This is a genomic window from Paracoccus homiensis, from assembly GCF_900111675.1.
Classification (GTDB): domain Bacteria; phylum Pseudomonadota; class Alphaproteobacteria; order Rhodobacterales; family Rhodobacteraceae; genus Paracoccus; species Paracoccus homiensis.
The window spans coordinates 1-50,843 of sequence record NZ_FOHO01000020.1; the positions used below are offsets into that span (position 1 = coordinate 1).

Below are 50,843 nucleotides of genomic sequence, written 5' to 3' on the forward strand. Positions count from 1 at the left end.
GACAACGGCCCGGAATACGTCAGTGGCACCCTCATGGAATGGGCCGACAACCGGGGCATTGCCTTGGCATACATCCAGCCCGGAAAGCCTCAGCAGAACGCCTATGTCGAGCGCTACAACCGGACGGTCCGGCACGAATGGCTGGACTTATACATTTTCGAAAGCATCGAAGAGGTCCAGAAGATTGCCACCGAGTGGCTCTGGTCCTACAACCATGAACGCCCGAACATGGGCAACGGCGGGATGACACCTGCACAGAAACTGAAGATGGCCGCATAAATTTTACGACCAAGCCCCCGCAAAAACGGGGGGATTACCCCCCTTGTACTACAGGCTGGTGCCCCTCTTGAAGGTGCTTTTGATGCCCGTTCGCTGTGTCATGGCGTGGTGGTCCCGTTCGAGCAAACGACCCTGGAAAAGGGGCTTGGAGGCTCAAACGAACCCTTCTTGAACAAACCTGCCCGCTACACGCACCTAAACATGGATAACGCCGTTCGACGCGGGAAGGATCGGGAGACACTCGCAAGGCTGATTTCAGTCTTTGAGCAAGTGAACGACCTGGGCAACGGAGACCAAGCGTTGGTTGCAGTGCTCCACCACATTCTTCCGATGGAAAGCAGGGTCGTTACCTTCGATGCAGCACGTTTCGGTCAGTTTGTCAGCAAGTCTCGTCTTCTCAAACTGATCGAAATGCTTCTGGCTCAGTCCTGTGAAGGCGAAACCCTCGCGCTTAGCGTGGCGTTGCTCTTTGAACTGATGGCGAAAGGAACCGGGAACGGGCTTGTCATCTCTTCCCATCCGGCAAACCAGAGTGGAGCATCGTCCAAGGAGGTGGCCGACATCGATGTGTTCGAAGCGGACGGGAAGACGCCTCGCCACTGTGCGGAAGCAAAAGACAAACCCTTCACCCGTGCCGATGTGGACCACGCTGCGGGCAAGGTAGCCGAGGCAGGGCACACAAGCCTGATTTTCATCTATGGCCCGAATGCAAAGACAGGCGAAAATCTGGCTGCGTTGGTTCAAGAGTATGAGGGCAAAGGCTTTGATCTGACGTTTGTTCCTGCGAGGGCGTTTGCCGAGGGCAACGTGTCGCTTGCCCCGAGTGTCACACCGGTCGAAGTCGTGGACCTGCTCAATAAACACCTAGCTCTCATGCGGGCAAAGGAAGTGACCATTCAGCACTGCAAGGAAGTGATTGAAAGGATGTGATTTCCTTGGGCACAGTGCCCAAATTCAATCCGGGCAGTGTTTTCTGTACTTATTCTGTGCTCAGAAAGAAAAAGGACTTAGCGGATGAACGCTAAGTCCTTGAAATCTTTGGCTCCGGCGGTAGGGATCGAACCTACGACCAATTGATTAACAGTCAACTGCTCTACCGCTGAGCTACGCCGGAACACGAGGCGGGGTATAGCTATAGTGGCGGGGGCTGTCCAGAGGGGTTGCGACAGTTTTTTCACAGTTTTTTACGGCAGATGGAAGCGCGCGGTTTCGGCCAGTTCGGGCTGGGCTTTGACAGCACCGAGACTGGTCAGTGCGACCAGATGAGCCAGGACATTTCTGCGGGCTGCGGGCCGAAGATGCGGTGGAACGTCGTAGATTCGGGCCGCAAGCTCGGCGGCGGTTGCGGGTCCGCTGCGCAGGGTGGACAGGATCTGTGCTGTGCGGTCTCGGCGATGTCGGGCAAGCTCATCCAGCCGCGTGGCGGGATCCTCGATCGGATCGCCATGGGCCGGCAGCAGACGCGCGGGTGACAGACCAAGAATCAGATCAAGTGAGCGAAAGTAATCGGCTAGATCTCCGTCAGGGGGCGAGATCAGCGTACTGGACCAGCCCATGACGATATCGCCGCAGAACAAAGTGTCATTCCACAGAAACGACAGGTGGTTGCCGCAATGGCCGGGCGTGTGGATCGCACGAAGGCACCATTCGTCTGTCTGGACGATGCTGTCATGGGCAAGTCGGACATCGGGTGCGAAGGACATGTCCATGCCTTCGCCGCCGCCGATCAGCCCCGAGGCGGCCAATTGCTGCATCACCGGTGATCGGCCCGACAGCGCCGGCCCGAAGGCATGGACGGGCGCGCCGGTTTCGCGGGCCAGCCGGGCGGTGCCCGCGCTGTGGTCCAGATGCGAATGGGTCACGAAGATATGGCTGATCCGCCCTTGCCCTGCGCGGATGATCGCGGCGATATGGTCGGGATCGTCGGGGCCGGGGTCGATGACCGCTATCTGCTGGTCCCCGATCAGGAATGTATTGGTTCCCGGCCCGGTCAGGGGCGAGGGATTGGCGGCCAGGATGCGTCGCGGCTGGGTCACGGTCGTGGTCATCCGGCAAGCCTAGGACGGGACAGGCGGGTTGACCATGGCGAATACGACCGAGATGGGCTGGCTGAAGCGATTGTTTCCGCGCGGGCTTTACGGCCGGGCCGCGCTGATCATGATCCTGCCGATCGTGGTGGTGACCGTGGTCGTCACGGTCGTCTTCCTTCAGCGCCATTTCGAGGGCGTGACGCGGCAGATGACCGGCAGCATGGCGCGCGAGTTGAGCTTCGTGATCAACCGCATGGACCGCACCGAAAATTCGGCCCGCGCGTTGCTGGCGGGCAAGACCATCGCGCAGCCGCTGGATCTGGATCTGCAGATGCCGGCGCCGGTGCATCATGGCGACACTCGGCTGTTCTATGATTTTTCGGGGCGCGTCGTGATCGAGGAGCTGCGCGAACGGATGCCCAATATCCGCGCCATCGACCTTGCCACCGACGACAAGCGGGTCGTCGTGACCATGGAGGGCCCGTTCGAGCCCTATTCCCTGTCTTTCGACCGGCGGCGGGTCAGTGCCTCGAACCCGCATCAATTGCTGGTGCTGATGGTGGTCACCTCGCTGCTGATGGGGGCGATTGCGGTGATCTTTCTGCGCAATCAGCTGCGTCCGATCCGTCGGCTGGCGCGCGCGGCCGAGGAATATGGCAAGGGCCGAATCGTGCCCTATCGCATCGGCGGCGCGGTCGAGGTGCGCAGCGCGGGCGCGGCCTTTCTGGACATGCGCAACCGGCTGGAACGTCAGAACGAACAGCGCAAGGTGATGATGTCGGGCATCAGCCACGATCTGCGCACGCCGTTGACGCGGCTGCGGCTGGGCATGTCGATGATCGGTCCCGACATGCCCCCCGACGCCGAGGATATCGCCGCGATGGAGGCTGATATCGCCGAGATGAACCGCATGGTGGACGGCTTTCTTGACTACGCGCGCGAGGATGCGCAGGAAAGCGCGGCGCAATCGGTTTTCGTGGCCGAGTTTCTTGAAGGCATCGTTGCCGACGCACAGCGCGCGGGCCAGCAGGTGTCGCTGTTGCAGGTCAGTGGCGATGCGCAGGGGCAGGCCATGTTCCGGCCCGAAATGCTGCGCCGTGCGGTCGACAATCTGCTGGGCAATGCCGTGCGCTACGGTTCGCGCGCGGAGATCGACGCGACCATCGGCCCGCGCAGTCTGCGGATCGGGATCGAGGATGACGGGCCGGGCATCCCCGAAGAAAGCCTGGATGCGGCGATGCGGCCCTTTACCCGGCTGGATGCGGCCCGGAACCGCAACAGTGGACAGGGCGCCGGGCTGGGCCTGGCGATCGCTGCGGATGTCGCACGGGGACATGGCGGGCAATTGCGGCTGGGGCGCGGATCGCGTCTGGGCGGGCTGCGGGCCGAAATCGTGATTCCGCGCTGATCGCGCAGATCCGGTGGCCCGCCGCGCGGGGCGGCAAAATATGTGGTATTGTCGGGGTCATATTGAACGCGGTTGCGCGGCCCCCTAGATTGATCCGACGCAGGGATCACGAGTTGCCGTCTTTGGGGGCCGTGATCTCGGGCAGGAAAGGAACGCAAGTATGAACGATTTCGCTTCTCAGACCTATCCGGTGTTGCCGCTGCGGGACATCGTGGTCTTTCCGCACATGATCGTGCCTCTGTTCGTGGGCCGCGAGAAATCGGTTCGCGCGCTGGAGGCGGTGATGGAATCGGACCGCCCGATTCTGCTGGCCGCGCAGAAGGACGCCTCGATCGACGAACCCGACGAGGATGGGATCTACCGCGCCGGTGTGCTGGCCAATGTGCTGCAACTGCTGAAGCTGCCCGACGGCACCGTGAAGGTTCTGGTCGAAGGCCAGGAACGCGTCGAGATCACCGAATTCGTCCCCAACGAAGACCATTTCGAGGCCGGCGCCGTCGTGCTGGATGAGGTCGATGGCGACGAGGCCACGGTGACCGCGCTGGTCCGCACGGTTGCCGAGGAATTCGAACGCTATGTGAAGGTTCGCAAGAACATTCCCGAAGAGGTCGTGACCGCCGTCGCCGATGCCAAAGAGCCCGGCAAGCTGGCAGATCTGGTCGCAGGCCATATGGGGATCGAGCTGGACAAGAAGCAGGACCTTCTTGGCACGCTCGACATCTCGGTCCGGCTGGAAAAGATCTATGGCCTGATGCAGGGCGAAATGTCGGTTCTGCAGGTCGAAAAGAAGATCAAGTCGCGCGTCAAGACCCAGATGGAGAAGACGCAGCGCGAGTATTACCTGAATGAGCAGATGAAGGCCATTCAGAAGGAACTGGGCGATGGCGAGGACGGTCAGAACGAGATCGCCGAACTGGAAGAAAAGATCGCCGAAACGAAATTCAGCAAGGAGGCCCGCGAAAAGGCCGATGCCGAGCTGAAAAAGCTGAAATCCATGTCCCCGATGTCGGCCGAGGCCACGGTCAGCCGGAACTATCTTGACTGGCTGCTGTCGCTGCCCTGGGGCGTGAAATCGCGCACCAAGAAGGATCTCGGCAAGGCCGAACAGGTTCTGGATGCCGATCACTATGGCCTTGAAAAGGTCAAGGAACGCATCGTCGAATACCTGGCCGTGCAGTCGCGCAGTCAAAAGCTGAAAGGCCCGATCCTGTCGCTGGTCGGCCCTCCGGGCGTGGGCAAGACCTCGTTGGGACGGTCGATCGCCAAGGCGACGGGGCGTGAATTCATCCGCATCAGCCTGGGCGGCGTGCGCGACGAATCGGAAATCCGCGGCCACCGCCGCACCTATATCGGCTCGATGCCGGGCAAGATCATCCAGGCCCTGAAGAAGGCCAAGACGACGAACCCGCTGATCCTGCTGGATGAAATCGACAAGATGGGCCAGGATTTCCGCGGCGACCCTGCCAGCGCGATGCTGGAGGTGCTGGATCCCGAACAGAACTCGACCTTCGTGGACCACTATCTTGAAGTGGAATACGATCTGTCGAACGTCATGTTCGTGACCACGGCCAACAGCTATAACATGCCCGGCCCGCTGCTGGACCGGATGGAGATCATCCCGCTGTCGGGCTATACCGAGGATGAAAAGCGCGAGATCGCCAAGGGTCACCTGCTGGATAAACAGATCAAGGCCAACGGCCTGCGCAAGGGCGAATTCAGCGTGACCGACGAGGCGCTTACCCATGTGATCCGCTATTACACCCGCGAAGCCGGGGTGCGGTCGCTGGAACGCGAAATCGCCAAGCTGGCCCGCAAGGCCGTGACCGAGATCCTGAAGGGCAAGGTCAAATCGGTCGAGGTGACGCCCGAAAAGGCCGAGGAATATCTGGGTGTGCGCCGCCACCGCTATGGCCTGGCCGAGAAAGAGGATCAGGTCGGTGTCGTGACGGGCCTGGCCTGGACCTCGGTCGGGGGCGATCTTCTGCAGATCGAGGCGCTGAAACTGCCGGGCAAGGGCCGGATGAAGACCACCGGCAAGCTGGGCGATGTGATGAAGGAATCCATCGACGCGGCGTCCAGCTTTGTCCGTTCGATCTCGCCCGAGATCGGAGTCAAGCCGCCGGAATTCGACAAGCGGGACATCCACGTCCACGTTCCGGAAGGTGCCACGCCCAAGGATGGGCCCTCGGCTGGGATCGGCATGGTCACGTCGGTCGTTTCGGTGATGACCGGCATTCCGGTTCGCAAGGATGTCGCCATGACTGGCGAGGTGACGTTGCGCGGCAATGTTCTGGCCATCGGTGGGTTGAAGGAAAAGCTGCTGGCGGCCTTGCGCGGCGGGATCAAGACCGTTCTGATCCCGGCTGATAACGAAAAGGATCTGGCCGACATCCCCGAGAATGTGAAACAGGGGCTGCAGATCATTCCCGTCAGCAATGTCCGCGAAGTGCTGAAACATGCGCTGATCCGGATGCCCGAAGCCGTCGAATGGGACGAAGAGGCCGAAGAGGCCGCCGAGGCGGCCCGTGTCGCCGCCCGTCGCGACGGGGCCTCGGGCGGCGGTGCAGTTGCACACTAAGCTGCAGATTATGCAGTAAATTTTGGGCCAAGCCGAAAAAACTCGGCTTGGCCCGTTTGATTTTGGCGACTTGCGCGATTCATCGTTGACGCAGCGTCAATACCGCATCAACCTTAATACTGAACAAAGTTGTTTTGTGGAGGTGTGATATGGTTAGCAAGTCCGGCAGAAGGTCACCTTCGGAACAGGCTGCGGTCGTCCATGCCAACCCGCAGCCGGCGCAGGTGGTTCAGAAAAAGGATTTCGTCGATCGCGTCGTCGCCGCGACGGGCGCGAAAAGGGCCGAGGCCCGCCCGATCATCGATGCGACGCTGGAACAGCTGGGCGAGGCGCTGGCCGCGGGATGCACGCTGGCGGTGCCGCCACTTGGGCGTGCCCGCGTCAATCTGGAAAAGGATCAGCGCGGCGGTGACGTGATCACACTGCGCCTGCGCCGTCGCCCGACGGGTGGCCGGTCCGCGGATGAATGAGGCGCGGAAAATCCGTCGCGACCGTGCTGTTATTGGGGCTTGCGAGCCCTTTGCTATGCTGCTAAACGCTCCTCCCACGGGTGATTAGCTCAGCGGTAGAGCGCTTCGTTCACATCGAAGATGTCAGCGGTTCAAATCCGTTATCACCCACCATTTTTCCTTGCTTCCGCACCCAGATGCCGCCAAATGGCCGCCTTTATTGGCGACTTTGGCCGGGGCGGTATGGCATATCCCGATCTGTATCTGATGCGTCACGGCGAAACCGAATGGAATGTCGCCGGGCGGCTGCAAGGACGGCTGGATTCGCCGCTGACACCGCGCGGGATTCGGCAGGCACAGCGTCAGCACGACCTGATCGGAAATCTGCATCTGGATCGCTATAGCAGTCCGCAGCCCCGGGCGGTGCTGACGGCGCAAACGGTCTTCGGCACCACCGATTTCGCACAGGATGACCGTCTGGCCGAAATCGACGTCGGCGATTTCACCGGCCTAAGCCTGCCGGAACTGCAATCCAGTCACCCGCAGGTTTTCAAGAATACCGGCATCTTCTGGTATGATCGCACCCCCAATGGCGAGCGTTTCGCGCAGTTGCAGCACCGCGTGACGGCCTTTCTGCGCGATCTGTCCGGGCCCGCCATGGTCGTGACCCACGGCGTGACGCTGCGCATGCTGCGCCTTGTCGCGATGGCTTGGCCAATGGATCGGCTGGCCGAACTGACGGTCGAGCAAGGCGCCGTTCATATCGTTCGAAATTGCCGACATGAGGTCTGGCGTTAGGCAGAACTTCCGGCTAAAAGCGCCGCTATCGGGCGGTTAGCTCAGCTGGTAGAGCGCTTCGTTTACACCGAAGATGTCGGGGGTTCGAATCCCTCACCGCCCACCATTTAACTACAGCCAGCATAGCGATTTTATTTCTGCGTGTCATCAAAATAAGAAGTGCGCTGTGGTCAATCGTCGCTATTTCACGACCCTGAGATGTCCAATTTCCAGCGCCTCAGCGGCGGCTGACATGTGGTCTGGCGCGAATCGAGCGTAGACGCGTTCGGTGATCGACGTATTCGAGTGCCCCAGGTATTGGCTGATCATGTGCATCGGCACGCCCCGCGCAGCCATGCGGACAGCGGCGGTGTGGCGCAGCGTGTGCGGCGTAACGTCCTTCAAGCCAGCGTTGGCTACAGTTGACGCAAAGCCTTTCCTTATCGACTTCACCGGCCCGCCTGCCCATTCCACAACATAGTCCGTCAAGGCGGCGTCGGCGGCGACAGACAGGCTTGCCCGCAAGGTGCTGTTCATCGGAACGACTGCCCTGCCTTTGCGCGGCCCGCTGGCGTCAACTCGCAGGTTGATCTGGTTTCTGTCGAAGTCAACGCGATCCCATGTCAGTTCCAGGATTGCCCCGACCCTGCCTGCCGTCGTCAGCATGAGCAGAATGGCGACCCGAATGTGAGGTTCCGCGTCCGCCGCGATCAGCTTGGCAATCTCTGCGTCTGTCAGGTAGCGGTCTTTCGGCGCGGGCTTCTGCGGCAATTCGATATTCGGCGACCGATCAATCAGGCTGGACTTTTCAGCCCACCGGCAGACAAGGCGCAGGTGGCCTAACTCGGTCCAGACGGTTCCGACTGATCGCCCCGCCGCGATGCGGTCGCGTGAGTATTTACGGCAGTCATTAACCGTCACTTGGTCCGGGCGCATTTCACCGAAGAACGGCAGCAGCGCCTTGCCTGTGTGGCCTAGCGTTTCTGCGATGGGCCTGCCGTCCTTTTCCTCGCGATACATGCCCCAAAGATCCGCGATCAGATGACCGGATGGGCGGGCGGTTTCCCGTCGAAAAACGTCTCGGCCTTCCGCCTCTGCGCTCTGCTGGGTTTTTGCTTTGAGCCTGTATCTGCGGCGCTTGCCGTCATCTTCCGTCCATGTGACGACATACTTTCCATTGAGTTTGCCGATCCGCATTCGTAATCCTCCACGGTCTGCTGAGTGACGCGCATCATGCGCCCGACGCGAAAGGCGGGCAACTCGCCGTTTCGGATCATTGCCCGGACAGTTTCCGCGCTGCACCCCCAGCGATCCGCAAGCATATCGGGTGTGTAGGGCCGTCCCATGCTATTCCCCCTTCTGTGCGAGGGCGTCACCCTCCACATGCTTCTGCGCCTCGGCGTCCAGCGGCGATTGCGTCAGGATCGCCAACAGCGTGCGGCGTTGATATTCAGCCCGAGCGCGGGCCAAGTCTGCGATGATCTGGTTACGCATTGGGGTATTCTTTCGCTTTGGCCGCGCAGGCGATGATTGCACCCGCCAGCTCTGCGGCCTGCATCGGCGTTAGCGCGATGGTCACGGCTTCCTCGGCCTGCATGTCGATAGCGCGGACCAGCACGCGGCCTTCGACGCTAGTCACGCGGGCACGGTCGCCGCTGATGCCGGGATAGGTCGGGGTTCCGTCGAAGATCGTGGTCATGCGTTCTCTCCTGCATATTTGGGCCACACCGCAGCGAATGCGGCGTCAAGGATGGCGTCGAGTTGGGCGGGGGTCATCATCACACCCCCAGCGCTTCGCGATACATCTGCTCAATGGCCTCTGCCTCGGCCAGTTCGTCGCGGTCGCGTTTCCGCAGCGCCACGATCCGGCGCATTGCTTTGGTGTCGTATCCGCGTGCCTTGGCTTCGGCGTAATGTTCCTTGATCACCTCAGCGATATCCGCCTTCTCGGCCTCGGCGGCTTCGATCTGTTCGATGAATTGCCGCAGTTCGTCTTGTGCGATGGTCATTGGTTGCTCCTATTATCGCAGCAGGTGCGCAAGTTGATCCTGCGTCCCGGCAATGAAGTCTGTGTCGGGGCCAAACTCAGACACCCACCATTTCGGCGAAGTGTGGATGCCCATTGCCCCTTGGTGATGCCCGTAGCAAAGCGGGATAGCCTGCGTGTCTGGCGTCCTTCGCTGGCTGTAACGACCGCAGATCGTGTGATGCGCGTAGCTGGGGCCTATCTGCGGAAAGCCGAAGTGGTAGCAGATGCAGCATGGCAGTTCGCGAACGGCGGCAAGGTAGTCAGGGCGAGGCTTTGACTTCTGTTGCTTCTGCCCGAGCGGGGGCAATCCGGCCAGGTTGCTCATTTCTCGCTCCATCTGACGCCATGACGGTCGCCATATTCCTGAATGAACGTAATCAGATCGCCCATCTGCGCCTTGCTCAGCCGCGACGAGCGGAACCCAGCGGGGAACGGCGGGCCGCTGTCGATTCCGGGTTGCCACAGGATTTCGTGGCCCAATGCGCTCATGAACGCCGCTTTCCAATTCTCCGCCGTCATGACGCGGCCCTCGGGCTTGTGGCGGGCAATGTCGGACAGCATGGCCCAAAACTTGGAATTCTGGTCCAGCGTGCGCGTGCCTTCCTTGATCGTGACAACCGCGTCCTGCGGGGCAATGCGGATCAGGTTGGCGGCAATCGCCCGCTGTTCCAGCCCGCGCAGGATGATCGTCTGGCTCATTCCTCGATCACCTCGCGAACGTGGACAATCGGCCTTGCCTTTTGAAACAACGAGCTATATTTCGCAGCTTCTGCGCGGCTGCCATAAGCGCAATCGCCCACAACCCAGAACTCACGCGGCTCTCGGTGTTCCTTCACGACGCGGAAGGCGACGATGGGGTTAGCTTCGTGGGGCTGCGACCAATCCCAGCACGAAGGATTAAACCAGCCAGCTTTCTGCTCGTTTTCACACCGCCAGGTATTGTATGCGCTGCTGTGATGGCTTTCGTGTGTGTGAAGGTGCCGAGTCTGCACAGTGGATTTATCATGCACGGGGCATTCGCCGCCATTCCATCCGTGCCATTTACCGTCGTTGTAATCGCTCATTTCATTTCCCTCTCGATCTGCGCCTTGGCGTCATCAAGCATCGCGTCGGATGCCTGAGCGCCTGCCAGGATGATTGCTGCGGTATCCACGACCAGCGCGTAGTCATGCCAGCCGGTCTGTGCCCGCGCGTTGTTGATCGCGTCGGCTATCTGGCGCGGGGTGTAGGTCATTGGCGACTGACCTGTATAAGATCAACAGGCCCGCCCGCTGTCGCGTCACTGAATACGCCAATGCACAAACGCCCGGTCCAGACAGCGCCGCAATCCAGGTTGGTCCGCATCGTGTAAAGTTCTGGGCCGTGTGATTTCGGGGTGTGACCATGAACGACATGCTTACCGCGATAACCAACATCCGCCCGGTTAGGGTATCGCGTCCAAAGCAAGGTATGTTCCGGCGCTTCCTCTAGTGAATAATGCTCAGGAGCAAAGGCATGGACGTATACTCGGTGCGCATCCTGATGAAATGCAGGCAGCCGTTTCATCCATGCCGCATCGGAATCCATGCATTCTTTTTCGTCGTAGCTCTGAATCGTATCGCCGCCACCGTTCATTAACCAACTGCCCTCCATCATCTGATCTTGGTCGATGATGGCCGATGCCATGAAATCTTCGTGGTTGCCTTTCAGTGCGATCCACGGAAGCCCATTCTCAATGCCGTTGCGAATACGTTTTACGCATTGCGCCGACTGCGGCCCCCGGTCGATGTAGTCCCCGAGGAATATCACCTTGTCGGCCTTCCCACGGATAGCGGACAGGGCATCTTGCAACAGATCGAAGCGACCATGCAGATCCGGAATGACACAGGTAAGCATCACAGCCTCCACTCAGGGCTGAACGGGATCTCATCATCATAGTCCGACCGCCCCGGCGCACCGCCAGCTTGCGCACCGCCCTGCTGGCCGGATGCCTGACCGCCGCCCAGCAGCGTCACCTGATCCGCGCGAACCGTCAGATATGTGCGCCCTTCGTGTTCCCGCGTGGACAGGTCGCCACACACGGCAACGCGGGTGCCTTTTGTCAGGTATTGCGCCAGCGCAGATCCGCGCTTGCCCCAGATCGACACGTCGAACCAGATCGTGCGCTTTTCCTGCCCTTGGCGTTCCTCGACGGCGACCGAGAACCCGGCCACGGCATCGCCGTTCTGCGTGTTGCGAAGAACGCAGTCCTTGCCGATGTTGCCTGCGATGCTGATGGACTTCATAGCTTGTTCTCCTTCAATGTGCTGAGAAGCGGTCGCCTTCATCCGGTCCAGCCGGAGGTGGCGCGAGTTGCGTTTTCATTTTGTCTTTGGCGTCTTCGATGGCCTTGTAGGCGGCCGGATAGGCGGCTTTAACAGCGGCAATAGTGGCGCTTTCGGACTTCCAAAGAGCGCCCAGTTCAGCGACGGTTCCAGCCTGTTCCAGACGGTCGATGATCCTGGCGGCTTCTGCGGCGTGATCCATCGGCGGCAGGTCAACCCCCACGTTTTCGCGGGACTTGTCATACAGGGCCAAGCCGAACGGATTGCCGAACCCGCGCAGGCCGCGCTTGAGCGCGTCAGTGACGGCCTCCTTGACCGCGCTTTCATGGGCAAGGCCAAGGTCGGCATCATAGCCGTGCCCCGCGCCTACATCCTCGCGGATCACGCCATCGACAGTCACGCGCACGGTGGCGACGTAGGTCACGCCCCAGCCGTCCTTCTGGGCTTTACCGATCTTGCGCTCTTGTTGCATGACCGCATCGCACTTGATGACGGTGTAGGACCATGCGCCATGCCCGAAGATCCGGTTGGCCTCGGCCATCGCGTGCCAGCCTTCGATATAGTCGCCTTTCGGACCGAATTGCTTGGCTGGCTTGATGTGCTTCGGGTCAAGCTTTCGGGCCAGTTCTTCGGTCGCCTTTTCCCAATCGATCATTGCCATTTCCTCGCGGCGCGGATTTCGAGATATGCACGCAGCATCCTGCGGCGGTGATAGTCGGTCATCTTCGGCAGGCGCTTGGCTTTGCATTCGGCGTAGTGGCGGCGCTCGCGGGCCAGATCGTCGGTCGCTTCCAGCACGCCCAATTCGCGGGCGGTAATCTCGCCGTTCAGCCAGGCTTGCGCGTTGGCGCTGATGGCGTCGGTGAATGACGTGTGATGCATCATGCGACCCTCATGGTGATGCCGTCCTCGCCCCGCGTCAGGATGCAGCCGGGGATTTCCTCGCCTTCTTTCAGTCGCGCCTTGATGGCGTTCTTGTCGGGGCTGGTGACGGTCTTGGTCGTGCAAAGCTGCGATGGAACGGACGCCTCGTCGGTGATTTCCACGCGCTCTGACCCGGCCCGCTGGCTGATTGTCGCGCGGGGGCGTTCCAGCTTCTTGATTCCGGCGGCACGCAGCAGGTCGAGCATGGCTTTGCGCTTCTGCGCGGCCCGCCACTCGATACGTTCGCGGCGGTCCTTCATGGCCTTCTCTTGCGCTTTGAGTGCGTCAGCCAGCGCGTCGTCGGAAAGGGCCTGGTCGATAAGGTAATCCGCGACTTCCATTGCGTCGGTTTCGCCTTCCAGCGTGTCCAGAAAGCCCGGTTCCGCATCTCGGTCGTCAGTGTCTGCGATCATGTCGGCAATCGCGCGGATGGTGGGCAGGTCGATGCGTTTCATGTCAAAACATCCTGTCGATGATTTCCGTGTTACAAACCGGGGCAGGCTTCATGCTTCCGACGGCGGGCCGCTACATGGACGGCCTTTGCCTGCCCCGGCATTCCGCCACAGCGGCGGAAACGGGTGATAAAGAAGGCAGCCGAGCCAGGGAGGAGGAAGCCCGGCTGCCAGTAACCGCGCGGGGAGGACAATCGCGCGGTATCCGTGTTATTCAGCGGCGATGGCTGGCCGGTCCCAGAACCGATCCAGAACCAGCTGCTCCTGACGGCAAATCTCGTCCTCGCCCATCAGAAGCGCAGCGGTGCGGCGGTCTTGCTTGCGCCCGTGAAAATCCCATTCGGTCAATTCGGCGCGGTGAACTTCATCGATGCGGCCCGACCGCAGATTGCGCGTGATGCACAGCGTCCATTCGGCGGGATACGGTTCGCCCATCAGATCCATCGCCTCTTCGTGCGGTATCCACTGCGTCATGTAGGGCGTCATAGCGGACCCATCCCGCCGATGATCGACTCCGCCAGGATGACGACAGCGACACCAGCAAGCGAGAGGATTACAGCAGCGAAGGCGATGACGTCGATCAGCTTGCGCATCACTCGCCCTCCGGGTCCGGGGGAATAGGCATCCACATATCGGGAGCCAACATGTGATACACTTCGTAAGCGTTCCAGCCACAGCCACTGGCCTCTGCCTTCTCGAAGGTCCACCACATAACCACGAACTGCTCCGTAAGGTCGCAGCCGCGTGAATATGTTAGGATTGGAGTCCCATCCTTCGGCGCAGTCTCAATCGGTTGCCATTCCATCACTCACCCTCCACGTCAGGCAGATCACGCACACCAGCGATGTGAGCATCACCAGCGCGATCACGGCGCTTCATCTGCGCGATTGCATTGCGGGCGGCTTCCAGTTCGTCCGCAGCGCGGTGCAGTGCGATGGAAGCACCACGGTCGGTTGTCTTGTCCGCGGCCAGACGCGCTTGGCGCACGGGGTCCTGGATCCCGGCGATGATGCGGCTTTCGATGTGCTGGGCGTCCATGCGGTCAGCGAACGGATCGCTGGCGTTAGCAAGCCAGTCGCCCATGCGTTGCAGGATGCGGGCGATCATCGCGCGGCCTCCCATTCAGCGAAGGCGGCTCGAGCGGCTTTTCCTTCATCCGCTTCGATCGCTGAAATGATGTTCAGCGCGGCGAGTTCGTCGTCAGTTGCCGTGTCTGAAATCGCTTCAGCCATTTCCCAATCGCCATCTTCGCAAGTCCAGTTTTCGGCGTCGGCATAGAAACGAAGCGCCTCGACAAGCTTCCGAGCGGCGATCACCTGACACGCGAGGGCTTTGGCAAGCCCAAGCAGTCGAACGTCCGCCAAGTCGCTTTCACTGTCGCAGTCAAGAAGATCGAACTGCTTGTGTGCATCACCGGGCCTTGTCCCGCCCATGCAGATGTATGCAGATTGATCCTTGCGAAACTTGACCACCCACGGCCCAGGCGTTGCTGCGTCCAGCAGCTTTTGCAGATCGTCCATCACTGCACCTCCATCGCCGCGACGGCTTCGCTGCCGTACTGTGCGGTGATCGCGTCAGCTTGCGCGTTGACGCTGTTCCATGCCCACATGCCGACGACGGTCCAGAAGCCCGCGACCCAGACGACGCAAAGGGCGAATGCGATGCGGGCCATCACCGTGCCTCCATTGCTTGCGCCGCGATGAACGCTGGCGGAAGTTCGGCCCATTCATTGCGCGGCAGGTCGATGTAGATCTCGCGCATCGGGGGCATGGGGTCGGCCAGCGACACGACGTTGCGGCGCAATTCGTCTTGCCGGTTGTCCATGCGGGGGAATTGCAGAGGGGTGGTCATCATGCGCCCCCACAGCTTGAGAGGCGTGCCTCAAGGGCGATGACGCGGCCCTTGGATGCAGCGATATGGCCCGACACGTCACCACCGGTCAGCGACGACATGGGCACGCCGATAAGTAGCACGCCAATGGCATCCCCTGCGACTGCGCCTTTCTGCTTGCCTTCAAGCGCGGCCAGGGTCTGCCGTTCTGCGATCAGATCGGCGCGGGCCTGCTGGCACGACACGTTGGCGTATGCGTTACCCATGCTCACAGGAGCGATGCTGCTGGGCGATTGAGCGCAAGCTGCGATGAAGGGCAGTGCGGCAATGGCGGTAATGGTCTTGATGTTCATGGTTGTCTCTCCCGTTGTGCAGCGATTGGCGGGTGCCTCTTCGGCTGCTGATGGGATCAACGTATATCCTCAATAGAGGACACGCAAGAGAAAATATCCCCTATAGAGGACAAAATTTGCGTGCAAGCACACACCCGAAGCATGGCAGCGGGGCTAACCTGTCGAAAAGTACAACTCGCGTAACGGTTATATGAACGCGTTAATGGCTGCGCAGCGTGCAGATAGGGTCATCTGCCGCTTAGAGGTGGAATACCAGTATGAATGTTGGGGAATTCATGTCGCGGCTTGCCGCGATGACGTCACAGGAAAAGGCCGATCTCTTATCCGAGATCAGCTATCTTCGCGATGATGAAGAAGTGCCAGGACCGCGCTGCGGGTTGCAGGGCTTTGACGCATCGCAGAAATTATCTCTGCATCCTCCGGGCGCACATCAACGCCATAGAGGATAAACGTCGGACTGGCCCCGATCACATCGCAGACCGCCATAAGCTTTTCGACGGTCGGATCTTTGCCTTCTGAGAGAATAGAGTGCACGTATCCCTGTCCCGCTTTGGCGGCGAGGGATATCTGGCGCTTGCTCATTCCGCTTTCTGCGACGGCGGCTGCAAGCCTATTTCTCCAAGCTTTGTCAGGCATCCGAGGAGTATCCGCTATCGCGGAAAAAAACGCACGTCCTCTATAAACGATGCTTGCGGTGTCCTCTAAAGAGGATATACTGTGCATCATGGCAAAGACACCCCCCTCATTATTGAGCGATATCGAGGTGTTCCTCTCGGACACCCAGATGAGCGCCAGCTATTTCGGCAAAAAATCTGCCGGTAACTCTGAACTCGTTCCGCGCCTTCGTGGCGGGGGCCGGGTATGGCCTGAAACTGAAACAAAGATCCGGTCCTTCATGCTGTCCCATCGCGGAAGTATCCGCAAAGGAGGACATGGTAACGCAAACGCGACCCGTCAAGATTCCGGCAAGGTTACGCTCCGTAAGCGTGGGGCATCGGCATGAGAACTGCGCTTTACCGTCACTTCGATGCTGATGGGCAATTGCTCTATGTCGGCATCACCAAGTGCCCTGACAGTCGCGATGCTATGCACCGTTCGCAGTCCCCGTGGTTTTCGGACTCCGTTGAGCGACGCGTGGAGTGGTTCGATAGCCGTTCCGAAGCCATGCTGGCAGAGGGCAAGGCTATCGCCCATGAAGCCCCCGCGTTCAACAAGACGTGGATCGGCAAAACGCGCGGCGCGGCCATCTTTATCGACGCCGTGGGCAAAGACCGCCTCGCCGAGAAGCTGGGCGTTACTCACGGGGCAGTAAGGCAGGCTCACTGGCGGGACGAAATCCCGGCGTCGTGGGGACTGGTCGTCGCGCTTCTGTGCCGCGACACCGAATTCAGTTGCCCTATGTCTGCGTTCAACTGGGCGAAGCCAGGCTGCACGGACAGCCGGTGCATTTCCGAAGTCATGTTTGATCGCGCGACTGCAGCAATGTCGGAGGCATCGGTATGAGCGCCCCCGCCAGCTACATCGCCACAGAGCGCGGCTTGCGTGAGGGGCTGGGCGTCGAGGATATCGCCTATCGCTCGGGGCATCCGGTCGAGTTGATCCGCAGGCACGTCACCGCCATGCGCCGCAACGGCGTTCTGGCCCGCATGTTCGGAGCATCGGAATGATGTGCCCGACCGAGGCCCGCCGTTCTCGCGAGATGTGGTGCGCCGCCGTCATGACGGTCTTTCATGACTCATGGCGTCAGCTTGGCCGCAAGAACGCCAACCCCGCCGATATCCGCCGTCACGCGCTGCTCTATTTCAGTAGCAAGGACGGCATCGAGGTCGTTTCGTTGACGGGCATAGACGCCACGCCGGAACAGCTTGCCGACGTGTGCATCGACCCGACCGCCCGCGACCGCATCAAGCGATTGGAGGATCTATGACATGTCACGCGCACATCACTGCGGGCGTTGCGGATCGCTCGCAATACGAGGCTTTGGCCCGCCACATGGACGCAGCGGCCCGCGCATCTGGGCCTGTCGGGATCACATCGCAGACGCCGAACGATGGTGGCAAGGGCAGTATCATCGAACGCCGCTTTCACAAGCTGTATCCGCACAACGTCCTGCGCCGGAAGCGGTCGATAGCCCTGCACACGGCGCTGAGCAGGGGAGCCTGATATGATCCTGCCGACCGTCATAATCGACTGGCCCGCACAGCCCGCATGGCCGAACCGCCAGAAGCACTGGCGACCGACTGCCAACGCACGGGATCTGCAAAAGAACGCCGCGTTCTATCTGGCGAAGGAAGCCCGCTGGATCGCGCCCGCCGTCGTGCATCGCGTCCACCTGACGCTGACGTTCTGCGTCACCGACTGCGCGGCGGTTCGATCTGGATAACGCGCTAGCCGCCTGCAAGGGCGCAATCGACGGACTGTCCGCCTGTCTGGGCGTGGATGACAGCCTGTTCAGCTACACGCTGCAACGCGGGGATAAGACGCCTGGCGGTGCCGTGATGATCGACGCGGAGGTGAAGTAAATGACTGATTCCGCTTGCGAAACACCAGCAAATGCTGGTATAAATGAGCAGCGGGCCGGGTGCTTCCAACACTCCGACCCGCCTAACCATAGCCCGAACAATGGAGGTTCAGGGATGGCTGATTACAGCCCATATAATAACCGCGATGGCGGTTGCAATCCAGAACATTCGTCTAACTGGCGTTCGATTGGCGAACTGGCTGCGGGATGGGTCCGCAAGGCTGGTGCCAAATGAGCGAGATCCAGTTTGGATATAGCCACGCGGATTACTTCGGCCTACTAGCTGACGTATTCGCCGCTGGCAATCAAGCCGTGGTCGACTTCCAGGCGGGGAACGTCTTGGACAGCGGCACGAGCGGTTGCGCCTATCTGGTCATCACCGATGAACGCGCGGCCTATCACCTGAACGAAACGGCAGGCTTCAAACGCTACGACTTCGGCGTCGGAATGCGCGTGTCCTGCGGCGGCTGGCAGTCCTTGCATGGGGCTGAATACGTCGCTGAGGCGATGGCCGAGGCCGCCCGGTTCAACGGCGTAGACGCAGCCGTAGTCGGAAAGGTGGACTGACATGAACGGCCTTCCCTATTACAAAGCATATCCCCGCGACTTCATCGAAGGCACCATCGGGTTGGACTTCGAGACGAAGGCCGCTTATCGCCTCGTGATCGACCTGATCTACATGCAGGGCGGGGCGCTTCCTGACGACGCCCGCTACATTTCCGGCCTTCTGGGGTGCAGCGTAAAGAAGTGGAATGTCCTTCGTGATCGCCTGATTTCCGCAGGCAAAGTCGAAGTTAGAGGCGACTATCTCGGAAATCTTCGGGCCGATAAAGAGCTCGAAACTCTCGGGAAATTTCAGGATAAACAGCGCGAAAACCGGGCCAGACCGAATAAAAACAAGGGCTTGGAATCACCATCGTCCGACCATACAGAACCAGATACAGATACAGTTAAAAAAGAAGAAGCTAAAGCTTCTTCCAAAAAACGCGGATCTCGCCTGTCGGCGGAATGGCGGTTGCCTAGGCCGTGGGGCGAATGGGCGGTTGCCGAAGGGCTTTCCGAACAGGCGGTCAGGATCGAGGCGGATAAGTTCCGCGATTACTGGATCAGCGCATCTGGGTCCAACGCAGTCAAGCTGGACTGGCAGGCGACGTGGCGCAATTGGGTGCGCAAGGCGGTTACAGACCGTCAGAAACCTGCATTTCGTTCGATCAGCGGCGGGAAAGACTGGCGGGTAGGTGATCTTCGCGCCCTATCCCCGACCCGCGTTCAGGAATTCTGGCCGGACGGAAAGTGGGACGACCGCAGCGATCTGACTGAGGCGGACGTTGCCAATCATCCGCGCTTCATCGGGAGGGCACCCGCCTATGCCGGTTGATCTGGACCAGTGGGAAGAACGCGCGGCCATCCTGGAATTCAGCGCAGGTATGAGCCGGTTTGAGGCAGAGACGGCAGCGGCACGGATGCAAGGCTGCGAACGCTGGGAAGTCGCCCAGCAGGTGAAGGAAAGCGGATATGCGAACGGAAGCGGACTTGTTGGCGCAAGCTGGCATCACGTCGAAGCGTTGGCAGGGAAACGAGATGCGGACGACCTGCCCGGAATGCAGCGCCAGCCGAAAGAAGAAAACCGATCCGTGTCTGAGCGTGTCGCGCAAGTCGGATGGGCTTGTGTGGTTCTGCTGGCACTGTGGGCACAAGGGGGGGCTGTCGTATGACGATCGATCCGATCCGCTACCTCGTGCAGGAACGCAAACTAGACGAAGCCTTGCTGGCGCACATGGGCGTCAAGCCGGTGCATCACGATCAGATCGGCAACGCGGTTGTCTTTCCGTATCGCCGGGACGGCAAGCCCTATGCCGGGAAGTTCCGCGCCGTTGAAAAGAAAGACTGGCGGTCATCGCATGGCGTGACGCGCGGCCTGTTCAACGAAGATTGCCTGCGTGATGGTGACGGCCCTGTGGTCATCACCGAGGGCGAGATTGACGCGCTGTCCGTCATGCAGGCCGGATACACCCGCGCCGTCAGCCTGCCGGACGGCTGGACCGCAGATGGCGGCAAGCGGCAAGTCCTGATCGACGTAGAGGCGCAACTACGCGCCGCGCCCTATGTCATCGTCGCTGGCGATAACGACGAAGCCGGGGCCAGCCTGCCGCGCACCGTGGCGAACATCATCCCCGGCCATGACGTGCGGTATGTGCGCTGGCCGGAAGGCTGCAAGGACGCGAACGACGTTCTGGTGCTGCTGGGTGAAGGCGATCTGTCTAAGTGCCTGACCGAGGCAAAGCGAATGGACCCGCCGGGCGGTTTCATCACGGGCATTTCGGATCTTCCGCCGATGCCGACCCGCCGCGTCCTGCGGATGGGAATGGAGCCGTTCAATCACAAGATGGCGTTCGAGGTCGGCACCATGTCTGTTGGCACCGGCACCCCAGGCGCGGGTAAATCGACCTTCACGACTTTTGCGGCCTATCACGTCGCAAAGCACGAAGATATCCGCGTAGGTATGCTGGGGTTTGAAACGCACCCCTACCGGACGCGAGACCAGCTTGCCCGCCTGCATTGCCAAAGCCCGTGGGACGATCTGCACGGCGAACAGATGGGGCGGTTCCTGGACTTCGCGGATCGTCATTTCCGTATCGTCCACCGGACATTCGAGGAAGGCGACACGCACCACCTCGCATGGCTGCGCGACACCATCCACACGCTGGCGGTCAGGGATAACTGCAAGCTGATCATCGTGGACCCGTGGAACGAGTTGGAACACCTGCCCGAACCCGGCGAGAGCATGACCAGCTACATCAACTTCGCCCTGCAACAGATCCGGCAATGGGCGCAGCAGTATGACACGCACATCTGCGTCATCGCGCACCCGCGCAAGATGCCGACCGACCAGCCGCGCAGCCCGACCGGTTACGACATTGCCGATAGCGCCGCGTTCTTCAACAAGCCCGCCCTTGGGTTCAGCGTCCACAAAGAGCGTGACGAAGATCAGGGCATCGAGTGGGTGATGCTGACCACATGGAAGGTCCGCGAAACCCAGCTTTACGGATTCAATCCGGGCCGAACCAAGCTGCAATTCCACGACTACGGCATGACCTACAGCCGCTTCGAGGATGACAGCGCATTCACCCGCAAGGAGGCACACGCATGACTCTGACAGCACCGAAACACCTACGCGGACGCATGAACCGCTGGACTCCGCAAGCCCTGCGCGACGAACGGCGGGAATGGGCACTGGCACGCGGCAAGGAAGGCCATACGGTCCCGGCAATTGCCGAGGCGCTGGGGATTGCCCGCCAGAACGCCCGCACGATGCTGACCGAGGCGGGCTATAGCTGGCACGCTCAGCCCCGCATGATCCGCCACCCGAAATGGGGGAACGCATGACACCTGCTCCTGTTTTCAAAGACGTTGGGCAGATCCAGCCCGCCTACAGCGACACATTCTGCGAATGGCTGCGGTCGCACATGATCCGCAACACCAGCATGTCGGCGCGACGTTCAGACCTGCGCGTCAAATATGAGCGGGTCAAGCGTGAAGCCCCGAAGAAGGCCGATCCGATTGAATGGAACGGCAAGCTTTACCGGACGAAAGACGAAGTGGCCAAGGCCGCACGTGTATCGGTCAGCACGATCAACCGCCGCCTCAAGAGCGACGGCCACCTGAAAAATCTGCCGGTTGGCGGAACGCCCATCGTCAAGGCGAAGCCCGTCGAAGTTCTGGGCCGGAAATTCCCGTCAATCTCGAAGTTCGCTTGCCATGTGAAGCGCAACCGCAGGGTCGTGGAACTTTGGTTCGAGAACGGCGAACAGCAAAAGATCGAGGATGCTTTGCGAGGGGCGATGAAATGAGCAGCATGAAGATCACCCGCGAATATCTCAACGCCATGTCGCGCACGAACCGCGTGAGCCTGCCGGATATCGGCATCGACCTGGACACGGACCACGCCGACACTGCGCCCAGCTTCCCGACGATCCGCCGCGAGGTCCGGTCCCCACGCATCAGCGTTGACGTGGCATACGCCGCATTCGTGGACGCGTGGAAGGAGGCGACGGCATGACCGCTGAAACCGCATCGACCCTTGCGGCACTGACGCCCGCAGCAATCGCAATCGCCGCTGTCATCGCGGCTGGACTGACAGGAGGCACGGCATGTCACTGGTGAGAAGGGCCGCGCACGCGGTCATCGTTATGGTTTTGGCGTGGTTTACCTATCATGCTGTCGCGCTGGCCTTTGGCGTCACGTCGTCTGTCCCGGCAATCGTGGAGTTTATTCTGATTGCGTTGTTGATGTCCATAATTGATAGGGACCGCTGATATGTCACTAGACGCACTGATCGAGGCTGTGGAAGCGGGGACGCTGACTGGCGAGGACGAATACTTCTACCCGACCGGAATTGCTGAGATGATCGAAGGGGCGCTTGGCATCGGCGGCATCTGGGATACCGTTTGCCTCGCTCACGACGGATCCCTGAATGATGCAAGGGAAGTCCATGAGGCGCTGTTACCGGGGTGGCGTTGGGGTCGATTGGCGTCCCATGACGTCATGATAGTCAGCCGAGAGAACGGGCAGTATTTAGCATTTTCGTCCGAAGGCCCATGCCCCGCCCGCGCATGGCTTCTCTCTATCCTTCGAGCATATAAGCAGGTGCAAGCATGATCCGCGCATTGGCATTTATCGTCGTAGCTGTTGGTATCTTGCCGATGGCGTATCTGATGGTTTCGCCGCAAGTGTGGCAAGCCTTGCGGGTGTTTGGCTGGGATATCGCTCTTAGCGCATTCGTCGCGGTTTTCACCATCTGTGCGGGCATCATTTCATTGCCGAAAGGGAGGCGCTGACATGATCGGCGGCATTGATTGGGTCCGTGCAATCAAGCACGCGGAAATCGTCGCGGTCGAAAACATCCGATCCGACGTGCAGCCAAAGCCGGAACACGCCATGTGGGAACTCATGAAGGAGGCGGTGCAGGTATCCAGCATCGCCTACAGCGCCCCGCCGCGTGTCGGCTATCCGTCCAAGTCTAGCCTGCCGGATACCGTTGACGACGTGTCCGACTGGCAGCGCATGGCGGCATACCTGCGCGGGGAGTTGTCCGAGATGCCCACGGGCCACGCACGCCCGCCGCAGCCGTCCGCAGAGCAGATCACCCGTGCCGAGGCAGTGCTTGCCATCTGGCACAAGCACGCGCTGTCACGGAAGGGCGCAAAGAGCCGGATCAAGAAGGCGGTTTACATGAAGGCGTCCGGCGTTCCTGATCGCAAGGTGCGGGCCGTCACGGGCATGACCAAGCAGGCGATCCATAGCGCCAAGGACGAGGCGATGCGCGATATGCTGTGTGCGGTGCGGAGGTTCTGCTGAAAAGTGATGTCGGGGTGATTATTTTACGCTAAGCGCTATTTTTCCTCTTGCATGTCGGTTACGCCTTGCGTATATATAAGACATGGAAACGGGCAGAGGCCCAAACGCAGGAGATACCGAAATGACCCGCTGGACCGAAGAAAACACCGAAGGCTTCAACGCTGCTGAACTGGCTGAGATGAACAAAGCCCAAGAGATGCTGGAAGCCGATGGTTTCGCAGACGCCGATAACCTCGCGGACATGCTCAACAACGCTTGGAACCCCGAAATGACCGCCGCCGACCTTTACACCGCTGTTCGCGATGCCGCTGGCGCCAACTGATGACCCCCGCAGAAATATCCGAAGCCCGCCGCACGCTGTCCCTCACGCAGGGGCAGCTTGCAGCCGTTATGGGGTTGCGTGGCCCGGCTGCTATCAGCGAGTGGGAATCAGGCAAGCGTTCGCCCGATGGTCGCAGCGTCCGGCTTATCGAGGCATATCTAGCGGGCTACAGGCCGGGCGACTGGCCGATTTAGTGACGGTGCGCAAATACTGTTGACTATGCGACTAGACTTGACATATAAGGGAGTATAATCGCAAGAAGTGCGCGCGCGGCGGCAGGTCGAAATCCTTGCACGGTCCGGTTATCCGGTTGCGTCTGCCGCAGATTGTGACGTTAGCCGCCCTCTCTAGATTGCTTTCGACGGCTTGGTTCTAGGGAGGGCGGATAAAAGAACGGTGCGCTTTTAAGGTTTGTGGCCTTTGGTGGGTTACGGTTAGATTCCGTTATCCGGGAGACCGGAGACAGCAGCGGCGGACTGGGGTTCGAATCCCCGCCACACACCTTATGAGCGCGGTGATGCCATAGGTCGGTATCCATTATGGCTGGTGTAAGGCTCAAGTCCGAGAAGTGCGGTGGAAACACCCTTGGACCGACTGCGCGCTCAACTTGTCACCGGCTCTGCGCGGATTGATCACCGCAAGCATCCGGGTTGCCCGTCAGCTTCGGTTGGCGGGCTTTCTCATATCCCCATCACCCTCAGGCGCAGTCACACACAGACAGCAGCAGCTAAACCCACGGGCTGCGCCTCAGCGTGAAGGGTCGCAAGGCGATCACGAACATTGACCAGCCCCAGCGGGGCAAAGCCATCTGGCCGAGCCGGAAGGACATGACATGCCACGGAAACCAAAGACCATCAACGATGAGCAGCGGGCGCAGGTAGAGGCGCTTGCAGCCTATCTGACGCAGGATCAGATTGCCGATTACCTTGGCATGTCGCGACCGACGTTCGCGGCACTGATGGAACGCGACGAAGACGTAGCTTTGCGCTATAAAAAGGGCAAGGCGCAGGCCATCGCTGATGTGGCGACTGGTCTACTGATGCAGGCCCGCGAAGGCAACGTCGGTGCGGCTGCGTTCTACCTCAAGACCCAGGCAGGGTGGCGAGAAAAGCAAGAGGTCAAGATCGAGAGCGATCAGCCGTTCGGGCAGTTCGTTCTGGTCGAGGCGAGCGGCGATGAAGACAGCGCGGTTTCCGTTAACTAGACCGCAGATCCAGTTCCTTAAATGCGATGCCCAATACCCGGCATTCGTCGGGGGATACGGGTCGGGCAAATCGGCGGCAATGGTCGTGTCGGCTGTGTCGGATGCAGCACAAAGCGCTTCGGCGTTGGTCGGCGTGTATGAACCGACATTCGACCTGCTGAACACAATCGCAATGCCGCGCATCTCGGCCATGCTCATGCTGATGGGCATACCGCACAAGCTGAATAAGGTCGAAAAGGCGATCTACACCAACTACCCGCGATTCGGTGACTTCCTGTTTCGCAGCATGGAAAACCCCGACACGCTGGTCGGCTTCGAAACCTTCGGGGCGCACGCGGACGAGTTGGACACGCTCAAACCGGAAAAGGCCGAACGGGTCTGGCAGCAGATTATCGCACGGAACAGGCAAACGGCGGTTGCGGGCGCGAAGAACCGGGCCAGGTGCTACACGACCCCGGAAGGCTTTCGCTTCGTTCATCAGCGGTGGGTGGTGGAGCGTGACGAGCGTTACGCAATCATCAAGGCCCCGACATACAGCAACCCATACCTGCCGGAGGATTACGTTCCTAACCTTCGGGCGACCTATCCAGAGCAACTAATCGCGGCCTATATCGAAGGCGAGTTTGTCAACCTCAAGTCGGGCACGGTCTACAACGCGTATAACAGGCAGGCCAATAGCAGCCGCGAGGAAATCCGACCCGGTGAGCCGCTATTCATCGGGCAGGACTTCAACGTCGCGGACATGTCGTCGTCAATCGCGGTGAAGCGGCCAAGCGGGCTGCACATCGTCGCGCAGTTGGTCGGCGTCTATGACACCCCGGCGCTGATCGAGACGCTGCAAGACAAGTATGCGGGGCACAAGATCACGATCTACCCCGATGCTACGGGCGGATCGCGCAAGACGGTGAACGCCAGCACGTCGGACCTGTCGATGCTGCGCCGCGCGGGGTTTCGCGTGGTGGCCGATGCCAGCAACCCGGCGGTTCGTGACCGGATCGTCAGCGTCAACAGCGCGTTTCAGCACGGCAAGCTGTGGGTGAATGAGCAAGCCGCGCCGGAAGTCGCTCGATGCCTGGAACAGCAGGCTTACGGAAAGAACGGAGAGCCTGACAAGGAAGGCGGCTTCGATCACCTCAATGACGCAACCGGCTACATGGTCGTCAAGGAAATGCCCGTGCGCAAGCCAGTCAGCAGGGCCAAGATTATAGGTCTGTGATGGCAGTTGATACACCGAGCGAATACTACGCCGAGAACCGGAACCGCTGGCGTAAGTGCCGCGATTTTGTCGAGGGTTCGGACCGGGTCAAGGACGGCGGCGAACTGTATGTGCCGCGCCCGTCCGGGCTGAACGACAAAGAGTTTCGCGACTACATCCAGCGCGGGGCGTTTTTCAACGCATCGCAGCGCACGGTTGACAGCCTCGTGGGCCTCGTCATGGCGAAGCCGCCCGTTGTGGAAATGGGTGCAGGTCTGGCCGCGCTGGCCGACTACATCGACGGGGCAGGCAGCACGGCGGAGGATTTCGCCCGTGACGCTGTGTTTGACGTGCTGGTGACTGGCGGCGGCTGCGCAGTCGTGGATCGCCCGGAGACGCCACGGGGCGTCACCACACGGCGGCAAGAGCAGGAAATGGGCCTGCGCCCCTATGCAAGCTGGTACCCGGTCGAGAACGTGCTGGAATGGCGCTACGGCCAGATCAACGGCAAGCGCGAACTGGTCTGGCTGAAACTGTCAGAGACGTGGGAAGAAACCGTTGACGAATGGACGGTGAAGGCCCGCCCGCAGGTGCGCGTGTTCGACATGGTGGAAGGTGCGGCGCGGTGCCGTGTATTCCGGCAACAGGCAGACGGATGGGCCGTCTATAGCGAGACGTTCCTGCGCCGCTCGAATGGCACGCCGTTCCCGTATGTCCCGGCTGTGATGTTCGGGCCGGTCAAGAACGAGCCGGAGAAATCGCCGATCCTGGACCTGATCGAGGTCAACCGGTCGCACTGGCAGAACAGCGTGGATCTGGAACACGGGCTGCACTTCACGGGCCTGCCCACGGCCTATGTGTCGGGGCACGCGTTCGGTGACGACGAGGTCGTGAAGCTGGGCAGCAAGACGCTGTTCGCGTTCGATGAAGTTGGCGCAAAGCTGGAATTCGCATCCTTCGGCAGCGAGGGGTTGGCGGGTCTGGAAAAGGCGCTGGATCGTAAAGAGCAGCAGATGGCCGCGCTGGGTGCTCGTATGCTGATGCCAGAGGGGTCGCAGGCGGAAAGCGGCGAGGCGCTGGCTATCCGTCGCGGTGGCGAGAACAGCGCATTGGGTAAGCTGGCCGACAGCGTGTCGCGCTGCATGGAACTGACGCTTGAAACGATGGGCGAGTGGGAAGGCATCAGCGATAGCGTGTCGTTCCGGCTGAACACGGATTACCTGCCGACTGCAATGACCGCGCAGGAATTGACGGCGGCGATTGCGGCTGTTGATCGTGGTTACATGTCGCAGCAGGAGTTCTTTGAACTACTCAAGGCAGGCGGTCAGGTCCGCGACGATAAGACCTACGAGGAACACGCCGAAGAGGTGGCGGGGTTTGCTGACAGGCCCATAGATGGAGATGGCGATGAAGGCTGATAAGTTCGAAGTGACTGTTGACTTCGAGGACGAGATCAAGCTGTTCCAGCGCATGGACGATGTTCTCGCCTCTATTGAGCAGCGTCTTGATCGAATTCAGGGCATGGAGCATGGCGGCATCAAGATTTTCATCGCAGGCTCACTTGCAAATGTGGAGATCAGCCCCTCCGGGAATGTGAATGGCGACCAATCCGAATGAAGCGATCTATGACGCGGAAACCCGTCACGCGATCTACCTAGACCGGTACGGTGGCGGTGTTGCCCGTCGCATGGTCAAGCTGCTGCTATCAGCCGAAAAGGACATAATCGGCAAGCTGCGGGATCTGCCCGACGGCCCGACAAAGACCCAGCAGGCCGAACTGCTCAAGACGGTGCGGGCGCGGATCAGCGATCTGGTCACGGATTTCCGCGATCAGATGACCGACGAACTGCTGGAGCTGGCCGACTACGAGGCCGAATTCACGGATGACATGTTCGCCGGAGCTTATGCTGATCTGGACGCCACGTTTCAGACGGTCCCGCTGGCAAATGTCCGTGCTGCGGCCATGTCGAAGCCGTTTCAGGGCATCCACCTACGTTGGGCCAAGCCTGCGGACCATGCAAGCGAACTGATCAAGCGCAATTTCAAGGCTGCGCAGGGCGAGATTGAGCGCGGGTTCATCGAGGGCGAGAGCATCCCGACGATTACGGCCCGCATTCGCCCGCTGATCGAGGTGAAGGCAGCGCGGGATGTTGAGACGATCAGCATCACGGCGGTAAAGCATATCAGCGCTGCGGCGCGTCAGGAGTGGCACAAGCAAAACCCCGGCGTGATCGACACGGAGCGATGGAACGCGGTCCTGGACGGGCGCACAAGTGATATCTGCCGATCCAGAGACGGCAAGACATACGAGGTCGGCCAAGGCCCCCAGCCGCCAGCACACCCGCGCTGCCGGTCGAACCGGGTCAGCATCGACCCCGATTATCCGCCGCCACGCAAGCGGACCTATGACCAATGGCTACGCGATCAATCGGAGGAAGTGCAGGACGACATTCTGGGCAAGGCGAAGGCCGATCTGTTCCGGGATGGGCTGACGCTGGATCGCTTCTTTGACGAAAGGCGCGGCAGGGAATACACTGTCGCTGAACTTCGGGCGATGGATAAGCGGCGCTGAAAGTCATCAACGGCGATAACGACCGTTCACACTGGCGGTTTCAGGAAGGCGGCGAGATATGGCGCTGCCCGATCTGCCATGCCGAGGGTACGGAACAGACAGCCGTTGTCGAGATTTACCCGTTCGTGGAACTGCGGAAGGGTAAGATGCGCAAGCCAGCCAAGGTGCTGTGCTGTGCGGCCTGCTACCTTCGGGGCGGCAGGATAACCGAGGTCTAAGCCTCATATCACTACCACCATGCAAGCCGTGCTGACCGGGTGTCACACGGCCTTTTCGCTGTGCGAAGGGCAAAACCATGACCGAAGAAGAAATGCAGGCGCAGATCGACAAGCTGACCAAGGCTCAAGAGGCAATGGCGGCGAAGAATGACGAACTGCTGAGCGAAGTGAAGGCCGAGCGTGCCAAGCGCCGTGAAGCCGAAGCCGCAGCAGAACAGGCCGCGCGGGACGCCGAGGAAAAGGCGACCGAGGCGGCGGAAAAGGCGGGCGATGTGGAGACACTGCGCAAGCAGTTGGAGGCCAAGCACGCCAAGGATATCGAGAAGCTGACCCGCGAACGCGACGACGCTGCGGGCCAACTCAACAAGCTGGTGATCGACGGCGGGATCGACAGCGCCCTTGACGCTGCGGGAATGGCCCCGGCGTTCAAGAAGATGCTGCGTCTGTCTTTCGCAGCGGATCACCAGATCGAGATCAAGGACGGTCAGGCATTCGTCGGCGGCGATGCACTGGCCGAAGTTGTGAAGAAGTGGACCGAGAGTGATGAAATCTCGGGCCTCAAGGCTGCTGGTCAAGCAAACGGCAGCGGCGCTCCCGGCGGGGGCAAACAGATCAGCAAGTCGCTGTCTGACATGGGTGATGCAGAGCGCCTCGCCCTTGCCCGTGAGGGGAAACTAAAGGCCGCACAAGGCCAATAACCATCAGCATAGGGGGCTACCATGCCTTACACGACCCTTGGCGATATCTTCGCCACCGACCGAGAAGCCGCTTACGAGGTCATCCAGTCCTACATGGACACCGACCCCGTAACCACCACGCCGTTCTTCGAGAGCGGCCTTGTCGTCAGCAACCCGATCATCTCGGAAATCGCTGCATCCAACACCGGCATTGTCGAACTGCCCTTCTGGCAGAAGATCGATTCGTCGGTCGAGCCGAACTACAGCAACGACGTTTACGAAGACGTTGCCGTTCCGCGCAAGATCGGCACCGGCTCGATGAAGGCCCGCAACGGCTATCTGAACGAAGGTTTCGGCTCGATGGACTTCGTGACCGACCTGACCGGCAAAGATCCTCTGGCCCGCATCGCTTCGCGCCTGGACAACTTCTGGCGTGAGCAGGCAGAGCGCCGCATCGTGGCATCGCTGCGCGGCGTGCTGAATGACGCCATTGCCGAGGGAACCGGCATGGTGAAACAGGCCACCGCAGGCGAAGGCATTTCGCTCGACGGCCTGATCGACGCCCAGATGACGATGGGTGACGCATTCGGCAGCATCGGCGGCTACGTCATGAACTCGGCTGCGTTCGCAACGCTGGTCAAGGAAGACGTTGCCACCGTCGCCCGCAACCGCGAAACCAACGTTATGGAGCGCACCGTCAACGGGATGCCCGTGATCGTGAACGACGCTGCGATGACCCTGAACGGCAAGCCCGTCGTGGCCCTGATCGGCCCCGGCGCGTTCGCCTATGGCATGGCGATGCCCCGCACCCCGCTGGAATACGAGCGCGAGGCGGCACGCGGCAACGGTGGCGGTTCGGAAACCCTGTGGACCCGCCGCAACATGATCGTGCATCCGCTGGGGTTCAACTTCACCAGCACGTCGATCACCGGCAACGGCACCGAGACCACCCCGCGTTCCGCTGGCTGGACCGACCTTGCCAACGCGGCGAACTGGGAACTGGTCGCCGACCGCAAGCAGGTTCCCATCGCGTTCCTGACCGTCGCCGCAGCGTAACGGGCGGGGCTTCGGCCCCGTTCACCACCGATAGGAGGCCAGCATGGCGAACCATTCCCCGAACGAAGACAACTATGTCAGCAAGAAAAGCTGGGACGAGGCAATGAGCGGCGATGCTGCCAAAGCCGCCGACACCAGCAAGGACGCTGCAAAACGCGCGTCGGACAAGGGCGCTGCTGCAAAGAACGGCGGCGGCGACAAGTAATCAGGCGGGGCGGCTCCGGTCGCCCCTGCTACCCGTATTCCCTCACATTTGGCGGTGACAGATGGCTGACGTTGTGAAGTTCTATCCCAAGGATGCGGCCACTGATCCCGACAACGTGCTGGAACAGGCAATCGGCGGGTTCAGCGAAGTTCTGATCATCGGGTGGGACAAGGACGGCAATCTGGATGCACGCGCAACTCTTGGCCTCAAGGATGGCGGAGACGTGCTGTGGCTGATGGAGGCGTTCAAGCACAACCTGATGACGGGCGCATACACCGGCGAACCGGAGAAATAATCAATGCCCCTGATCGTCGGAAACCTGCTGACTGACCCGGCAGCAAATTCATTCATCAGCCTTGCCGATGCGGACGCCTATCTGGGCGCGGAAGCAAATGCGCCTTGGTCGGCTGCTGCACCGCAAGCAAAAGAAGCCGCGCTGATCAATGCATCCCGCTGGCTGTCCGCAAGCCTCGTCTGGTGCGATACGGCGCTGTCTGATGCCGATCTAGCCCGCGTCGGGCATGTGTCCGCCCGCCTTGCCGTTGAGGCGCTCACGGTCGATCTGTGGGCCTCTGAGGCGGTGAAAGACGCGAAGCGATACAAGGCCGGATCGGTAGAAGTCGAATACCAGGACACCAGCCGTCGCGGCGGCGCTGCCGGGGGCAAGCGGTTCCCGTGGATGTTCCCGATGCTGCGCGGCCTGCTGTGCGGGACGGGCGTGCAGCGTGACGTGGTGCGGCGATGAGCGTGCTTGACGATATCCGCGCCGCGATTGGCGATGCGTTCGGTGACACGGCGCTGTTTTTCAGCGAGGCCACACTGACGCGCGTTGTCGGCGGTGGCGGCTGGACGGACGATAGCGCCGCGCCGGATGAATACCCGTGCAAGGCGATGGTGGATACCTACAGCGATCACCTGCGGGCTGTGGCCGATATCCCCGGCACAGATGTGAAGCTGATGATCGTCGGCACTTCGATCAGCGTTGACCCGCTCAAGGGCGACACTGTGACGGTCGGCGGGAAAAGCTACGCGATCAACCGCGTCGAGACTGACCCCGCGCGGGCGATGTGGACCTGTCAGGCAAGCCCGGTCGATGGCTAGGATTGTCGGCGGGCAGAGGATGGCCCGACACCTGCGCGAAGGGGCCAAGGGGAAGGACCTGACCAACGTGCTGCTGAAAGCCGCTGATCGCGTCAGGACGGATTACATCGACCGCGTGAACGAGGGCGGCGGGCCGGGTAAGGCGCACGTTCCATCGCTGCCCGGTCAAGCGCCGAACACGGATACCGGGCGTCTGGTCGGATCTGCCGGGTCGCAGGTGCGCAAGAAGAACAGCGCCGAGACGTTCGTGGAAGCCGAGTATGCCGTATGGCTGGAATTCGGCACCGACAAGATGGCACCGCGACCCGCTCTGGGACCGGCATTCGATGACATGTTGCCCCATATCCGCGAGAACATCAGGAAGGCGATCAAGGGATAGGCTTCGACAGGTATTCGTTGAATGCGATCTGTGAGGTTTTCATGCCCTTTCGCTGCACAAGCGTCATGGCGCGATCACAGCCTTCCTTGCGGGCTAAGTACTTGGCGGTGTCATAAGCCAGATTGGCAGAGGACAAGGTGCGGTCGCGCAATTTGCCGCGCTTGCCGAAAAGGTAGTCGAAGAATCCGGGCTTTGCCCATTTGGCGTAGTTTGCTGACATGCGCTCAAGCGAGGCTGTCTTGTCATCGCCGCCGCAGGCTTCGGAGTATCCGGCAGCCTCGGCGTAATCGGTAATCACGAAGCTTGCCAACATCACCACGTCGCCGCGTTCAACGGCTGACTGGCGCATGGCTTTCAAGTCGTCGGAGAAGTCGCCCAGGGCAGGGCTGGCGAGAGCCGCGAAGGCGACGGCAAGTAGTTTCATATCAACACCATGTCTGTTCATGCAGGCAATATAGACGCAGGCGCGGGGTTCATAAATGGCTGATCAGGCGCTGCAACTCATGCAATCGGTGCAGGCCGCGCTGGAAGCCGGAATGTCGCTGACGTGGCGGGCAACGCGGCTTGAGACGCCGACATATCCGGTGGGATACCTGAACATCACCAGCAGCACGCCGATCCGCGGGCATGGCTATTATGCCGAGCGTCATCGGGGCGTTGTATCCGTCTGGACAAAGGCCACGAAGGAAACCGCAGCCAGCCCTGTGCAGGCATTCACGCTCGCCAAGCAGGCGCAGCAGATCCTTTCCGCAGCCGTCTTGTCCACGGATGACCTGACCGTGCTGCAATTCTCTTGCGAGGACTTCACGTCGCAAAACCCGGACGGCCTGACATGGGGCCGGTCGTTCATCTTCCAATCAGTGACACAGGAGGCCCCAAATGGCTGATCCCAATTTCTCGAATAGCGTTACCTACATTGAGGTGATGGTGGAAACCGCGCCCGATGCCGACACCTACAGCAAGCCGTGCGGCATGAATGGCCGGACCTTCACCCGCAGCAACGCATCCTTTGAAACCGAATTCGCGTCCTGCACTGTCGGCCAAGCTGGCAACCGCGTCCGCGCCGAGGGTATTGACGACTGGACGATTTCGGGTTCCGGCGTGATGACTTCCGATGCCTTCGATATCTTCGACAACTGGAAATCGGGCGTTGCAGCCAACCGTGGCCCGCGCAAGGTCATCGTGATTGCCTATACCGGCGACAGCAACAGCCTTGTGACGCACCGCCACTACATCATGACGGGCCTGCTGACCAGCCTGAGTATGCCGCAGGGCGCGAACAACGAACTGGTCACGACCGATATCGAGATCCAGGCCGCAAACGGCACGGTCGAGATGATCGACGGCGCATTCACCGGGACCGTCGTGTAATGACGGCACGGCCCGTGATCCGCATGGATATCGGGGAAGGCCGTGAGCGACGCCTTTTCCTCGGCGTCGATGAATTGCGGCAGATCAAGAAGGAAACAGGACGGGGGTTCTTCGCCCTGTTTTCCCAATTCCACCTGAACGCAGAGCCGGACGAGGTGCAGGCCGTTATTCGGCTGGCCTTGATCGGGGGCGGCATGTCGCCTTCCGAGGCCGAGGATATCGCGACCTACTACGCGACCCCGCCCCGCCCGATGCGCAAGGCTTACGAGGCCGCGCACAAGGTGCTTAGCGCGATCTGGAACGGCATTGACCCGCAGGACGGCGCGAAGGACGGGGAACGGGTTTCAGACGACCAGATGGATCGCCTGATCGACCGCATTCTGGGCAGCGCACTGAAAAACGGCGCGTCGATTGATACGCGGAACCTGTCGATTGCCGATCTGCTGTCGCTCGTTCGCGCTGCGAATGACGACCCAGACGACAAGCCAGCCGCCCCGGTTGATCTGTTTATGAAGCTGCACGGCAGCAAGTGAGGCCCTGAATGGCTGTTATTGACCGCCTGAGCGTCTATTATGACGTTGTTGATGATCAGGCACAGGCAGCATTCAAGCGGCTTGAGCGCAACAGCGAGGCGGCGAACCGTGCGATGCTGCGCGGCGCGGGGCAGGTTGATCGAGCGTATCGTACACTTGGAACTGGCGGGGGCATCCAGAACGTCGCATATCAGGTTGGCGACTTTGCCACGCAGGTTGGTGCTGGAACGTCAGCATCTGTCGCACTGGGTCAACAGTTGCCGCAGCTTCTCGGCGGATTCGGTGCGCTTGGCGCTGTCATGGGCGCAGTTGTGGCAATCGGCGTTCCCTTGGCCGCTGCGTTCATCGGCGCAGGTGAAGGCGCAGGCACGCTGAAAGAACGCATGGACGCGCTGAACGGCGCGATCCGCGATTACGAAGAAGCCATCGAAAACGCCAACCTCACAACATCGGAATTGGTGGCGAAGTATGGCGCGGCAACGGGCGCAGCGCGTGAGTTTCTGGCGGCGCTCGTCGAGATTTCGCAGGTAGAGTCCTTCCAGTCTCTTGATGCACAGATGGCATCGCTGGCAACGCGCTTCGGTGATCTGGCGTCTGTCTCTGCTGATGCCATTCGCGGATTGCAGGGTCCAGCGGCATACGCCGATCAGATCGACGCATTCAATGACCTGAAAAATGGCCTGGGCCTGTCCACCAATCAGGCAATCGCGCTGCGCGAGGCAATCGTGGCGGTTGGAGAGGCAGACGGGCCTGCCCAACAGGCGGAAGCCGCGCGGCAGTTGCAGGATGAGATGATCGCGGTTCTGGGTCCGGTCGAGAGCATGACCGAGGCGCAACGGGCGTTCTACAAGGAATTGGTGATATCCGGCGATAAAGCTGCACAGCTTGTCGGTGACGTGGGTGACGTTGCCGATGCGGCGCTTGAGGCGGCAATTCAGGCGGGCAACTTCCGCGATGCCATTGCGCAGATTGATTTCAGCAACCCGCTAAACGCAGCCGAGGATCTGAGCGCGGTCATGGGCGGTCTGGTAGGTCAGGCGAAAAGCCTTGTCGCATACCTTGGCGCGGCGGCACAGGCGGCAAACCAGAAGATCCAGAACGCAGTTGCGCGGGGGAATAGCCTTGACCCCTTGGGCGCGTTCAATTCGACTGGCGGATCGACCGGGGCTTTCGGTGATAGCGTCCAGATCGGCGCGGGTGGGTTGATCCGCACACCTGTCATCCCTGAGATTACCGAAACTTCCGGCGGTTCTAGCCGTCGCCGTTCCGGCGGGCGCAAGTCAAGCGGCGGATCGGGCGGGTCTGGCCGTCAGGAAACGCCGTTCTTCGGTGATATCGAACGCGATCTGGTCAATCTGGAACGTCAGATTGAACTGGTCGGCAAATCGTCGGAAGAAGTCGCCACGCTCAAGGCCCGCTGGGAATTGCTGGACGAGGCGAAGAAGCGCGGGCTGAATGTCGATGACGAACTGAACGGGAAGATCGACGCTCAAGCGCAGAAATTCGGCCAGCTAACCGCCGAGCTGGAACGCGCCGAGATTGCACAGGAGCAATTCGAGGCCGCAGTTGACGGCATCGCGGACGCCATGGCAGGGGCGCTTGTGGCTGGGGAAAGCTTGCGCGAGGGCCTAGCACAAGTTTTCCGGCAGATCGCCAGCGATATCCTGTCCAGCGGCATCCGTCAGGCCCTGGCATCCAGTTTCGCGCCCACTGGTGGCGGCGGGGGCGGCTTCGGCAACATTATCGGCAGCCTGTTCGGCGGGTTCCGCGCAAACGGCGGGCCTGTGGATGCGGGCAAGGCTTATGTCGTCGGTGAGCGCGGGCCGGAGATCGTCGTGCCGGGCCGCAACAGCACGGTCATTCCGAACCACGCAATCAGCGGCGGCGGCGGATCGCAGAACGTGAACGTCACAGTGTCCGTCGATGAGAACGGCAACCTGCAAGCCTTCGTGGACAAGCGGGCCGGACAGGCAGCGCAGCGTGGAATTTCGACCTACGACAAAGCCATGCCCGCCCGCGTTCAGCAGATCAACAACAAGCCGTGGAGGCGCTAAGTGGCCCTGTCATTCCCCTACGCGCTGGACTTCCTCGCCAACTGCCTGATCGGGCCGGAAGTGGCTCTGAAATTGAGCCGCAACGACGAGGCATCCGGCAGCGGTGACGGGCGCGTCTGGTCGGTTGAGCTGGCCCGCCCACTGTGGACTGCGACATATTCGCTCGATGCCAAGGACGGGGCGCACGCGCGGGAGATCAACGCGAAGATCAACGCGCTTGACGGATCGAGCAAAACCTTCCTCTGGGCTGACCCGTGGTATTCCGGTCCCGCCGTTTCTGCGCCCAACTATTCGGGCGTGACCGTGGCCAGCATTTCCGCGAACCGGGGCGCGTTGGCGTTCAGCGGCTTGCATGAGGACTTCGCGTTTACGGCGGGCGATTACATCAGCATCGCCTACGGCGGCGGCAAGCAGTACCTCGGCCAGTTGGCAGAGGGCGGCGACAGCGGGCAGTTGGAGATCCGCCCCTACCTGCCGATGGGCATTTCGGTAGGCGCTTCGGTGCAGATCGCCAAGCCCCGCATGAAAGCAATCATTCCCCCCAATGGCTGGACGCCGTTTTCATCGACCAGATACGGCTGGGGCCAGGGGGCATCTATCACGGTGCTGCAAAAGCCATGAGACTGCTTGACGCTGATTTCGCAGATTCCCTTGCCGCAGCGCGTGACGGCGGGATTGCCCCGGTCTATTTCCTGCACGTCGTCGGTAGGAACCGCGACACGGGCGCAGCAGCCCCGCTTGGCGTGTGGTCGGGCGACGAGGATATCACGATCAACGTGCAGACCCCGGAAGGCGGGCTGACCAGCCGGACCTATTTCGGCGGCTGCAATCTGGCGATGGACGGCCTGCCGTATGTGGCCGACCTGACCGACGAGTCCGTCACGCTGAGCATGTCGCAGATCGCCGACCCGGTGCAGCAGATGATCCGGGGCTATGACGCGCGGCTGGCCTATGCCGAGATCCATGCGACGACATGGGACGGCGGCAGGTTCAGCAGCACGCCTTCGCTGGAATGGATCGGGATTGTGGATGACGCGATGATCGACACGCCGTCCGTGGGTGGCGATGGGTCAGTCTCGCTGACCATTCGGTCGGAGATCATGACGCAACTGACGCAGATCAACCCGGCGAAGTCGTCGCACCAGCATCAGAAGCGCCGGAACGCCGTAGACAAGTTCAGCGAATACAGCGGGATCGTGAAGGACTGGAACCCGGATTGGTACAAAGAATGAAGCGACTGGATAACTGGCGGTCGCGCCTGTCCGCAGAACTGGATCGGCAGCGGCTGACCCCGTTCGAGTGGGGCGGGCATGATTGCGCCCTTGGCTTCGCTGGTGGCATCGTGGAGGCGCTGACGGGCGAGGACATGGCAGCGCCCTATCGCGGCACCTATCGCAGCCTGCGCAGCGCCAAGGCGGTCCTGCGCGATGCTGGCGCGGCGGATCTGGGCGACTTCGTTGCAACCCTGCTGCCTGAGATTGACCCGGCGCAGGCACGCATCGGGGATCTGGGAATCATCGAGACACCTGACGCCTTCGGGCAGGGGCTTTGCATGGTCGATGCAAGCACCCTTCTGGTGCTGACGAACAACGGCCACGGGCACAAACCCCGTTCGGCCATGATCCGGGCGTTTCGCGTCGGGGAGTAAGCCTTGCTGAAATTGTTGATCTTCGCTGCGGCGTTCGCGCTGGCGGCTGATGCTGCACATGCTGCGCCTGCCGTCGCTGCGGTTGCTTCGTTCCTGACGCCTGTTCTGGGCGCGACCATTGCGGGCTTTGTGGCGAACCTTGTGGTCGGCACGGGCCTGTCGATCCTGAGCGCGGCGCTTGCGCCGAAGCCTGACCGTCCGAAGGTCGAGGCGGAAGTTTCGCTGAAATCCGGCGATGACCTGCCGCTGTCCTTCTGCGTGGGAAGATATGCCACGGGCGGGCAGCGTAAATACGTCAAGTCGTGGGGCAAAAACACGCGGTTCATCACGCAGGTGATCGAGTATTCCAGCTTGCCGCAAGGGCTGGACGGCATGTGGGTCAACGACGAGGCTGCCGATTTCGTCACGGGCCGTCGCGGGACGGTTGCGCCGCTGAACCCGTTCGGCGTCAAGGATATCGTTGAGCATGACGCCAGCAGCATCCCTGCGGGCTATATCGATATCGGCACGCCGCTGAACAACTACCGAGACGATGCCGACACCACAGATCCGCGCATCTGGGTGAAGATCTACAACGGCACGCAGACAAGCGCCGACCCGCTGCTGGTCGAGATTGGCGACGGCGACCCGGATTATCCGTGGGGGGCGGATCACATCGGCACGGGCAAAAGCTATGTCGTCATCACGGTTCAGTATGACAGCGACACGCTGACCAGCTACCCGAATTTCGCGTTCGAGCCGCGCCCCCTGCCGCTTTATGATATCCGCAAGGACAGCACCAACGGCGGCAGCGGTGCCCATCGGTGGAACGACCCCAACACTTGGCAGCCGACCGAGAACCCGGCAGTCATCGCCTATAACATCATTCGCGGCATCTATTACGGCAATGAATGGGTGTTCGGCGGCAAGAACATTTCGGCATGGCGTCTGCCGTCTGCCGAGTGGATCGCAGCTGCAAACGAGTGCGACGACACCGTGAACCTGAACGGCGGCGGGACCGAACCTCGTTACCGCGTCGGCATGGAAGTGCGCTGCGACATGCTGCCGCTTGATGTTCTGGACGAGATCCGGCGCGGGGCGAACATGCGCTTTGCCGAGGTCGGCGGGCGGATCAAGCCTGTCGTCGGCCTGCCCGCAGGCGTGGCGTTGTCGATCACCGATGATGATGTAATCGTCACGGAAGGTCAGTCGTTCCAGCCGTTCTATCCGGTTGCCGAGACGTTCAACGCGATCAGCGCGAACGATCCGGCGCCCGCCGAGAAATGGGCGACCAAGGACGCTCCGCAATACATCGACGCGGAAGCGACTGCCGATGATGGGGGCCGGTATCTGCCCGCTTCGATCAGCTACGCAGCTGTGCCCTATTGGCGTCAGGTCCAGCGCCTGAACCGTGCGCAGATGCGGGACTATCGCCGGATGCGTCGGCACCAGTTCTATCTGCCGCCCGAGGCCTATGGGCTAGAGCCTGGCGTTGACGTGATCGCATGGTCGAGCACGCGCAACGGCTACGAGAACAAGAAATTCCTGGTCGAGAGCGTGGCGAAAACCCCCGGCATGAACATGCTGGTGACGCTGCGCGAGGTGAACCCGGCGGACTATGACTGGTCGTCGTCGTTTGAATCCAGCGTGACCATCACCGTCCCGAAGAACGTCCTGCCCCCCGCGCAGGATATCGACGGCTTCACGGCGATCCCGGTCATCATCGAGGATGAAGCGAATTACAGCCGCCGCGCCGCTATCCGTGTATCCTGCGACGGCGACGAAGCCGGCGTCACGAATATCCAGATCCAAGCCCGCGTGGTCGGCAAGGATATCACCATCGACGTGCCGCGCAATTATTCACCACCATATCGGTGGCATTTGCAGAACGTCCTGCCCGACACGGCTTATCAGGTCCGCGCCCGTCTGATCTCCGGCATCCTGCCCAAGTCGCTGTGGTCGGCATGGCTGGACGTGACCACCTTCGACGTCAAGTTTAGCTGGGACGATTTCGAGAACGGCCTCCGCGAAGATATCGAGGATGCGATGGCTGACGCCGCGCAGGCCCGTCAGGATCTGATCGCGGTCGATGCGAAGGCGCAGGCGGTCCGTGATGACCACGATGCGCTTGTGTCGGGCTTTGTCGGGTCACTGATGGATCTGGACGCTGCCGATCAGGGCATTCAGCAGCGCATGGACCTGCTGGAACTGTCGGTGAGTAATACCAGCTACATCCGCACGACGGACGGCGATAGCGGCATCGGGCAATGGGCTGGCATGACGGGCGCGACCGCCCCGGCAACGTCTGCATCGGTTCCGCCCGGCCAGACCGGGACCAGCATCCAGATTGCCGCACCGGGCGCGTATGAACCGCCATATTACAGCGGGGCCAGCATCAACGGGACCGTGTTCCGGTTGCGCGGCTGGATCAGCGTTGACGCGGGCGAGACGGCGCGGGTCGCGGTGATCGGATCGACGCAGGGCAATGGCCCCGGCGGGCAAACCGTTCTGGCGCAGTCTGACCCGATCACAGGCGGATGGCAGCAGGTCGATCTGCAATTCACGGTCGGCGTTGATACGGACGAATGGGCACCGGCTGTCCTGCTGACTGGCGGCACGGCCCGTTTCTGGCGCGTGCGGCTTGAGGATTACTCGGCTGCGGCAAGTCTGGAAGCCAGCATCGCGGCCAATGCGCAGGCCATCGTTGACGAGGAAAGCGCCCGTGTGGCGGCGATCAATACGCTGGCGGCATCGTCGGCGGCGGCTGATGCGACCCTGACCACGGGCATCACCGATATCAAAGGGCTTAAGGTCAACAACCTGTCGGGCACCGCGCTTGGCACGCTGCTGACGCAGTTGAACGTAAACGCAGGCGGGACTAGCGCCACGATCACCAGCCAAGGAAGCGCGATTGCCGATCTGGAAGGAAACGCCAGCGCGGGCTACCTGATCAAGGCGCAGGCGGGGGGATCGGTGTCTCTGCTGGACCTGATCGCGGCTGATGGATCGGCGGGGTCCGTTTCCGTTGCCAAGATTGACGCAGATGAAATCCTTCTGAGCGGCACGGTCGGCGCTGATAAGCTGGTCATCTATGACCCCGACAACCTTGTGCCTGACAACCAATTCCAGAGCGAGGAAGCTTGGGGCCTGCCGTTTGGTCCTTACCTACGCGCCAACTCTGGCCCCAGCCTCAACAGCATCGGGTCCATCTTTTACGACCACAGCAAGGCAACCGGATCTGGCTGGCAAGGCTGGGTCACTTCGCGCCGCTTCTCAACAGAAGGGAATACGGAATACCACGTTGAGTTTCGTGTCGTTACAGGCAGCGCGAACTGCAATTTCTGGTATCGCTTTGTTTTCATCGACGAGAACGGCGACCGCATAACGACAACCCCGATTCATGCAGCCGCCATTATCACCGGCAACAAGAAGTTTACGACGGTTATTACGACGCCCAGCAACTGCCAAATGGGGCAGGTAGAGCTAAACATCGACAGGGACGCATCTACCGGAAACGCGAGGTTTGGCGATAGCGTGGTCCGCGCCAAGCGTGAAGGGTCCGTTCTGATAACGCCGGGAGGGATAACTGCGCCGCTGATTACCGCTGAGACGATGAGGGCGCTTAACGGCCAATTCGTCACTCTAGATTCTGCGAATATCAGCGTGGGCAACGGTGAAATCGTCACGGCCCATATCAAGAACCTTGCCGTGGATAGGCTGAAACTTGCGGACGGGGCCGTCACGACAGAGGAATACTCTTATTCCTCAGGGGGCATCCGGGTTGCCCACGGCACCAATTGGGAAACGATCCAGACGCTGAGTTACACACCGGGAAGGACCGGGCCGCAGAGCATAGAGGTGGATCTTGATTGGGATGATGGCGGCGACTTCGATCTGTCGATTTACCGAGTTCAAAGCGGCGTTTGGACTGAAATTTATTTCCGCGCAATCCCCGGTCCAAAGCTCATCATCATCAACCCCGGCCTTGTGATCGACAAGGCGAACATCACCGGTGCGGTGACATATCACCTTCGGGCGCGGACCTATAACCAGGATCGCGTTTTCCGGCGCAGATTTATGAGGGTTCTGAATGCCCACAAATAACCCGACAAAATATGCGGTTGTCGATGCAAACGGCGTGGTCCGTCGTATCGGGCAATGCGACCCTGCTGCCTTGGGTGCGCAGGCCGCACCGGGGGAATTCCTGGTGCTGGAACCGGGGCAGATATCCGACGACACCCATTATTGGAGCGGCACGGAATTTGTGGATTATCCCCCGCGCCCCGGTGAATGGGCGGTATGGGACGGAAGCCAGTGGGTCGATCCGCGCACGCAGGCCGATCTGGATGCTGAACTTGCGTCTGCGAAAGCCGCAGCCATCGCCAAGATCACCCGAATGAGGGGGCAGGCACGGCTGGCCTACATCACCGACCTGCCGGGTCAGGACATGCTGTACACGGCGAAATACGAGGAAGCCGGGGTCTATCTGACGGACCCGTCACCGGACCCTGCGGAATACCCGCTGATCATGTCGGAGGTCGGCGTGACGGCCACGACCGCCGAGGAGGTCGCGCAGGTGTTTCTGAACTTGAATGCTCTGTGGCGTCAGGCCGCTGGTGCCATTGATGCAGCGTGCTTTGGTGCCGAGGCGGTTGTTCACGCTGCGACGACCCCGACCGAGATTGACGCCGCCCTGATCGCCTTGGCGGCGCAACTAGCCCCCTAACCACACCCCAAATTCACCCGACCCCCGCCAGCGGGGCTTTTTCGCATGGAGAACCCTATGCCCATTTCGCAAACCACCATCACGGGGTCGGTGAAAACCCCCGGCAACCTTGATGCGGCCATCACCGGCATCACATTTACGCTGACCAAATCGGACTACGAGGCCGGTGAGATCATCGCCAAAAACACCGTCAATGGTGCGGTCATCGAGGCCGACGGGGATTTCAGCGTCACGCTGTGGCCGAACGACAAGGGCATGAACGGCGACAGCAAATACAAGATGAAGTTCACCTTTGGCGATGGGTCAACGGTCGATCTAGCGGAAATCTACGTCAAGCACAGCGACACCCCGAAAACCATTGAGGACGTGGCGCTCGAAACCAAGCTGGCAGGTGCGCTGAAAGGCTACACCGCCGTCGTGCTGACGCAGGCCGAATATGACGCGCTGGCGACCAAATCCCCGACGACGGCCTACATCTTGAAAGGGGTGTAAGATGAGGGAATACTTCAAAGCCAACGTCGTCGCGGTCTACATCACCGACGCGAACGGCATCCCTACTGCCTGCGACGTTGTGAATGATCTAGGCGTGTCCCTGCTGACCGGGCAGGCCGTCGAAGCCCCGCAGGTGATCGGCACCATCGCGGATCGCGTCTACACGCAGGGCGCTGCGGCTGTGACCATCGACCTGACGACCAAGTTCAGCGGCGGCATGTCGTATGATATCACGCCGAAGCCCACGGGCATCAGCATCAGCGGCGCGACGGTCACGATCAACCCCACGGCGACGATGGCACAGACCACGCTGACGGCCAGCGCGACCAACGCGGGCGGCACGGCGACTGTGACGTTCGACCTTACCGTGAACGCGGTTGCGCCGACGCTGACGGCCCCGCTGTCGGACGTGTCGCTGACGGTTGGCGATCCGAATGCGGTTATCGACCTGACCGCGCATTTCGCTAACGCAGCGACGTATCAGCTTGCCCCGACGGGGCAGGGCGTCAGCATCAGCGGCACGAACATGACCGTGAGCGGGGCAGCAGAACGGACTGGAACTTACACCGTGACGGCCCGCAACAGCACCGGCCAGGAAGTCGCAGACACGTTCGACGTGACCGTTGCAGCCGCGCAAGTCGCCCCCACGCTGTCCGGCGGTTCGCTGACCTTCGTTGACGGCGATCTGATCCTGACCCCGCCGACGGCATCCGGCAACCCCGCGCCAACCGTGACGCTGACCAGCCTGACGCGCGGCGGCAGCGACGTGACGGGCGAACTGACGGCGAACACCATCGAGGGCGCAGCGGCGGGCAATTACGAAGCCGTCTGGACCGCATCGAACGGCGTGAACCCGGACGCGACTGCCACCTTCACGCTGACGGTCGGCACCGCCCCGGCGATCACGCAGCAGCCCAGCATCACGGCTGACGGGTCCGACGCGGGCGCTATCGTTACGCTGGACGTTGGTGCGGCCACGGGTGATCCCGAGCCGTCCTATGATGTGGCGTGGTATATCGATGCCGTTCTGCAAGGCGACACGGGCCTGACGTTCGACACCACGGGCCGACCGGGCGATATCTCGGCGCAGGTGACGTGGGACAACGCTGTCGGCAGCGCGGTCGGCACGTCCAACACCATCACCATCGCCGCTGTTGCCAACCGCGCACCCGTTGCGCCGACCGTCGGTGCGCAGTCGCTGATCGTGGGAGAGGCGTATAACCTGAATGCCGCCTTCACCGATCCCGATGGCGACAACTTGACCTATACCTTCGTCGGCACGCTGCCGCAGGGCGTCACCCGCACGGGCGCTGTGTTCAGCGGCACCCCGACAACTGCGGAAAGCGTGAGCGGAACCCTGACGGCGGATGACGGCGAACTGACGGCGGATCTGGTCATCAACTGGACGGTCACGGCGGACGCGGGAACGGAACTGGAATATGATCCTGACGCGACCGTGGTTATCAATAGCGACGACGGGACGGAAACGAACTTCACCGTCACCGATCCGGCTGAATACGCTGGCACCTACACCGTGACCAATGCCGATTTCGCGACGGGCCCGGTCAATGTCGTCGCGCCTGTCGTTTCGGGGAACCCACTTTCCGGCGAGACGCTGACCGTCGATCTGGAAGGGCTGTGGGTCTATGACGCCAACGCCACGCCGATCAATGTTGTCGGCCAGTGGCATCGCGACGGCGCGCCGATCAACGGGGCAACGGGTCTGACCTACACGCTGCAAGCAGCAGATCAGGGAACGGACGTGACTTATCGCGAAACGGCGACGGATGGAAACGGCCCGCGCTTTGAGGATTCCAATGCCATCAGCGTAAGCGTTCCCGGTGCGCTGCGTGACACGTTCACAGCCCCGGATGGAACGACTTTGAGTACCTACACGGGGGAAAGCGGCTTTGACTGGGACCCGCAAGGTCAAAACGTTACGATCACCAACAACATGTTGCGTGCCAATGGCGCTGGCAGCGACAGAATGGCTAAAAGAAACGACCCTATTGGAAACGATTATCGCGTCGTTGCGAGATACAGCCACGACGGGTCAACGGTAGCCGAGGGTATTGGTATCGCTGCGCGTGTCGAGGCCATGCAGTCCGGCGTTTACGCTGTCTATGGTTATGCTTTTGGTTCAAATCGTTGGTCGCTGAAATCGCTTTCATCGGTGGGAGGAATAGCCACCATCGGAACTTACGCCATTGACCTGACCACGCCTCAAGAAATGGAAATTGCCATCGAGGTCGAGGGCAATCAAGCGCGGTTCTATCTCGACGGCGTTCAGCGGATCAGCGGTGAAATCCCGAACAACCTGACGGGCGGGCCGGGGGTATATCAGCGCAATGTCGTTCCCGGTCGCGGGCTTATGGACTTTGGTGTCGAGGAACTATCATGAGAATTAAACCGAACTTCAAAACCGGCACTGATGTAACCATCAGCAAGGGCGGCGAGACTGCCAAGGTCGAACGCTGGGGGGTTGCACACCGCGCCTACCCAGCTATTGGCGGGCGGATTAAGACCCTGTCCGTCGATGTGTCCAACCTCTCGGCTGGCATCAAGCGTCCACGATCTGACGGTAAGACGACGCTGGATCTATCCGCCGAGGAACGTCCCGGAAACCTGACGTTTGACATTCCGGGCGGTCGTGTTGGCGTGGTGGATGTGCGCCCGCAACAGCAGCGCGACGGCTGGGGCAACGGCGATCACTACTGGCTGGAAACCGACGAACAGGGGCGTTTCATCATCGAGCCGGGGCGACGTCACCGCAAGTTTTATGTGTCCGAGTCATCCGCCGCGATGACCAAGGCTCAAGTTGCGGCTGATGCAGGCGTGTCGGAGTCGACCGTCACCGAAGAATGGATGCTGACCCATCTGGAATACGCATCCGAGGCAAAGCCGATCCGCTTGTCGTTTGCGACTGAACTTGCCTACAAGCTTTATTGGGTTCTGCAACCGCACTTTATCGCAACCCCGCTTGGCCGGTCGGATTGGTGGCTTTATGAACGCGGGTATGAATACGAAGGCATCGCGGGGCAGGACGGAACATCGCTCGCGCAAAGCTTGAATATTCTTGGTGAAAGTTCGATCCATCCTATTCTCCACGGCGCATGGGGCACGGGTCCAAAGCCGCATTTCCGTCGGGCAATCGCGTTCAGATCGCGGGGGCCGCAATACCTGATCGCTCGTGACCTGCACAGCCACGGGTCAATCATGCGCGACGGCCGAATGGTTGCTGTGGAAAACTGTGAATGGCACGGTCCCGACGGCGGCGATCAGGAAATGACACGCAATTACCTTTGCACGCTCAAGGACACTGATCTAGCTTTCCCGTGGCGGACGGCGCATGTCAATCAGGACCCGAACAACACGACAACGTGGGACGCCTCCAACAACCGTGGCGGCGGCGTTTATTCTGCCGAAGCAATGGGGCTGTTGCTTCACGGAAACACGGTTTACCATAGCGGATGGGCTGACGGATACCGCTATGACATGAGCCTCGAAGGACCGCAGCCGCCTTCTCAGTATAGCCACGGCTTTTATATTGCGGACAACGACCGCCACCTGACCGCGCGATATAATATTCTGACCGAAAATTCGTCCTTCGGCGGGATGTATCGCTGCGGCGGTTTCGTGCATGACAATCTATACATAGATAACAACATCCCGTGCACAGATCTTGGCAGCGACTACAAGGGGCGGGGGTTCATCGGGCAATACAGCCTGCACCTTGATAACCTCGCGACTTCATCGGCCTATAAGAGAGTTGCGGCAAAAATTGGCGCGTACAATTGGGGCTTTCGATTTGAGGGGAAGCAAATATCGCGCGTCGGCAACATCATTTGCCACCTGTCGGACCCGAACGACCCGGCTGATATCGCGGCAAAGCCTGAAAAGAACTACGGGGTTCTTTATCCCGGAGAACCGGAACACTACTACGACGACACCATCGAATATCGTTGGGGCGTCAATAACCGCAACATCGAAGGCAAAGACACGGCTGTTCTGGATCAGACCACGATCCAGAATTACGCCCGCGACGAGTTGGGCCTGAACCCTCCGACCATCCGCGAGTTTTCACTTTATTGCCTTGGCCGTGACACCCAGGCCATCGCGCAGGACGTGAATCGGTATTTTAAGCAGGGTTTCGGGGTCTATGCAGCGCCTCGCTCGGCATCTGCGTCCGTCACCTTCCGCCCCGATGACCGGGGCGAAGGCTTCCGCTGGGACAACCGCCTGAACTGGACCACGACGGACCTGCCGGGGGTAGAGTATCGCGATAGCGTCGATCTGGATGGGCAATACGTAAAATTCGGCACGATCAAGGCCCATGTTACCAACATCACCGGAATGACTGAGCGTCTGCAAGTCACGAGCGGCCACCTGACCACGGACAACATCAACGGCCCGGTCGAGGTCGCGATCTGCGGTCAGCTTCACGTCGGCGGCGGCAATATCAACGCCCTCGTGCGCGGCGGGCGGCTGGCCTTCACCGGGTCCACGTCTGGCAGCGTCACCGCGTATGGCCTCTGCGAGGTTCTGCTAGGCCCAGATTTCACCGTCACGGATCGCCTTGAGGTTCAGGGCGAAGATTGCTGGTCCGGCTGGGATGGCGCAGGTTCGCCAACGCTGACGGTAAACGGAACTTTGGCATTCCGCCCCGGCCTAAAGGTCGATATCAAGGGCGGCGATGATGAAGATGATCTCTATCGGGGGCACTTCTTCTATGACCAGACAATCGGCACAGGGAGCATCAGCGGCGCGACCTACGAGGCAGGCCAGATGCGCCGAATTGGGCCGACCTATTCGACGCTCTACAATATCACCGGCAACCCCGTCGTAGGGGATAGGTTCATCTACCGCTCCATTGAAAAAGTCAGGGATGGATATGAATACGACCCTGACACCGGAACCGCTGCAAACCCCGGCCTGCGCACGACTGATGACTACTATCTCGAAATCGCGGCAATCAAATCGGCGGCACTTCCCCAGCTTCGCCGGTTCAAGCGCAACGGCGACGATCCAGATCCGACCTGTACGCCGACAGTGACGTTGGCTTCTGGTTCGGTTGTCGAGGTCATGGACACGAGCCGTTGGCCGAGCGGGACGCACTACCTAACCGGAACCGGCATCACCGTCACCGATAACGGCGCAACCTTGCCGTCTGGCGTCTCCGTCACGGGCGGGCGTCTGGCCTACACAAAGGCGTAAGTCTTTCTCACACCATGATTTAGCGGCGATATGGCTGGGGAAATCCCCTTTCCATTCGCCGCTTTTCAACACCTGAACTACGCCGTCGTGTCGGTCGGAGGCGATCTTATATTCGCCGTGCATCAAGCCCCCTTCGCCAAGGTAATCCCATTTAATGTCGGATTGGCGGGGGAAAAGGCGAGAAAACAAACTCAGCAACCGCATCACTACCTCCATATGACTTTACAATATGTGATTCGGATTCTGTAAAAATCAAGGATCATCCATGACGCAAATCATCCGCGACCTGCTGACGCCAGAGGCGCAGCGGGATGCTTACACATGGGCGGCTGTTCTGGTCGCCCATTTCGGCATTGGCGCGTGCCTGCGCATGATCGGCCTGCCGCTTGTGGTCATCGCAATCGGATACGCGGGCTTCGAGACAATGCAGGCGGGCATTAGCGGCGTTTTCCTGCCTTGGGACAGCGTGCTTGACTGGTCGGCTGTCATGCTCGGCGCTGTGGCGAAAGGCCCGCTGGCGGTCGCGGCATTGGCCGTCATCGCCCTTGTTGGCACAGGGAGGCGGCGCTGATGCTGTATACCGACGAAAAGCTGGGCCTGTGGGTGCCAATCGCGCTGCTGCTGTTCGCGGCGGTTAACTTCGCGGTGCCTTCGGGCTTCTGGTTCCGCGTTGACAGGCTTGACGTGCATGACGGCGTATACGGTCAGCCGATCATCGTGGACTATGACCGCGAGATCATCCGGCCTTTCACGGCAGACTGGCGCGTCAAGATCCGCCGCGCGTCTGGCGATGGGCTGGAATGGGTCTGCGCATCGCCGTTGCAGCGCGAGGATTACGACGACCGCAGCCGCAAGCCGCAGCCTGTCACGCTGGAATGGCTGGCATGGACCGATCCCCGATGCTACGAACTGACGCCGGGCGATTACGTCATGACCGTCACATGGGAACTTAACCCGGACGGCCTGCAATCGCTGTTTCTGCGCCGCACCGTCAGCATGACCGACAGTTTCACGATTGAGGCCGCGCTATGATCCCGATGCAGCACCGCCCATTGCAATGGGATTTCGCAATTCGGATCATGGCCGCATCGGCGCTGTTCTGGCTGGGCATGGCGATCACGCCCGACCCGCTGGGGCCGTCAGTCTATGGTCACATGGCGCAGAACGTCGAGGCCGAGGCATGGGCGGCTGGCTTTCTCGGCGCGTCCCTGATGGTGCTGTATGGCTGTCACATCAACGGGCGATGGCGATGGTCGCCAGTCTTGCGGATCGCGGGCTATGTGATCCTGACCGTGCTTTTCCTGCTGCTGACCTATTCGTCATTCTCTGCCCCGTCTGGCGTCGTGATCTGGTCGTGGACGCTGCCATGCTTTGTGTGGCCCTGCGTTCGCTTTCTGCGGCTGAACATCATCGATGCGGGGCGGCGTTGGAGGGGCCGTGATGGGTGCTGAGGAAATCCAAGCCTTCGGGGATTTCGGCCCGGTTTATGGGACGATCCTGATCCTTGCCGTGATCCTGGTGCCCGTGCTGGTGCCGATGCTGAACCGCGAGCGCAAGAAATCGCACGATCCTTTCCCGGAACTGATGGGCCAGATCAACGGAATGCGGGCCAATTCCGAAGCAAAAGCCCGCGAGATTGAGCGGTTGCGTGCGGAGTTTGTCGAATTGCGTCGGGACCATGACAAGCTGGAACACCGCTTTGACCTGTGGTCGATCATGGAGCGCAAGAAATGATCCACTGGCACGCATCCTGCATCCTCGGGCTGTGTGTCACGGGCCGTTATCGACCACTTTGTAGCGTGATCCACTGCGCTCCCGAATGCCGCGCACGGGCCGCGTTTCAGCGTTGGGCGGATCGCTACTTTGACGAGCCGGATCATACGCTGCGGATGCACGCTATCTGGCTGCTGGGGGCGATGCTGCGGAAATGAGAGCGCCGCCGGGAAGCGAGCGGATCCTAAAGCGGCCCGGTGTAATGCGAGCGCTTCTTACGGTGGGAAATGTTCCATATCAAGGATCCGCTTACCCCGTATTCTCTTGCCAGCTCGACCTGTGTTGACCCTTCCGCCAGCCGCCTTCGGATGACATCCACATCCTCATTGCTCAGCTTTGATGACGGGTGCCGCTCACCACGTATATTGATTAGACCCGTCGCCCATTGGTGGGCGGTATTCTCAGCCAGAGTGACCCATTCGAGATTTGACGAATTGTTGTTCATCTTGTCTCCGTCGATGTGGTTCACCGAAGCGCCCTCGAAGCATCCGGGAACGAATGCCTTCGCTACCAGCCTGTGGACAAGAAGCTTCTTTCTGGTCGTCCCGTATTTAGGCGCAACAGTCAGATACCCTGTGGCAGCAACATAAGGTGACAAGACCTTTCCCGCGCGCCGCTGCGGGTTGGGCTTTCCATTCCTCGTCCCTTGGCGGACCGAAGGCAGTGTCCTCACCCTTCCTTCGTTTGAAACCTCTAGCAGATCCTCTCTGCCCTCCACTGGCAGCCAATTTTCCAATTCAACCTCACAATTGCAACCCATACACACTTGTGGAGCAAAAACACATGAGAATCAACGAAAATGGCCTTGCGCTGATCAAGGAGTTTGAGGGTCT

The 50,843-nt window shown here is 60.7% G+C and carries 75 protein-coding genes and 3 tRNA genes (1 of these 78 running past the window's edge); 53 read left to right on the forward strand and 25 right to left on the reverse strand.

Translation table 11 applies throughout. The features are described from left to right. Together BMX67_RS17245 and BMX67_RS17250 are read left to right on the forward strand one after the other, a co-directional pair. Positions 1–279, forward strand: a 279-nt coding sequence (locus tag BMX67_RS17245) for an integrase core domain-containing protein (protein ID WP_139206465.1), incomplete at its 5' end; no start/stop codon positions are given. Positions 280–312: 33 nt separating this feature from the next. Next, on the forward strand, positions 313–1,209 hold the full coding sequence (locus tag BMX67_RS17250) for a restriction endonuclease, SacI family (protein ID WP_245739511.1): 897 nt from the start codon (positions 313–315) through the stop codon (positions 1,207–1,209). Positions 1,210–1,318: 109 nt separating this feature from the next. Here the strand turns inward: BMX67_RS17250 and BMX67_RS17255 are convergent. Both BMX67_RS17255 and BMX67_RS17260 read right to left on the reverse strand, forming a co-directional pair. Then, a tRNA-Asn gene (locus tag BMX67_RS17255) sits at positions 1,319–1,393 on the reverse strand. Between the two features lie 70 nt (positions 1,394–1,463). After that, the gene (locus BMX67_RS17260) at positions 1,464–2,327 is read right to left on the reverse strand and encodes an MBL fold metallo-hydrolase (RefSeq protein WP_090737628.1); all 864 of its coding nucleotides are present in this window, start codon (positions 2,325–2,327) and stop codon (positions 1,464–1,466) included. A gap of 34 nt (positions 2,328–2,361) precedes the next feature. On the opposite strand from BMX67_RS17260, the gene BMX67_RS17265 reads away from it, so the two are divergent. The 6 genes from BMX67_RS17265 (at position 2,362) to BMX67_RS17290 (ending at position 7,648) form a co-directional block, all read left to right on the forward strand. Beyond that, the gene (locus BMX67_RS17265; protein ID WP_245739508.1) at positions 2,362–3,717 is read left to right on the forward strand and encodes an ATP-binding protein; all 1,356 of its coding nucleotides are present in this window, start codon (positions 2,362–2,364) and stop codon (positions 3,715–3,717) included. A 160-nt stretch (positions 3,718–3,877) separates the two neighbouring features. Beyond that, positions 3,878–6,295, forward strand: coding sequence for an endopeptidase La (gene lon, locus BMX67_RS17270; protein WP_090737630.1), 2,418 nt, complete (start codon positions 3,878–3,880; stop codon positions 6,293–6,295). 149 nt (positions 6,296–6,444) lie between these two features. After that, positions 6,445–6,765, forward strand: coding sequence for an HU family DNA-binding protein (locus BMX67_RS17275; protein ID WP_090737632.1), 321 nt, complete (start codon positions 6,445–6,447; stop codon positions 6,763–6,765). Between the two features lie 78 nt (positions 6,766–6,843). Continuing rightward, positions 6,844–6,918 (forward strand) — tRNA-Val (locus BMX67_RS17280). Between the two features lie 69 nt (positions 6,919–6,987). After that, positions 6,988–7,542, forward strand: a complete 555-nt coding sequence (locus BMX67_RS17285) for a histidine phosphatase family protein (protein WP_090737764.1) — start codon at positions 6,988–6,990, stop codon at positions 7,540–7,542. A gap of 30 nt (positions 7,543–7,572) precedes the next feature. Further along, a tRNA-Val gene (locus BMX67_RS17290) sits at positions 7,573–7,648 on the forward strand. Between the two features lie 74 nt (positions 7,649–7,722). Here the strand turns inward: BMX67_RS17290 and BMX67_RS17295 are convergent. The 21 genes from BMX67_RS17295 to BMX67_RS17375 form a co-directional block, all read right to left on the reverse strand. Next, positions 7,723–8,541, reverse strand: a complete 819-nt coding sequence (locus BMX67_RS17295) for a tyrosine-type recombinase/integrase (protein WP_425438988.1) — start codon at positions 8,539–8,541, stop codon at positions 7,723–7,725. A 17-nt stretch (positions 8,542–8,558) separates the two neighbouring features. Further along, positions 8,559–8,906, reverse strand: a complete 348-nt coding sequence (locus BMX67_RS20065; protein WP_090737635.1) for a helix-turn-helix domain-containing protein — start codon at positions 8,904–8,906, stop codon at positions 8,559–8,561. Then, positions 8,869–9,015 carry a hypothetical protein gene (locus BMX67_RS19660; RefSeq protein ID WP_175479958.1) on the reverse strand — a complete coding sequence of 49 codons (147 nt, stop codon included), beginning with the start codon at positions 9,013–9,015 and terminating at the stop codon, positions 8,869–8,871. The genes BMX67_RS20065 and BMX67_RS19660 overlap by 38 nt, the downstream gene beginning before the upstream one ends. After that, the gene (locus BMX67_RS17305; protein WP_090737637.1) at positions 9,008–9,220 is read right to left on the reverse strand and encodes a hypothetical protein; all 213 of its coding nucleotides are present in this window, start codon (positions 9,218–9,220) and stop codon (positions 9,008–9,010) included. The genes BMX67_RS19660 and BMX67_RS17305 overlap by 8 nt, the downstream gene beginning before the upstream one ends. Before the next feature lie 79 nt (positions 9,221–9,299). Further along, entirely contained in the window at positions 9,300–9,530 is a 231-nt protein-coding gene (locus BMX67_RS17310) for a DUF2312 domain-containing protein (protein ID WP_090737639.1), read from the reverse strand. A gap of 12 nt (positions 9,531–9,542) precedes the next feature. Continuing rightward, positions 9,543–9,875 carry a Ref family recombination enhancement nuclease gene (locus tag BMX67_RS17315; protein WP_090737641.1) on the reverse strand — a complete coding sequence of 111 codons (333 nt, stop codon included), beginning with the start codon at positions 9,873–9,875 and terminating at the stop codon, positions 9,543–9,545. Further along, positions 9,872–10,249 carry a recombination protein NinB gene (locus BMX67_RS17320; protein WP_090737643.1) on the reverse strand — a complete coding sequence of 126 codons (378 nt, stop codon included), beginning with the start codon at positions 10,247–10,249 and terminating at the stop codon, positions 9,872–9,874. Before BMX67_RS17320 ends, BMX67_RS17315 begins: the two co-directional genes overlap by 4 nt. After that, entirely contained in the window at positions 10,246–10,614 is a 369-nt protein-coding gene (locus BMX67_RS19380) for a hypothetical protein (RefSeq protein ID WP_139206560.1), read from the reverse strand. Before BMX67_RS19380 ends, BMX67_RS17320 begins: the two co-directional genes overlap by 4 nt. Further along, the gene (locus tag BMX67_RS19665) at positions 10,611–10,784 is read right to left on the reverse strand and encodes a hypothetical protein (RefSeq protein ID WP_175479959.1); all 174 of its coding nucleotides are present in this window, start codon (positions 10,782–10,784) and stop codon (positions 10,611–10,613) included. The genes BMX67_RS19380 and BMX67_RS19665 overlap by 4 nt, the downstream gene beginning before the upstream one ends. Further along, positions 10,781–11,425 (reverse strand): metallophosphoesterase, encoded by a 645-nt coding sequence (locus BMX67_RS17325; RefSeq protein ID WP_090737644.1) that lies wholly within the window; start codon positions 11,423–11,425, stop codon positions 10,781–10,783. Before BMX67_RS17325 ends, BMX67_RS19665 begins: the two co-directional genes overlap by 4 nt. Further along, positions 11,425–11,814 carry a single-stranded DNA-binding protein gene (locus tag BMX67_RS17330; RefSeq protein WP_175479960.1) on the reverse strand — a complete coding sequence of 130 codons (390 nt, stop codon included), beginning with the start codon at positions 11,812–11,814 and terminating at the stop codon, positions 11,425–11,427. Before BMX67_RS17330 ends, BMX67_RS17325 begins: the two co-directional genes overlap by 1 nt. Positions 11,815–11,827: 13 nt before the next feature. After that, positions 11,828–12,508, reverse strand: coding sequence for an RAD52 family DNA repair protein (locus BMX67_RS17335; protein WP_217645901.1), 681 nt, complete (start codon positions 12,506–12,508; stop codon positions 11,828–11,830). Continuing rightward, the gene (locus BMX67_RS17340; protein ID WP_090737650.1) at positions 12,505–12,738 is read right to left on the reverse strand and encodes a hypothetical protein; all 234 of its coding nucleotides are present in this window, start codon (positions 12,736–12,738) and stop codon (positions 12,505–12,507) included. Before BMX67_RS17340 ends, BMX67_RS17335 begins: the two co-directional genes overlap by 4 nt. Beyond that, complete coding sequence (locus BMX67_RS17345; protein ID WP_090737652.1) at positions 12,735–13,232, reverse strand: siphovirus Gp157 family protein; 498 nt, start codon at positions 13,230–13,232, stop codon at positions 12,735–12,737. The genes BMX67_RS17340 and BMX67_RS17345 overlap by 4 nt, the downstream gene beginning before the upstream one ends. Before the next feature lie 207 nt (positions 13,233–13,439). Next, positions 13,440–13,703, reverse strand: coding sequence for a hypothetical protein (locus BMX67_RS17350; protein WP_139206561.1), 264 nt, complete (start codon positions 13,701–13,703; stop codon positions 13,440–13,442). Positions 13,704–14,033: 330 nt separating this feature from the next. Beyond that, entirely contained in the window at positions 14,034–14,336 is a 303-nt protein-coding gene (locus tag BMX67_RS17360) for a hypothetical protein (protein ID WP_139206562.1), read from the reverse strand. Then, on the reverse strand, positions 14,333–14,749 hold the full coding sequence (locus BMX67_RS17365; RefSeq protein ID WP_090737660.1) for a hypothetical protein: 417 nt from the start codon (positions 14,747–14,749) through the stop codon (positions 14,333–14,335). Before BMX67_RS17365 ends, BMX67_RS17360 begins: the two co-directional genes overlap by 4 nt. Then, positions 14,749–14,901 (reverse strand): hypothetical protein, encoded by a 153-nt coding sequence (locus BMX67_RS19670; protein WP_175479961.1) that lies wholly within the window; start codon positions 14,899–14,901, stop codon positions 14,749–14,751. The genes BMX67_RS17365 and BMX67_RS19670 overlap by 1 nt, the downstream gene beginning before the upstream one ends. Next, positions 14,901–15,080 carry a hypothetical protein gene (locus BMX67_RS19385; RefSeq protein ID WP_139206563.1) on the reverse strand — a complete coding sequence of 60 codons (180 nt, stop codon included), beginning with the start codon at positions 15,078–15,080 and terminating at the stop codon, positions 14,901–14,903. The genes BMX67_RS19670 and BMX67_RS19385 overlap by 1 nt, the downstream gene beginning before the upstream one ends. After that, positions 15,080–15,412, reverse strand: coding sequence for a hypothetical protein (locus BMX67_RS17370; RefSeq protein ID WP_090737662.1), 333 nt, complete (start codon positions 15,410–15,412; stop codon positions 15,080–15,082). The genes BMX67_RS19385 and BMX67_RS17370 overlap by 1 nt, the downstream gene beginning before the upstream one ends. A gap of 330 nt (positions 15,413–15,742) precedes the next feature. Continuing rightward, on the reverse strand, positions 15,743–15,994 hold the full coding sequence (locus tag BMX67_RS17375; RefSeq protein ID WP_217645902.1) for a hypothetical protein: 252 nt from the start codon (positions 15,992–15,994) through the stop codon (positions 15,743–15,745). 142 nt (positions 15,995–16,136) lie between these two features. Here BMX67_RS17375 and BMX67_RS19390 point away from each other — a divergent pair, with 142 nt between their 5' ends. The 28 genes from BMX67_RS19390 (at position 16,137) to BMX67_RS17505 (ending at position 32,220) form a co-directional block, all read left to right on the forward strand. Continuing rightward, on the forward strand, positions 16,137–16,415 hold the full coding sequence (locus tag BMX67_RS19390; protein WP_139206564.1) for a hypothetical protein: 279 nt from the start codon (positions 16,137–16,139) through the stop codon (positions 16,413–16,415). After that, positions 16,412–16,915, forward strand: a complete 504-nt coding sequence (locus BMX67_RS17380; protein WP_090737665.1) for a hypothetical protein — start codon at positions 16,412–16,414, stop codon at positions 16,913–16,915. Before BMX67_RS19390 ends, BMX67_RS17380 begins: the two co-directional genes overlap by 4 nt. Next, entirely contained in the window at positions 16,912–17,079 is a 168-nt protein-coding gene (locus BMX67_RS19675) for a hypothetical protein (RefSeq protein ID WP_175479962.1), read from the forward strand. Before BMX67_RS17380 ends, BMX67_RS19675 begins: the two co-directional genes overlap by 4 nt. Further along, on the forward strand, positions 17,076–17,339 hold the full coding sequence (locus BMX67_RS17385; protein WP_139206565.1) for a hypothetical protein: 264 nt from the start codon (positions 17,076–17,078) through the stop codon (positions 17,337–17,339). Before BMX67_RS19675 ends, BMX67_RS17385 begins: the two co-directional genes overlap by 4 nt. A gap of 237 nt (positions 17,340–17,576) precedes the next feature. Beyond that, a complete protein-coding gene (locus BMX67_RS17395) occupies positions 17,577–17,795 on the forward strand; it encodes a hypothetical protein (RefSeq protein ID WP_090737671.1) in 219 nt (72 codons plus the stop codon). A 369-nt stretch (positions 17,796–18,164) separates the two neighbouring features. Further along, positions 18,165–18,500, forward strand: coding sequence for a hypothetical protein (locus tag BMX67_RS17400; protein WP_090737673.1), 336 nt, complete (start codon positions 18,165–18,167; stop codon positions 18,498–18,500). Between the two features lies 1 nt (position 18,501). After that, entirely contained in the window at positions 18,502–19,311 is an 810-nt protein-coding gene (locus BMX67_RS17405) for a DUF1376 domain-containing protein (RefSeq protein ID WP_090737675.1), read from the forward strand. Continuing rightward, on the forward strand, positions 19,301–19,648 hold the full coding sequence (locus tag BMX67_RS19395; RefSeq protein ID WP_139206566.1) for a hypothetical protein: 348 nt from the start codon (positions 19,301–19,303) through the stop codon (positions 19,646–19,648). The genes BMX67_RS17405 and BMX67_RS19395 overlap by 11 nt, the downstream gene beginning before the upstream one ends. Next, positions 19,645–21,084, forward strand: a complete 1,440-nt coding sequence (locus BMX67_RS17410) for a toprim domain-containing protein (protein WP_175479963.1) — start codon at positions 19,645–19,647, stop codon at positions 21,082–21,084. The genes BMX67_RS19395 and BMX67_RS17410 overlap by 4 nt, the downstream gene beginning before the upstream one ends. Before the next feature lie 32 nt (positions 21,085–21,116). Beyond that, on the forward strand, positions 21,117–21,320 hold the full coding sequence (locus BMX67_RS17415; RefSeq protein WP_090737679.1) for a hypothetical protein: 204 nt from the start codon (positions 21,117–21,119) through the stop codon (positions 21,318–21,320). Beyond that, positions 21,317–21,784, forward strand: a complete 468-nt coding sequence (locus tag BMX67_RS17420) for a hypothetical protein (RefSeq protein ID WP_090737681.1) — start codon at positions 21,317–21,319, stop codon at positions 21,782–21,784. The genes BMX67_RS17415 and BMX67_RS17420 overlap by 4 nt, the downstream gene beginning before the upstream one ends. Continuing rightward, on the forward strand, positions 21,781–21,993 hold the full coding sequence (locus BMX67_RS17425) for a hypothetical protein (RefSeq protein ID WP_090737683.1): 213 nt from the start codon (positions 21,781–21,783) through the stop codon (positions 21,991–21,993). The genes BMX67_RS17420 and BMX67_RS17425 overlap by 4 nt, the downstream gene beginning before the upstream one ends. Positions 21,994–22,588: 595 nt before the next feature. Next, positions 22,589–22,771: a hypothetical protein gene (locus BMX67_RS17435; RefSeq protein ID WP_090737687.1), complete on the forward strand. Its 183-nt coding sequence runs from the start codon at positions 22,589–22,591 to the stop codon at positions 22,769–22,771. A gap of 1 nt (position 22,772) precedes the next feature. Beyond that, complete coding sequence (locus tag BMX67_RS17440) at positions 22,773–23,291, forward strand: hypothetical protein (protein WP_090737689.1); 519 nt, start codon at positions 22,773–22,775, stop codon at positions 23,289–23,291. Positions 23,292–23,412: 121 nt separating this feature from the next. Further along, entirely contained in the window at positions 23,413–23,613 is a 201-nt protein-coding gene (locus BMX67_RS17445) for a hypothetical protein (protein WP_090737691.1), read from the forward strand. Beyond that, the gene (locus BMX67_RS20070) at positions 23,613–23,807 is read left to right on the forward strand and encodes a helix-turn-helix domain-containing protein (RefSeq protein WP_090737693.1); all 195 of its coding nucleotides are present in this window, start codon (positions 23,613–23,615) and stop codon (positions 23,805–23,807) included. The genes BMX67_RS17445 and BMX67_RS20070 overlap by 1 nt, the downstream gene beginning before the upstream one ends. A 638-nt stretch (positions 23,808–24,445) precedes the next feature. After that, positions 24,446–24,817, forward strand: coding sequence for a hypothetical protein (locus tag BMX67_RS17455; protein ID WP_090737695.1), 372 nt, complete (start codon positions 24,446–24,448; stop codon positions 24,815–24,817). Next, positions 24,789–26,033 (forward strand): phage terminase large subunit family protein, encoded by a 1,245-nt coding sequence (locus tag BMX67_RS17460; protein ID WP_090737697.1) that lies wholly within the window; start codon positions 24,789–24,791, stop codon positions 26,031–26,033. Before BMX67_RS17455 ends, BMX67_RS17460 begins: the two co-directional genes overlap by 29 nt. Further along, entirely contained in the window at positions 26,033–27,430 is a 1,398-nt protein-coding gene (locus BMX67_RS17465; RefSeq protein WP_090737700.1) for a DUF4055 domain-containing protein, read from the forward strand. Before BMX67_RS17460 ends, BMX67_RS17465 begins: the two co-directional genes overlap by 1 nt. Continuing rightward, entirely contained in the window at positions 27,420–27,629 is a 210-nt protein-coding gene (locus BMX67_RS17470) for a hypothetical protein (RefSeq protein WP_139206568.1), read from the forward strand. The genes BMX67_RS17465 and BMX67_RS17470 overlap by 11 nt, the downstream gene beginning before the upstream one ends. Beyond that, entirely contained in the window at positions 27,610–28,584 is a 975-nt protein-coding gene (locus BMX67_RS17475) for a phage minor head protein (RefSeq protein WP_090737704.1), read from the forward strand. The genes BMX67_RS17470 and BMX67_RS17475 overlap by 20 nt, the downstream gene beginning before the upstream one ends. A gap of 295 nt (positions 28,585–28,879) precedes the next feature. Next, on the forward strand, positions 28,880–29,500 hold the full coding sequence (locus tag BMX67_RS17480; protein WP_090737706.1) for a hypothetical protein: 621 nt from the start codon (positions 28,880–28,882) through the stop codon (positions 29,498–29,500). Between the two features lie 21 nt (positions 29,501–29,521). Next, complete coding sequence (locus BMX67_RS17485) at positions 29,522–30,535, forward strand: major capsid protein (protein WP_090737708.1); 1,014 nt, start codon at positions 29,522–29,524, stop codon at positions 30,533–30,535. A gap of 43 nt (positions 30,536–30,578) precedes the next feature. Further along, positions 30,579–30,740, forward strand: coding sequence for a hypothetical protein (locus BMX67_RS19680; protein ID WP_175479964.1), 162 nt, complete (start codon positions 30,579–30,581; stop codon positions 30,738–30,740). 61 nt (positions 30,741–30,801) lie between these two features. After that, positions 30,802–31,035: a hypothetical protein gene (locus tag BMX67_RS17490; protein ID WP_090737710.1), complete on the forward strand. Its 234-nt coding sequence runs from the start codon at positions 30,802–30,804 to the stop codon at positions 31,033–31,035. Positions 31,036–31,038: 3 nt separating this feature from the next. Then, complete coding sequence (locus BMX67_RS17495; protein ID WP_090737712.1) at positions 31,039–31,485, forward strand: DnaT-like ssDNA-binding protein; 447 nt, start codon at positions 31,039–31,041, stop codon at positions 31,483–31,485. Further along, on the forward strand, positions 31,482–31,841 hold the full coding sequence (locus tag BMX67_RS17500) for a hypothetical protein (protein ID WP_090737714.1): 360 nt from the start codon (positions 31,482–31,484) through the stop codon (positions 31,839–31,841). Before BMX67_RS17495 ends, BMX67_RS17500 begins: the two co-directional genes overlap by 4 nt. Positions 31,842–31,908: 67 nt before the next feature. Then, positions 31,909–32,220, forward strand: a complete 312-nt coding sequence (locus BMX67_RS17505; protein WP_217645903.1) for an HK97-gp10 family putative phage morphogenesis protein — start codon at positions 31,909–31,911, stop codon at positions 32,218–32,220. Here BMX67_RS17505 and BMX67_RS17510 read toward each other — a convergent pair. Continuing rightward, positions 32,210–32,644 (reverse strand): hypothetical protein, encoded by a 435-nt coding sequence (locus tag BMX67_RS17510; RefSeq protein ID WP_090737718.1) that lies wholly within the window; start codon positions 32,642–32,644, stop codon positions 32,210–32,212. The two genes, BMX67_RS17505 and BMX67_RS17510, sit on opposite strands and share 11 nt — an antisense overlap. Before the next feature lie 55 nt (positions 32,645–32,699). Between BMX67_RS17510 and BMX67_RS17515 the strand changes: the two genes are divergently transcribed. The 16 genes from BMX67_RS17515 (at position 32,700) to BMX67_RS17595 (ending at position 49,971) form a co-directional block, all read left to right on the forward strand. Beyond that, a complete protein-coding gene (locus BMX67_RS17515; protein ID WP_090737720.1) occupies positions 32,700–33,107 on the forward strand; it encodes a hypothetical protein in 408 nt (135 codons plus the stop codon). After that, the gene (locus BMX67_RS17520; RefSeq protein ID WP_090737722.1) at positions 33,100–33,591 is read left to right on the forward strand and encodes a phage tail tube protein; all 492 of its coding nucleotides are present in this window, start codon (positions 33,100–33,102) and stop codon (positions 33,589–33,591) included. The genes BMX67_RS17515 and BMX67_RS17520 overlap by 8 nt, the downstream gene beginning before the upstream one ends. 23 nt (positions 33,592–33,614) lie before the next feature. Beyond that, complete coding sequence (locus tag BMX67_RS17525) at positions 33,615–34,124, forward strand: gene transfer agent family protein (protein WP_245739512.1); 510 nt, start codon at positions 33,615–33,617, stop codon at positions 34,122–34,124. An 8-nt stretch (positions 34,125–34,132) separates the two neighbouring features. Beyond that, positions 34,133–36,178 (forward strand): hypothetical protein, encoded by a 2,046-nt coding sequence (locus BMX67_RS17530; protein ID WP_090737726.1) that lies wholly within the window; start codon positions 34,133–34,135, stop codon positions 36,176–36,178. Next, positions 36,179–36,799, forward strand: a complete 621-nt coding sequence (locus BMX67_RS17535) for a hypothetical protein (protein WP_090737728.1) — start codon at positions 36,179–36,181, stop codon at positions 36,797–36,799. Continuing rightward, the gene (locus BMX67_RS17540; RefSeq protein ID WP_090737730.1) at positions 36,796–37,410 is read left to right on the forward strand and encodes a hypothetical protein; all 615 of its coding nucleotides are present in this window, start codon (positions 36,796–36,798) and stop codon (positions 37,408–37,410) included. The genes BMX67_RS17535 and BMX67_RS17540 overlap by 4 nt, the downstream gene beginning before the upstream one ends. Then, the gene (locus BMX67_RS17545; protein WP_245739510.1) at positions 37,407–37,826 is read left to right on the forward strand and encodes a DUF6950 family protein; all 420 of its coding nucleotides are present in this window, start codon (positions 37,407–37,409) and stop codon (positions 37,824–37,826) included. Before BMX67_RS17540 ends, BMX67_RS17545 begins: the two co-directional genes overlap by 4 nt. Positions 37,827–37,829: 3 nt before the next feature. Then, a complete protein-coding gene (locus BMX67_RS17550; RefSeq protein ID WP_090737734.1) occupies positions 37,830–41,909 on the forward strand; it encodes a phage tail protein in 4,080 nt (1,359 codons plus the stop codon). Further along, a complete protein-coding gene (locus BMX67_RS17555; RefSeq protein WP_090737736.1) occupies positions 41,896–42,531 on the forward strand; it encodes a hypothetical protein in 636 nt (211 codons plus the stop codon). Before BMX67_RS17550 ends, BMX67_RS17555 begins: the two co-directional genes overlap by 14 nt. A 57-nt stretch (positions 42,532–42,588) precedes the next feature. Continuing rightward, entirely contained in the window at positions 42,589–43,023 is a 435-nt protein-coding gene (locus BMX67_RS17560; RefSeq protein WP_090737738.1) for a phage upper tail fiber protein, read from the forward strand. A 1-nt stretch (position 43,024) separates the two neighbouring features. Further along, entirely contained in the window at positions 43,025–45,424 is a 2,400-nt protein-coding gene (locus BMX67_RS17565) for a hypothetical protein (RefSeq protein WP_090737740.1), read from the forward strand. Continuing rightward, positions 45,421–48,237, forward strand: coding sequence for a hypothetical protein (locus BMX67_RS17570; protein ID WP_090737742.1), 2,817 nt, complete (start codon positions 45,421–45,423; stop codon positions 48,235–48,237). Before BMX67_RS17565 ends, BMX67_RS17570 begins: the two co-directional genes overlap by 4 nt. Positions 48,238–48,502: 265 nt before the next feature. Beyond that, positions 48,503–48,808 (forward strand): hypothetical protein, encoded by a 306-nt coding sequence (locus BMX67_RS17580; RefSeq protein WP_090737746.1) that lies wholly within the window; start codon positions 48,503–48,505, stop codon positions 48,806–48,808. Then, on the forward strand, positions 48,808–49,269 hold the full coding sequence (locus BMX67_RS17585) for a hypothetical protein (protein WP_090737748.1): 462 nt from the start codon (positions 48,808–48,810) through the stop codon (positions 49,267–49,269). Before BMX67_RS17580 ends, BMX67_RS17585 begins: the two co-directional genes overlap by 1 nt. Positions 49,270–49,316: 47 nt before the next feature. After that, complete coding sequence (locus BMX67_RS17590; RefSeq protein ID WP_139206569.1) at positions 49,317–49,688, forward strand: hypothetical protein; 372 nt, start codon at positions 49,317–49,319, stop codon at positions 49,686–49,688. Beyond that, positions 49,678–49,971, forward strand: coding sequence for a hypothetical protein (locus tag BMX67_RS17595; RefSeq protein ID WP_090737752.1), 294 nt, complete (start codon positions 49,678–49,680; stop codon positions 49,969–49,971). The genes BMX67_RS17590 and BMX67_RS17595 overlap by 11 nt, the downstream gene beginning before the upstream one ends. A 223-nt stretch (positions 49,972–50,194) precedes the next feature. Here BMX67_RS17595 and BMX67_RS20075 read toward each other — a convergent pair whose 3' ends face one another. Then, positions 50,195–50,770, reverse strand: coding sequence for an HNH endonuclease (locus tag BMX67_RS20075; protein WP_090737754.1), 576 nt, complete (start codon positions 50,768–50,770; stop codon positions 50,195–50,197). A gap of 23 nt (positions 50,771–50,793) precedes the next feature. Between BMX67_RS20075 and BMX67_RS17605 the strand changes: the two genes are divergently transcribed. Beyond that, on the forward strand, positions 50,794–50,843 hold the 5' portion of the coding sequence (locus BMX67_RS17605; protein WP_090737756.1) for a lysozyme. It continues 502 nt past the right edge of the window; the window shows 50 of its 552 coding nt (coding positions 1–50); it begins with the start codon at positions 50,794–50,796; its stop codon lies off the right edge, out of view.

What these genes read in the sequence shown, in the direction of transcription:
- BMX67_RS19380 (WP_139206560.1), bottom strand. Translation starts at nt 10,614, where the DNA reads ATGAGCGATTACAACGACGGTAAATGGCACGGATGGAATGGCGGCGAA.
- BMX67_RS17305 (WP_090737637.1), bottom strand. Translation starts at nt 9,220, where the DNA reads ATGACCACGATCTTCGACGGAACCCCGACCTATCCCGGCATCAGCGGC.
- BMX67_RS17345 (WP_090737652.1), bottom strand. Translation starts at nt 13,232, where the DNA reads ATGAAACGCATCGACCTGCCCACCATCCGCGCGATTGCCGACATGATC.
- BMX67_RS17590 (WP_139206569.1), top strand. Translation starts at nt 49,317, where the DNA reads ATGGCCGCATCGGCGCTGTTCTGGCTGGGCATGGCGATCACGCCCGAC.
- BMX67_RS17265 (WP_245739508.1), top strand. Translation starts at nt 2,362, where the DNA reads ATGGCGAATACGACCGAGATGGGCTGGCTGAAGCGATTGTTTCCGCGC.
- BMX67_RS17410 (WP_175479963.1), top strand. Translation starts at nt 19,645, where the DNA reads ATGACGATCGATCCGATCCGCTACCTCGTGCAGGAACGCAAACTAGAC.
- lon (WP_090737630.1), top strand. Translation starts at nt 3,878, where the DNA reads ATGAACGATTTCGCTTCTCAGACCTATCCGGTGTTGCCGCTGCGGGAC.
- BMX67_RS17425 (WP_090737683.1), top strand. Translation starts at nt 21,781, where the DNA reads ATGAGCAGCATGAAGATCACCCGCGAATATCTCAACGCCATGTCGCGC.
- BMX67_RS19395 (WP_139206566.1), top strand. Translation starts at nt 19,301, where the DNA reads ATGCCGGTTGATCTGGACCAGTGGGAAGAACGCGCGGCCATCCTGGAA.
- BMX67_RS17455 (WP_090737695.1), top strand. Translation starts at nt 24,446, where the DNA reads ATGCCACGGAAACCAAAGACCATCAACGATGAGCAGCGGGCGCAGGTA.
- BMX67_RS17420 (WP_090737681.1), top strand. Translation starts at nt 21,317, where the DNA reads ATGACACCTGCTCCTGTTTTCAAAGACGTTGGGCAGATCCAGCCCGCC.
- BMX67_RS17375 (WP_217645902.1), bottom strand. Translation starts at nt 15,994, where the DNA reads ATGAGCAAGCGCCAGATATCCCTCGCCGCCAAAGCGGGACAGGGATAC.
- BMX67_RS17385 (WP_139206565.1), top strand. Translation starts at nt 17,076, where the DNA reads ATGATGTGCCCGACCGAGGCCCGCCGTTCTCGCGAGATGTGGTGCGCC.
- BMX67_RS17400 (WP_090737673.1), top strand. Translation starts at nt 18,165, where the DNA reads ATGAGCGAGATCCAGTTTGGATATAGCCACGCGGATTACTTCGGCCTA.
- BMX67_RS17365 (WP_090737660.1), bottom strand. Translation starts at nt 14,749, where the DNA reads ATGGACGATCTGCAAAAGCTGCTGGACGCAGCAACGCCTGGGCCGTGG.
- BMX67_RS17260 (WP_090737628.1), bottom strand. Translation starts at nt 2,327, where the DNA reads ATGACCACGACCGTGACCCAGCCGCGACGCATCCTGGCCGCCAATCCC.
- BMX67_RS17515 (WP_090737720.1), top strand. Translation starts at nt 32,700, where the DNA reads ATGGCTGATCAGGCGCTGCAACTCATGCAATCGGTGCAGGCCGCGCTG.
- BMX67_RS17370 (WP_090737662.1), bottom strand. Translation starts at nt 15,412, where the DNA reads ATGAACATCAAGACCATTACCGCCATTGCCGCACTGCCCTTCATCGCA.
- BMX67_RS17540 (WP_090737730.1), top strand. Translation starts at nt 36,796, where the DNA reads ATGAGACTGCTTGACGCTGATTTCGCAGATTCCCTTGCCGCAGCGCGT.
- BMX67_RS19670 (WP_175479961.1), bottom strand. Translation starts at nt 14,901, where the DNA reads ATGGCCCGCATCGCATTCGCCCTTTGCGTCGTCTGGGTCGCGGGCTTC.
- BMX67_RS19660 (WP_175479958.1), bottom strand. Translation starts at nt 9,015, where the DNA reads ATGCGTAACCAGATCATCGCAGACTTGGCCCGCGCTCGGGCTGAATAT.
- BMX67_RS20070 (WP_090737693.1), top strand. Translation starts at nt 23,613, where the DNA reads ATGACCCCCGCAGAAATATCCGAAGCCCGCCGCACGCTGTCCCTCACG.
- BMX67_RS17580 (WP_090737746.1), top strand. Translation starts at nt 48,503, where the DNA reads ATGACGCAAATCATCCGCGACCTGCTGACGCCAGAGGCGCAGCGGGAT.
- BMX67_RS17310 (WP_090737639.1), bottom strand. Translation starts at nt 9,530, where the DNA reads ATGACCATCGCACAAGACGAACTGCGGCAATTCATCGAACAGATCGAA.
- BMX67_RS17485 (WP_090737708.1), top strand. Translation starts at nt 29,522, where the DNA reads ATGCCTTACACGACCCTTGGCGATATCTTCGCCACCGACCGAGAAGCC.
- BMX67_RS20065 (WP_090737635.1), bottom strand. Translation starts at nt 8,906, where the DNA reads ATGTGGAGGGTGACGCCCTCGCACAGAAGGGGGAATAGCATGGGACGG.
- BMX67_RS17510 (WP_090737718.1), bottom strand. Translation starts at nt 32,644, where the DNA reads ATGAAACTACTTGCCGTCGCCTTCGCGGCTCTCGCCAGCCCTGCCCTG.
- BMX67_RS17525 (WP_245739512.1), top strand. Translation starts at nt 33,615, where the DNA reads ATGGATATCGGGGAAGGCCGTGAGCGACGCCTTTTCCTCGGCGTCGAT.
- BMX67_RS17555 (WP_090737736.1), top strand. Translation starts at nt 41,896, where the DNA reads ATGCCCACAAATAACCCGACAAAATATGCGGTTGTCGATGCAAACGGC.
- BMX67_RS17500 (WP_090737714.1), top strand. Translation starts at nt 31,482, where the DNA reads ATGAGCGTGCTTGACGATATCCGCGCCGCGATTGGCGATGCGTTCGGT.
- BMX67_RS17545 (WP_245739510.1), top strand. Translation starts at nt 37,407, where the DNA reads ATGAAGCGACTGGATAACTGGCGGTCGCGCCTGTCCGCAGAACTGGAT.
- BMX67_RS17480 (WP_090737706.1), top strand. Translation starts at nt 28,880, where the DNA reads ATGACCGAAGAAGAAATGCAGGCGCAGATCGACAAGCTGACCAAGGCT.
- BMX67_RS17595 (WP_090737752.1), top strand. Translation starts at nt 49,678, where the DNA reads ATGGGTGCTGAGGAAATCCAAGCCTTCGGGGATTTCGGCCCGGTTTAT.
- BMX67_RS19675 (WP_175479962.1), top strand. Translation starts at nt 16,912, where the DNA reads ATGAGCGCCCCCGCCAGCTACATCGCCACAGAGCGCGGCTTGCGTGAG.
- BMX67_RS17415 (WP_090737679.1), top strand. Translation starts at nt 21,117, where the DNA reads ATGAACCGCTGGACTCCGCAAGCCCTGCGCGACGAACGGCGGGAATGG.
- BMX67_RS17405 (WP_090737675.1), top strand. Translation starts at nt 18,502, where the DNA reads ATGAACGGCCTTCCCTATTACAAAGCATATCCCCGCGACTTCATCGAA.
- BMX67_RS17565 (WP_090737740.1), top strand. Translation starts at nt 43,025, where the DNA reads ATGAGGGAATACTTCAAAGCCAACGTCGTCGCGGTCTACATCACCGAC.
- BMX67_RS17470 (WP_139206568.1), top strand. Translation starts at nt 27,420, where the DNA reads ATGAAGGCTGATAAGTTCGAAGTGACTGTTGACTTCGAGGACGAGATC.
- BMX67_RS17520 (WP_090737722.1), top strand. Translation starts at nt 33,100, where the DNA reads ATGGCTGATCCCAATTTCTCGAATAGCGTTACCTACATTGAGGTGATG.
- BMX67_RS17330 (WP_175479960.1), bottom strand. Translation starts at nt 11,814, where the DNA reads ATGAAGTCCATCAGCATCGCAGGCAACATCGGCAAGGACTGCGTTCTT.
- BMX67_RS17395 (WP_090737671.1), top strand. Translation starts at nt 17,577, where the DNA reads ATGATCCTGCCGACCGTCATAATCGACTGGCCCGCACAGCCCGCATGG.
- BMX67_RS19390 (WP_139206564.1), top strand. Translation starts at nt 16,137, where the DNA reads ATGGCAAAGACACCCCCCTCATTATTGAGCGATATCGAGGTGTTCCTC.
- BMX67_RS17585 (WP_090737748.1), top strand. Translation starts at nt 48,808, where the DNA reads ATGCTGTATACCGACGAAAAGCTGGGCCTGTGGGTGCCAATCGCGCTG.
- BMX67_RS17530 (WP_090737726.1), top strand. Translation starts at nt 34,133, where the DNA reads ATGGCTGTTATTGACCGCCTGAGCGTCTATTATGACGTTGTTGATGAT.
- BMX67_RS17315 (WP_090737641.1), bottom strand. Translation starts at nt 9,875, where the DNA reads ATGAGCAACCTGGCCGGATTGCCCCCGCTCGGGCAGAAGCAACAGAAG.
- BMX67_RS17380 (WP_090737665.1), top strand. Translation starts at nt 16,412, where the DNA reads ATGAGAACTGCGCTTTACCGTCACTTCGATGCTGATGGGCAATTGCTC.
- BMX67_RS17295 (WP_425438988.1), bottom strand. Translation starts at nt 8,541, where the DNA reads ATGTATCGCGAGGAAAAGGACGGCAGGCCCATCGCAGAAACGCTAGGC.
- BMX67_RS17435 (WP_090737687.1), top strand. Translation starts at nt 22,589, where the DNA reads ATGATCCGCGCATTGGCATTTATCGTCGTAGCTGTTGGTATCTTGCCG.
- BMX67_RS17570 (WP_090737742.1), top strand. Translation starts at nt 45,421, where the DNA reads ATGAGAATTAAACCGAACTTCAAAACCGGCACTGATGTAACCATCAGC.
- BMX67_RS17320 (WP_090737643.1), bottom strand. Translation starts at nt 10,249, where the DNA reads ATGAGCCAGACGATCATCCTGCGCGGGCTGGAACAGCGGGCGATTGCC.
- BMX67_RS17285 (WP_090737764.1), top strand. Translation starts at nt 6,988, where the DNA reads ATGGCATATCCCGATCTGTATCTGATGCGTCACGGCGAAACCGAATGG.
- BMX67_RS19385 (WP_139206563.1), bottom strand. Translation starts at nt 15,080, where the DNA reads ATGACCACCCCTCTGCAATTCCCCCGCATGGACAACCGGCAAGACGAA.
- BMX67_RS20075 (WP_090737754.1), bottom strand. Translation starts at nt 50,770, where the DNA reads ATGGGTTGCAATTGTGAGGTTGAATTGGAAAATTGGCTGCCAGTGGAG.
- BMX67_RS17340 (WP_090737650.1), bottom strand. Translation starts at nt 12,738, where the DNA reads ATGATGCATCACACGTCATTCACCGACGCCATCAGCGCCAACGCGCAA.
- BMX67_RS17495 (WP_090737712.1), top strand. Translation starts at nt 31,039, where the DNA reads ATGCCCCTGATCGTCGGAAACCTGCTGACTGACCCGGCAGCAAATTCA.
- BMX67_RS17440 (WP_090737689.1), top strand. Translation starts at nt 22,773, where the DNA reads ATGATCGGCGGCATTGATTGGGTCCGTGCAATCAAGCACGCGGAAATC.
- BMX67_RS19680 (WP_175479964.1), top strand. Translation starts at nt 30,579, where the DNA reads ATGGCGAACCATTCCCCGAACGAAGACAACTATGTCAGCAAGAAAAGC.
- BMX67_RS17560 (WP_090737738.1), top strand. Translation starts at nt 42,589, where the DNA reads ATGCCCATTTCGCAAACCACCATCACGGGGTCGGTGAAAACCCCCGGC.
- BMX67_RS17465 (WP_090737700.1), top strand. Translation starts at nt 26,033, where the DNA reads ATGGCAGTTGATACACCGAGCGAATACTACGCCGAGAACCGGAACCGC.
- BMX67_RS17275 (WP_090737632.1), top strand. Translation starts at nt 6,445, where the DNA reads ATGGTTAGCAAGTCCGGCAGAAGGTCACCTTCGGAACAGGCTGCGGTC.
- BMX67_RS17490 (WP_090737710.1), top strand. Translation starts at nt 30,802, where the DNA reads ATGGCTGACGTTGTGAAGTTCTATCCCAAGGATGCGGCCACTGATCCC.
- BMX67_RS17460 (WP_090737697.1), top strand. Translation starts at nt 24,789, where the DNA reads ATGAAGACAGCGCGGTTTCCGTTAACTAGACCGCAGATCCAGTTCCTT.
- BMX67_RS17325 (WP_090737644.1), bottom strand. Translation starts at nt 11,425, where the DNA reads ATGCTTACCTGTGTCATTCCGGATCTGCATGGTCGCTTCGATCTGTTG.
- BMX67_RS17445 (WP_090737691.1), top strand. Translation starts at nt 23,413, where the DNA reads ATGACCCGCTGGACCGAAGAAAACACCGAAGGCTTCAACGCTGCTGAA.
- BMX67_RS17335 (WP_217645901.1), bottom strand. Translation starts at nt 12,508, where the DNA reads ATGATCGATTGGGAAAAGGCGACCGAAGAACTGGCCCGAAAGCTTGAC.
- BMX67_RS17360 (WP_139206562.1), bottom strand. Translation starts at nt 14,336, where the DNA reads ATGATCGCCCGCATCCTGCAACGCATGGGCGACTGGCTTGCTAACGCC.
- BMX67_RS17475 (WP_090737704.1), top strand. Translation starts at nt 27,610, where the DNA reads ATGGCGACCAATCCGAATGAAGCGATCTATGACGCGGAAACCCGTCAC.
- BMX67_RS17350 (WP_139206561.1), bottom strand. Translation starts at nt 13,703, where the DNA reads ATGACGCAGTGGATACCGCACGAAGAGGCGATGGATCTGATGGGCGAA.
- BMX67_RS19665 (WP_175479959.1), bottom strand. Translation starts at nt 10,784, where the DNA reads ATGACCTACACCCCGCGCCAGATAGCCGACGCGATCAACAACGCGCGG.